At 45.2% G+C, this 57671-nt stretch carries 51 protein-coding genes (1 of these 51 only partly in view); 22 read left to right on the top strand and 29 right to left on the bottom strand.

Features of this window, described 5'->3' with window-relative positions; all coding sequences use genetic code 11:
• Positions 1-79 precede the first annotated feature (79 nt).
• Genes L0660_RS04015 through L0660_RS04000 form a run of 4 tightly spaced genes read right to left on the bottom strand, consistent with a single transcriptional unit; the run spans position 80 to position 3555 of the window.
• Complete coding sequence (locus L0660_RS04015; RefSeq protein ID WP_233795671.1) at positions 80-484, bottom strand: hypothetical protein; 405 nt, start codon at positions 482-484, stop codon at positions 80-82.
• 32 nt (positions 485-516) lie between these two features.
• A complete protein-coding gene (locus L0660_RS04010) occupies positions 517-1743 on the bottom strand; it encodes an alanine dehydrogenase (RefSeq protein WP_233795670.1) in 1227 nt (408 codons plus the stop codon).
• Positions 1744-1780: 37 nt separating this feature from the next.
• Entirely contained in the window at positions 1781-2212 is a 432-nt protein-coding gene (gene tsaE, locus L0660_RS04005; protein ID WP_235158272.1) for a tRNA (adenosine(37)-N6)-threonylcarbamoyltransferase complex ATPase subunit type 1 TsaE, read from the bottom strand.
• Positions 2213-2268: 56 nt separating this feature from the next.
• A complete protein-coding gene (locus L0660_RS04000; protein WP_235158271.1) occupies positions 2269-3555 on the bottom strand; it encodes a Gfo/Idh/MocA family protein in 1287 nt (428 codons plus the stop codon).
• Positions 3556-3897: 342 nt separating this feature from the next.
• Here L0660_RS04000 and L0660_RS03995 point away from each other — a divergent pair, with 342 nt between their 5' ends.
• Both L0660_RS03995 and L0660_RS03990 read left to right on the top strand, forming a co-directional pair.
• Positions 3898-4851, top strand: a complete 954-nt coding sequence (locus L0660_RS03995; RefSeq protein ID WP_235158270.1) for a sugar phosphate isomerase/epimerase — start codon at positions 3898-3900, stop codon at positions 4849-4851.
• Positions 4852-4864: 13 nt separating this feature from the next.
• Entirely contained in the window at positions 4865-6958 is a 2094-nt protein-coding gene (locus L0660_RS03990; protein WP_235158269.1) for a pyrroloquinoline quinone-dependent dehydrogenase, read from the top strand.
• 5 nt (positions 6959-6963) lie between these two features.
• Here L0660_RS03990 and L0660_RS03985 read toward each other — a convergent pair whose 3' ends face one another.
• Both L0660_RS03985 and L0660_RS03980 read right to left on the bottom strand, forming a co-directional pair.
• Positions 6964-7356, bottom strand: a complete 393-nt coding sequence (locus L0660_RS03985; RefSeq protein WP_235158268.1) for a type II toxin-antitoxin system VapC family toxin — start codon at positions 7354-7356, stop codon at positions 6964-6966.
• 2 nt (positions 7357-7358) lie between these two features.
• Positions 7359-7559 (bottom strand): hypothetical protein, encoded by a 201-nt coding sequence (locus L0660_RS03980; protein ID WP_233795664.1) that lies wholly within the window; start codon positions 7557-7559, stop codon positions 7359-7361.
• A 139-nt stretch (positions 7560-7698) separates the two neighbouring features.
• Here L0660_RS03980 and L0660_RS03975 point away from each other — a divergent pair, with 139 nt between their 5' ends.
• A complete protein-coding gene (locus L0660_RS03975; protein ID WP_233795663.1) occupies positions 7699-8736 on the top strand; it encodes a Gfo/Idh/MocA family oxidoreductase in 1038 nt (345 codons plus the stop codon).
• 75 nt (positions 8737-8811) lie between these two features.
• On the opposite strand, the gene L0660_RS03970 is transcribed toward L0660_RS03975, so the two are convergent.
• Positions 8812-9177 carry a hypothetical protein gene (locus L0660_RS03970; protein ID WP_026630813.1) on the bottom strand — a complete coding sequence of 122 codons (366 nt, stop codon included), beginning with the start codon at positions 9175-9177 and terminating at the stop codon, positions 8812-8814.
• Positions 9178-9593: 416 nt separating this feature from the next.
• On the opposite strand from L0660_RS03970, the gene L0660_RS03965 reads away from it, so the two are divergent.
• From L0660_RS03965 to L0660_RS03945, 5 genes are all read left to right on the top strand, one after another.
• On the top strand, positions 9594-10142 hold the full coding sequence (locus tag L0660_RS03965; protein ID WP_026630812.1) for an RNA polymerase sigma factor: 549 nt from the start codon (positions 9594-9596) through the stop codon (positions 10140-10142).
• Positions 10143-10153: 11 nt separating this feature from the next.
• Positions 10154-10522 (top strand): poly-gamma-glutamate biosynthesis protein PgsC/CapC, encoded by a 369-nt coding sequence (locus L0660_RS03960; protein WP_235158267.1) that lies wholly within the window; start codon positions 10154-10156, stop codon positions 10520-10522.
• A gap of 128 nt (positions 10523-10650) precedes the next feature.
• Positions 10651-10911: a hypothetical protein gene (locus tag L0660_RS03955; RefSeq protein WP_235158266.1), complete on the top strand. Its 261-nt coding sequence runs from the start codon at positions 10651-10653 to the stop codon at positions 10909-10911.
• A 2-nt stretch (positions 10912-10913) separates the two neighbouring features.
• The gene (locus L0660_RS03950; RefSeq protein WP_235158265.1) at positions 10914-11147 is read left to right on the top strand and encodes a hypothetical protein; all 234 of its coding nucleotides are present in this window, start codon (positions 10914-10916) and stop codon (positions 11145-11147) included.
• Positions 11148-11249: 102 nt separating this feature from the next.
• Entirely contained in the window at positions 11250-11654 is a 405-nt protein-coding gene (locus tag L0660_RS03945) for an Hsp20/alpha crystallin family protein (RefSeq protein WP_233795657.1), read from the top strand.
• A gap of 53 nt (positions 11655-11707) precedes the next feature.
• Here L0660_RS03945 and L0660_RS03940 read toward each other — a convergent pair whose 3' ends face one another.
• The 3 genes from L0660_RS03940 to L0660_RS03930 all read right to left on the bottom strand — a co-directional run bounded on the left by L0660_RS03940 (position 11708) and on the right by L0660_RS03930 (position 20427).
• Positions 11708-15277: an FG-GAP-like repeat-containing protein gene (locus L0660_RS03940; protein ID WP_235158264.1), complete on the bottom strand. Its 3570-nt coding sequence runs from the start codon at positions 15275-15277 to the stop codon at positions 11708-11710.
• Between the two features lie 92 nt (positions 15278-15369).
• Complete coding sequence (locus L0660_RS03935; RefSeq protein WP_233795655.1) at positions 15370-17115, bottom strand: RagB/SusD family nutrient uptake outer membrane protein; 1746 nt, start codon at positions 17113-17115, stop codon at positions 15370-15372.
• Positions 17116-17181: 66 nt separating this feature from the next.
• Positions 17182-20427: a SusC/RagA family TonB-linked outer membrane protein gene (locus tag L0660_RS03930; protein WP_374759195.1), complete on the bottom strand. Its 3246-nt coding sequence runs from the start codon at positions 20425-20427 to the stop codon at positions 17182-17184.
• A 233-nt stretch (positions 20428-20660) separates the two neighbouring features.
• Between L0660_RS03930 and L0660_RS03925 the strand changes: the two genes are divergently transcribed.
• A complete protein-coding gene (locus L0660_RS03925; protein WP_235158263.1) occupies positions 20661-22214 on the top strand; it encodes a VCBS repeat-containing protein in 1554 nt (517 codons plus the stop codon).
• A 1-nt stretch (position 22215) separates the two neighbouring features.
• On the opposite strand, the gene L0660_RS03920 is transcribed toward L0660_RS03925, so the two are convergent.
• From L0660_RS03920 to L0660_RS03890, 7 genes are all read right to left on the bottom strand, one after another.
• Positions 22216-23349 carry a carboxypeptidase-like regulatory domain-containing protein gene (locus L0660_RS03920; protein ID WP_235158262.1) on the bottom strand — a complete coding sequence of 378 codons (1134 nt, stop codon included), beginning with the start codon at positions 23347-23349 and terminating at the stop codon, positions 22216-22218.
• A gap of 148 nt (positions 23350-23497) precedes the next feature.
• Positions 23498-25261: a phospho-sugar mutase gene (locus L0660_RS03915; protein WP_235158261.1), complete on the bottom strand. Its 1764-nt coding sequence runs from the start codon at positions 25259-25261 to the stop codon at positions 23498-23500.
• A gap of 49 nt (positions 25262-25310) precedes the next feature.
• On the bottom strand, positions 25311-28001 hold the full coding sequence (locus L0660_RS03910) for an MGH1-like glycoside hydrolase domain-containing protein (RefSeq protein WP_235158260.1): 2691 nt from the start codon (positions 27999-28001) through the stop codon (positions 25311-25313).
• 88 nt (positions 28002-28089) lie between these two features.
• Positions 28090-29799 (bottom strand): D-alanine--D-alanine ligase, encoded by a 1710-nt coding sequence (locus L0660_RS03905; protein ID WP_235158259.1) that lies wholly within the window; start codon positions 29797-29799, stop codon positions 28090-28092.
• A gap of 165 nt (positions 29800-29964) precedes the next feature.
• Positions 29965-30222, bottom strand: a complete 258-nt coding sequence (locus L0660_RS03900; RefSeq protein ID WP_026632669.1) for a NifU family protein — start codon at positions 30220-30222, stop codon at positions 29965-29967.
• Between the two features lie 66 nt (positions 30223-30288).
• Positions 30289-31395 (bottom strand): Mrp/NBP35 family ATP-binding protein, encoded by a 1107-nt coding sequence (locus L0660_RS03895; RefSeq protein WP_235158258.1) that lies wholly within the window; start codon positions 31393-31395, stop codon positions 30289-30291.
• 108 nt (positions 31396-31503) lie between these two features.
• The gene (locus L0660_RS03890; protein WP_235158257.1) at positions 31504-32508 is read right to left on the bottom strand and encodes a GSCFA domain-containing protein; all 1005 of its coding nucleotides are present in this window, start codon (positions 32506-32508) and stop codon (positions 31504-31506) included.
• A 126-nt stretch (positions 32509-32634) separates the two neighbouring features.
• On the opposite strand from L0660_RS03890, the gene L0660_RS26280 reads away from it, so the two are divergent.
• The 4 genes from L0660_RS26280 to L0660_RS03875 are packed head-to-tail and all read left to right on the top strand — an operon-like array spanning position 32635 to position 35860.
• The gene (locus tag L0660_RS26280) at positions 32635-33084 is read left to right on the top strand and encodes a DUF6934 family protein (protein ID WP_409013380.1); all 450 of its coding nucleotides are present in this window, start codon (positions 32635-32637) and stop codon (positions 33082-33084) included.
• The gene (locus L0660_RS03885) at positions 33071-33226 is read left to right on the top strand and encodes a hypothetical protein (protein ID WP_233795647.1); all 156 of its coding nucleotides are present in this window, start codon (positions 33071-33073) and stop codon (positions 33224-33226) included. Before L0660_RS26280 ends, L0660_RS03885 begins: the two co-directional genes overlap by 14 nt.
• Entirely contained in the window at positions 33219-34058 is an 840-nt protein-coding gene (locus L0660_RS03880) for a family 16 glycosylhydrolase (RefSeq protein WP_235158256.1), read from the top strand. Before L0660_RS03885 ends, L0660_RS03880 begins: the two co-directional genes overlap by 8 nt.
• Before the next feature lie 35 nt (positions 34059-34093).
• Entirely contained in the window at positions 34094-35860 is a 1767-nt protein-coding gene (locus tag L0660_RS03875) for a DNA polymerase III subunit gamma/tau (protein ID WP_235158503.1), read from the top strand.
• Position 35861: 1 nt separating this feature from the next.
• Here L0660_RS03875 and coaE read toward each other — a convergent pair whose 3' ends face one another.
• From coaE to nusB, 6 genes are read right to left on the bottom strand one after another with little or no spacing between them, the layout of a single operon-like run.
• Positions 35862-36464: a dephospho-CoA kinase gene (gene coaE, locus L0660_RS03870; RefSeq protein ID WP_235158255.1), complete on the bottom strand. Its 603-nt coding sequence runs from the start codon at positions 36462-36464 to the stop codon at positions 35862-35864.
• A 27-nt stretch (positions 36465-36491) separates the two neighbouring features.
• Positions 36492-37184: a hypothetical protein gene (locus tag L0660_RS03865; RefSeq protein ID WP_229204294.1), complete on the bottom strand. Its 693-nt coding sequence runs from the start codon at positions 37182-37184 to the stop codon at positions 36492-36494.
• 9 nt (positions 37185-37193) lie between these two features.
• Positions 37194-37496: a preprotein translocase subunit YajC gene (yajC, locus tag L0660_RS03860; protein WP_233795644.1), complete on the bottom strand. Its 303-nt coding sequence runs from the start codon at positions 37494-37496 to the stop codon at positions 37194-37196.
• A 51-nt stretch (positions 37497-37547) separates the two neighbouring features.
• A complete protein-coding gene (locus L0660_RS03855; RefSeq protein ID WP_235158254.1) occupies positions 37548-37988 on the bottom strand; it encodes a DUF1573 domain-containing protein in 441 nt (146 codons plus the stop codon).
• Positions 37989-37998: 10 nt separating this feature from the next.
• Complete coding sequence (locus L0660_RS03850) at positions 37999-38301, bottom strand: YtxH domain-containing protein (protein WP_026632678.1); 303 nt, start codon at positions 38299-38301, stop codon at positions 37999-38001.
• 36 nt (positions 38302-38337) lie between these two features.
• Positions 38338-39504 (bottom strand): transcription antitermination factor NusB, encoded by a 1167-nt coding sequence (nusB, locus tag L0660_RS03845; protein WP_235158253.1) that lies wholly within the window; start codon positions 39502-39504, stop codon positions 38338-38340.
• Between the two features lie 243 nt (positions 39505-39747).
• On the opposite strand from nusB, the gene L0660_RS03840 reads away from it, so the two are divergent.
• From L0660_RS03840 to L0660_RS03830, 3 genes are all read left to right on the top strand, one after another.
• Entirely contained in the window at positions 39748-41529 is a 1782-nt protein-coding gene (locus L0660_RS03840; RefSeq protein ID WP_235158252.1) for an ABC transporter ATP-binding protein, read from the top strand.
• A gap of 65 nt (positions 41530-41594) precedes the next feature.
• On the top strand, positions 41595-41801 hold the full coding sequence (locus tag L0660_RS03835; RefSeq protein ID WP_235158251.1) for a hypothetical protein: 207 nt from the start codon (positions 41595-41597) through the stop codon (positions 41799-41801).
• The gene (locus L0660_RS03830; RefSeq protein ID WP_310589301.1) at positions 41798-41959 is read left to right on the top strand and encodes a PIN domain-containing protein; all 162 of its coding nucleotides are present in this window, start codon (positions 41798-41800) and stop codon (positions 41957-41959) included. Before L0660_RS03835 ends, L0660_RS03830 begins: the two co-directional genes overlap by 4 nt.
• Before the next feature lie 13 nt (positions 41960-41972).
• On the opposite strand, the gene L0660_RS03825 is transcribed toward L0660_RS03830, so the two are convergent.
• Complete coding sequence (locus L0660_RS03825; protein WP_235158250.1) at positions 41973-42749, bottom strand: LexA family transcriptional regulator; 777 nt, start codon at positions 42747-42749, stop codon at positions 41973-41975.
• Between the two features lie 140 nt (positions 42750-42889).
• On the opposite strand from L0660_RS03825, the gene L0660_RS03820 reads away from it, so the two are divergent.
• The 4 genes from L0660_RS03820 to L0660_RS03805 all read left to right on the top strand — a co-directional run bounded on the left by L0660_RS03820 (position 42890) and on the right by L0660_RS03805 (position 50551).
• Positions 42890-44119, top strand: a complete 1230-nt coding sequence (locus L0660_RS03820; RefSeq protein ID WP_235158249.1) for a DNA polymerase IV — start codon at positions 42890-42892, stop codon at positions 44117-44119.
• A gap of 35 nt (positions 44120-44154) precedes the next feature.
• Entirely contained in the window at positions 44155-47124 is a 2970-nt protein-coding gene (locus tag L0660_RS03815) for a DNA polymerase III subunit alpha (RefSeq protein ID WP_235158248.1), read from the top strand.
• 95 nt (positions 47125-47219) lie between these two features.
• Entirely contained in the window at positions 47220-47672 is a 453-nt protein-coding gene (locus L0660_RS03810) for a hypothetical protein (RefSeq protein WP_235158247.1), read from the top strand.
• 68 nt (positions 47673-47740) lie between these two features.
• Positions 47741-50551 (top strand): pitrilysin family protein, encoded by a 2811-nt coding sequence (locus L0660_RS03805; protein ID WP_235158246.1) that lies wholly within the window; start codon positions 47741-47743, stop codon positions 50549-50551.
• A gap of 33 nt (positions 50552-50584) precedes the next feature.
• On the opposite strand, the gene L0660_RS03800 is transcribed toward L0660_RS03805, so the two are convergent.
• Positions 50585-50818, bottom strand: coding sequence for a DUF3820 family protein (locus L0660_RS03800; protein ID WP_235158245.1), 234 nt, complete (start codon positions 50816-50818; stop codon positions 50585-50587).
• 10 nt (positions 50819-50828) lie between these two features.
• Positions 50829-52298 carry a nicotinate phosphoribosyltransferase gene (locus tag L0660_RS03795; RefSeq protein ID WP_235158244.1) on the bottom strand — a complete coding sequence of 490 codons (1470 nt, stop codon included), beginning with the start codon at positions 52296-52298 and terminating at the stop codon, positions 50829-50831.
• Between the two features lie 356 nt (positions 52299-52654).
• Between L0660_RS03795 and L0660_RS03790 the strand changes: the two genes are divergently transcribed.
• Entirely contained in the window at positions 52655-52912 is a 258-nt protein-coding gene (locus L0660_RS03790; RefSeq protein WP_233795633.1) for a helix-turn-helix domain-containing protein, read from the top strand.
• 73 nt (positions 52913-52985) lie between these two features.
• On the opposite strand, the gene L0660_RS03785 is transcribed toward L0660_RS03790, so the two are convergent.
• The 3 genes from L0660_RS03785 to L0660_RS03775 form a co-directional block, all read right to left on the bottom strand.
• A complete protein-coding gene (locus L0660_RS03785; protein ID WP_235158243.1) occupies positions 52986-54470 on the bottom strand; it encodes a glycine--tRNA ligase in 1485 nt (494 codons plus the stop codon).
• 133 nt (positions 54471-54603) lie between these two features.
• Positions 54604-55050, bottom strand: coding sequence for a hypothetical protein (locus tag L0660_RS03780; RefSeq protein ID WP_235158242.1), 447 nt, complete (start codon positions 55048-55050; stop codon positions 54604-54606).
• 43 nt (positions 55051-55093) lie between these two features.
• Positions 55094-56158 (bottom strand): DUF6973 domain-containing protein, encoded by a 1065-nt coding sequence (locus tag L0660_RS03775; protein WP_235158241.1) that lies wholly within the window; start codon positions 56156-56158, stop codon positions 55094-55096.
• 346 nt (positions 56159-56504) lie between these two features.
• Here L0660_RS03775 and L0660_RS03770 point away from each other — a divergent pair, with 346 nt between their 5' ends.
• Positions 56505-57671: the start of an ABC transporter permease gene (locus L0660_RS03770; RefSeq protein WP_235158240.1), read on the top strand. The gene runs 1227 nt beyond the window's last position; only the first 1167 of its 2394 coding nucleotides appear in the window; it begins with the start codon at positions 56505-56507; its stop codon lies off the right edge, out of view.

Raw genomic sequence — 57671 nt, 5'->3', positions numbered from 1 at the left:
AAAACTTTGTAACCCTTCTAACCTGATTAGCAACCGTTGCCGGTGTTTATTAATCGGCTTTTGGCATATCAAAGGCACATTAGTCTTCCGGATAAGGCACAAAAACAAAGCCGGAAAAATCGCCGATCAATGCAAAAAGGCAGCAGAACTCGTCGGCATTTTTGTAATTCTCGGTGAACATTAAAACCGATTCTTCGCCAATCAGCTTCCTGTCCACGAATTCTTGCATGAAACTAGCGCGATAGGCGTAGTTATTTGTCAGTTCGGTCCTATCGATCAGCAGTGCGCCTAATTCCACCTCACTATTGCTCACGATAAAAATCGGATAGTCAGAAAAGCCGCGTTTGCGGATCTGGTAAGACGCTTCTTTGAGCTGATCCGCCACTTTGATAAAATCCTGCGATATATAACCCATCAGTTTCTGGTTCAACTCAGGTGAGTTGGCGTCGTCCATCAGGGCATTTTCATTACTATTATTAATCATGATTATTTTAAATTAAAAAATCGGCCGACGCCTTACATTCTGGCTGCCAGCAGCAATGTTAAATCTTTATAGCGCATGTTAAAACTCCTTGCGATATGCGAATTTGTCAATGTTCCTTTGTGACAATACACTCCTTTCATAAACCAACGATTGGCATAAATCATTTCTTCGATGCCGCCAATTGTGCCTGTTTGCAATAAAAACGGCAAAAATACATTGCTAAGCGCCGTGCTGGCCGTATGCGCCACACGTGACGGAATGTTGGGCACGCAGTAATGAATCACATCATTATATTTGAATGTCGGGTGCTTGTGTGTGGTCATGCGGGAAGTTTCGAAAGACCCGCCCTGGTCAATGCTGACGTCAATGATTACGGAGCCGGGCTTCATCTGGGAAACCATTTCTTTGGTGACAACCAATGGGCTGATCCCGTTCTCAGCACGCATCGTGCCTATGACCACGTCTGCCCGGGCGATGGCCTCCGCTAATGTGTCCGAGTCAATGATGGATGTATAAAGGTTTTGGCCTATCGCGTATTTTAACCTTTGTAACCTATATATATGTTTGTCAAAAACCTTGATATCCGCGCCTACGCTGATGGCGGCGCGCGTGGCATATTCCGCAACTGTTCCGGCTCCGAGGATCACGATTTTAGTGGGCGGAACGCCTGTAATACCACCCAGAATGATGCCTCTTCCACCATTAGGCGTGGATAAATATTCAGCAGCGATCAGCAAAACGGTGCTTCCGGCGATCTCGCCCATCGCCCTGATGATGGGCTTCCCTCCTACTTTATCTTCAATGAGCTCGTAACCGATCCCTGTTATTTTCAGCTCATTCAGCTTCTCAAAATATTTCTTTTCCAGCGTCGGCAGGTTCATTGCCGAAATCAATGTTGTGCCGGCTTTGATATAACGGAACTCTTCTTCCACCAGCGGCTCCACTTTCAGGATCACATTGGCCTGATACACTTCTTTGGCACTTTGCACGATCACCGCCCCGGCTTCGCTGTACTCGTGGTCGGAGAGGTTTCCGCCTTTTCCTGCATCCTTTTCAACCCACACTTCATGTCCGTTTCGAACGAGGATTTTTACTGCGTCGGGAGTCAATGCGATCCGGTTTTCCTGCAAAGAAACTTCGCGCGGCAAGCCAATGTGCAGCGAATTCTGATCCTTGCGCACCGCCACCAGGGATTCCTGCGGATACAACGCCGACTGCTTGGCAAGCTCTTCGAAACCGGTAATCTGAGGTTGTGCCATTGAAAAAAGTGAATGTAAAACGAATTGATTATGACCTCTATACCTGGGTTGCCTTTAACATTCTCACGCCATTTTCATCCGCTTCCATATGGATCAGCAGATAATGCAATGGCCATAAGGATTCAATTTTCCCCGGCCATTCGACAAAGCAGAAATGCCCGGAATCGAAATATTCCTCCACGCCCATATCAAGCGCTTCGACTTCATCCTTAATCCTGTAAAAATCAAAATGATACACCAATTTATCACCGGCGTCATATTCGTTGACCAGTGAAAATGTAGGGCTTTGAACGTGTGAGCGAACGCCCAGCTTTTTGCAAAGCGCTTTGATGAGGGTTGTCTTGCCGGCGCCCATATGGCCCTCAAAAAGCCATACGGGAATGTCTTTGCCAAGATGCAGCAGATCAGCAGAGACCGTTTCCAGTTCTTCCAACTCACTAAATTGCATAACGGCAGACTCTCCAAACATGCTACAAAAATACACATTTTGGAAAAACTCGTGACATTAAATCACGGAGTGTTGTGTTAAACCTTCCACTCGGCCTTCATGTCGCGGCCCAGAAGTTGGTTTGCCTCCTTATCTTTTTTAAATTCTTCCTTTTTTGGATTCCAGGTTAATGAACGTTGCAGGCGATACGCGATGTTCCCAATATTGCAGACAGAAGCGGTCCTATGCCCCACTTCCACATCACAGATCGGCGGCTTCCGCGTGCGGATCGCATTCAGAAAATCTTTATAATGGTTATCACTGACGTAGACTTTTGAATTCTCACTGGTAAAGGTCTTCTCTTTTAATGTTTCGGGCGTGGTGCGCAGCTCTCCTCTTGCTACAAAAACCTCACCGTCTGTTCCTACGAAATGACAATGTTGCTTGCCTTCCATCGGCCGGTGGATCACTTCGGCGCCGTTGGCATATTTGTAAATCAATCCTTTTGTAGGCTCTGAATAAACGAGCTCCACCGGCCCGCTGTCGTCCATGCCCAATCCCCATTGCGCGATGTCAAACATATGTGCGCCCCAGTCGGTCATGCCGCCGCCGCCAAATTCAATGTAATCACGCCATTTGGGCCAGAATGTGGCTGTCATGACGGGTGCCAGTTCATTGTTATAAGGCCGGTTCATGGCATTGGGGCCCATCCAGAGATCCCAGTTCAGGCCATCGGGTTTTGTTTCTTCTTTTAAATCCCATGCTTTCGGCGGTCCGCCTACATTGACGAAAACCTGCTTCACTTTGCCAATGGCGCCACTTTGCACCAATTGCACAGCCTGCGTAAATTCCTTGGCCGATCGCTGCATGCTTCCTGTCTGGAAAACGCGATTATGCTTGCGGGTTGCATCCACCATAGCACGTCCTTCTCTGACAGTGAGTGATAACGGTTTTTCGCAATAAATATCTTTCCCCGCCTCGGCAGCCCGCACGGCCATAGACGCATGCCAGTGATCCGGCGCTGCAATTACCACAGCATCAATGTCTTTACGGGCAAGCAACTCGCGAAAATCTTCAATTCCGATGGCTGACTTATAATTGCTTTGAGCCGCTTTCTCAGCATACCATTTATTTACATTGGTCACAAATGCTTCACGCTTAACCGCATACACATCCGAAGCAGCAACAATCTGCGTTTCCATCGTGTCCAGAAAACGATTCCTTAAACCGCCGCTCTGCCGACCGCAGCCGATAAATCCTAATGCAATTTTATCGCTCGGCGCCAGATATCCTTTCCCCAAAACATGCCTTGGAACGATCATGAATGATGAAATGATTGCGCCGGCTTTCAGGAAGTCTCTGCGATTCAATGTATTGATTTCCATATCAGTTAGAAGTTGAGTTCTGATATTTCAAAGAAAAAAGAAGAAATTTCTACTAGCCAATCTCATTGATTGAAATCAATAGGGAATCCTATTTATCAATATTTTCAATCGCTTTTTTTTAAATCCGTTGATTGAAATCAACGGCGAGATTTTTTTCGATAATTCTATTCCTTTTTTTTAAGAATCCGTTGATTGAAATCAACGGCGAATTTTTCAATCATTCCCGTCGATTTTAATCGACGGAAAATACTCGACACAGAAAATTGATTATCATCTAGTAAAAAACAACTTTCCAAAACTTATGATCATTAAGTTTTCATTCGAAAATTAAATTCAAACCTCATGTCCCAACACATTTCCCGTCGCGATTTTCTCATCAATAGCGCTTTAGCTGGTGCAATTGCTCCTGTCATTGCGGACAATGCTTTTGCGGCAAGGGCTGATTCAGCAGCAGAAGTCCCTAAAATCAACATTTTTTCCAAACACCTGCACTTCCTGAATTATAGCGATATGGCGGATGCCGCCAAGGAACTCGGCTTCGATGGCATTGACCTCACGGTGCGCCCGAAAGGACATGTTTTGCCTGAGAATGTGGAAAATGACTTACCAAAAGCTGCGGAAGCGATGAAAAAGGCTGGTTTTACGCCCTTAATGTTCTGCACCGCCGTGGAAGATGCAACCAATCCGGTTGACAAAAAACTGCTGGAAACGGCTTCCAAACTGGGTTTCAAATATTACCGCATGAATTGGTATAAATACAACGAACAGCAAACCATTCCGCAACTTCTGGATCAGTATAAGGATAAAATGGCTGGGTTAAGCCAGTTAAATAACCAGCTCGGGCTTGTGGGTTGCTATCAAAACCACGCGGGCAGACTAGTAGGCGCGAGCATGTTTGAGATCTGGGAAATTCTGCAAAAAGCCGATCCTAAAAGCATGGGTGCACAATATGACATCCGCCACGCCACATTGGAAGGTGGTCTTTCGTGGCAAACGGGCTTCAATCTCATCAAGCCGAGCATTAAGACCATTGTTTTAAAAGATTTTATGTGGGAAAAGACCAATGGCAAATGGGGACCCAAAAGCGTCCCGCTCGGAGAAGGCATGGTGGATTTCAAAACCTATTTTAAACTACTGAAAGACAATAAAGTAGACGTTCCGATCTGCCTGCATCTGGAATATCCTCTGGGAGGTGCAGATCAGGGCGCGGATAAAATTACGGTGGATAAAAAGGTCGTTTTCGATGCCATGCGACGGGATTTGAAAAGAGCAAAAGAACTTTGGCAGGAAGCATGAACAGCCCGTCATTATGAAACGCCTGATCTTGTTTTCGCTGATTTTCGTGGCTGTTACCGGCTTCGCGATTGCTCCCTATTTAAATGATACGGACTGGCCGGAATACAACGGAAATGGTGAACGAAGTCATTATTCCGCGCTTAATCAAATTACAAAGAATAATGTCTCTGAGCTGAAAGTCGCTTGGACATATGCCTCCGGCGGAGCGGATACAGCACGAAACCGCAGTCAGATGCAATGCAATCCCATCATTATTAACGGCATTCTTTATGGCGTTTCTGCATCTATCCAGGCTTTTGCGGTTGACGCGGCGACTGGAAGAGAAATTTGGAAAAGCGATTTGCCGGACGTTGCGGGAACGTTGAGCCGTGGTGTAACTTACTGGTCTGATAATCAAAGTAAACGCATCTTTTTTGGCGCTGCAAACTGGCTCTACGCACTTGATGCAAACACCGGAAGGCTCATTGATTCGTTCGGTGATCACGGCAAAATCAACCTCAAAACAGGCATTGAACGCCCTGGCTCTGATGATTTTATATCATCCAACACACCCAACACCATTTATAAGGATCTGATCATTGTCGGCGGCAGGGTTGCAGAGAACGAAACGGCGCTTTTGGGCGATGTGCGTGCTTATCACACGGTCACGGGTAAGCTAGTCTGGACGTTCCATACCATTCCGAACAAAGGTGAATTTGGCTACAACACGTGGTTAGCGCAGCCGGCAAGACAGCAATTCGGTGGCGCCAATGCCTGGGCAGGAATGGCCATTGACCGGAAACGCAGCATTGTTTACATTCCAACCGGTTCGGCGGCTTTTGATTTCTGGGGCGGCAACAGGCCCGGCGATAACTTGTTCGCCAATTGCCTCATCGCGCTCGATGCCGCAACAGGCAGGCGACTCTGGCATTACCAGCTCGTCCACCACGACATTTGGGACCGCGATCCGCCGTGCCCGCCTAACCTGGTAACGCTGAACATTAACGGAAAACAAGTCGACGCCGTTGTGCAGATCACTAAGCAGGGTTACATCTTTGTTTTCGACCGCGTAACGGGCAAACCATTGTTTCCTATCAAAGAAACGGCCTTTCCAATGGATGCTATGGAAGGCGAAAAACCCAGCAAAACACAGCCCATTCCTACCTTACCGCTGCCGTTCACAAGGCAGACATTCAGTGCAAAAGACTTTAATTCATTTGTCGCAGACCGCGATTCGCTGGAAGGGTTGCTAAAAAATGCGCGCTTCGGAACGGCTTACATTCCGATCACAGGTGATATGACCATTTTTTATCCCGGAACAGACGGCGGCGCGCAGTGGGGCGGCGCGGCGACTGATCAGGATGGGATCATGTACATTCCGGCAAAGGAAATTCCGGTTTACACGACATTAAAGAAAAAGGAAGTGCTGAGTGAAAAGGCCGTTAACGGCAGCAAACTTTATCAATTTAATTGCGCCGCCTGTCACGGAGCTGATAAAACCGGAAACCACGACGGCTCTTATCCTTCACTCGTGAATGTTGAAAAGCGGTTATCCCGAGAACAGATCACAGCCATTTTACAAAAGGGAAAAGGAATGATGCCTTCGTTTTCGCACATTTCGGATGCAGAAAAAAATCTGATCATTGATTTTTTACAAAATAAAAACACGGAACAAGAGATCATCAGCACCAACACCGGGCAGGTTCCTTACCATAACACGGGCTATAATCGCTGGTATGATAAGAATGGCTATCCCGTAAGTCAGCCGCCATGGGGAACGCTTACCGCCGTGGATCTCAACACAGGCCAACGCCGCTGGCAGGTGTCGCTAGGAGAATACAAAGCATTGACAGACAAAGGAATTCCACCAACCGGAACAGATAATTACGGCGGTCCGCTCGTCACATCGAGCGGCCTGATCTTCATCGCCGCCAGCCGCGACGAAAAGATCAGAGCATTCGACAAAGCAACCGGAAAAATCCTCTGGACCGCCACGTTACCCGCCGCCGGCTACGCCTCAGCCAGCACCTATTCAGTGAAAGGCAAACAATTCCTCGTCATAGCCTGCGGAGGCGGTAAGCTGAATACGAGGTCGGGAGATAAATACGTGGCGTTCGCGCTGCCTTAGGAATGTTAGTTCCAAAGAATGGGGACCAACTTTTGATATAAGGCAAACTTCTTGTCCTGCGTAATGATAGTAAGCTTTTCTGCAATGGCCTGCGCAATGATCATCCGGTCGAACGGATCTGCGTGGAGCAAAGGCAGCTGTTCCAGCACGTCGTAATGTTCGTTGTCAAATGAGAGGGAATGAAAGGAATTCCGCATCGCGATTTTCCGGAATTGCGAGATGGGAACATTCAGATCCAATTTTCCCAAACCTTTCTTGATCGTCATTTCCCAGTAAGTTGCGTGACTGACATAAAGGCTCGCAGAAGAAGAATTCAACTCGGAAATGACCTGACTGGAAAGTTTTTGATTGTTATCTGAATGCCAAAGTAAAATGTGTGTGTCTATTAAATAGTGCATAGTTAGTGTGAGAATCCGGGTGGAATAAAGTCGTCAAAATCGTCCGAAATGCGACCGACCATGCCTTTACCCCAACCTGGTTTCCTGAAACCGGAATCCGGATTGCTGGTGTCAAGAAGATTATTGACCATATCGATCAACTTATCATCCTCCGTGCTGATGATTTTTCCGATAATATCAATTTTCTTTTCTTCAGTTGTCATGGCAGCTTCATTTTGTCGTAGTCAAATATAATGTCATTAATTCCAAAACTCAAATATTCACGGGAGTGTTCGGGATGGCCAGCAGTTGCCCATTTCCCTTCAAAAGTTACCTTTGTTATTATTGTCTAAAAATAAAATTATGGCTTCACGAATTCTTAATGTTGGGTTGATTGGCTTTGGGTTGTCCGGGCGTTACTTTCATTCGCCTTTTCTTAGCACCAATCCGAATTTCAAGATCAAGACCGTTGTCGAAAGAAGTAAGAACGAGGCGCAGGAATTCGATCCGAACATTGGCAATGCGCGGTCTGTTGAGGAGCTTTTGAGCGACGAATCCATTGATCTTGTCTTCATATGCACGCCTAATGATACGCATTTCCCTTACGCAATGGACGCTTTGGAAAATGGCAAACATGTGGTGATCGAAAAGCCATTTGCGGCAACGGAGGAAGAAGCACGCCAGCTCGTTGCGGTGGCCAAAGAGAAAGGATTGATCCTTACGGCTTACCAAAATCGCCGCTGGGATTCGGATTTCTTAACCATTAAAAAACTGATTGCCGAAGATAAATTAGGCGACATTGTTGAGTATGAATGTCGCTACGACCGTTTCCGCCCGGTTGTTCCGACCGAATCCTGGAAAGAGAAAAGCGTTCCGGTGGGTGGCAACCTTTATAACCTGGGACCGCATTTGATTGATCAGGCTTTGGTGCTGTTCGGTGAGCCGCTGACAGTAACTGCCGAAATCCGTTCGGTAAGGCCTAACAGCGAGATTGATGATTACTTTGACGTGCGGCTGGGATATGCGGATAAGCTGGTGATCGTAAAATCGAGCCTCATGGTTTATGAAAATTTCCTGCGCTATAACCTGCATGGGACGAAAGGATCATTTATCAAAGGCGGCCTGGACCCGCAGGAAGAGACATTAAGGAAAAATATTTTACCTACCGAAAAACCGTTGGGCGTTGAGCCGGAAAATCGCTGGGGAAAATTATCCAGCGAAGCGTTTACAGGCATCATCGAAAGTGAAGCGGGTGATTATGCGCCGTTTTATCAGAATGTGTATGACGCGATTGTAAACGGCGCGGAGCTGGCTGTGAAACCAGAAGAAATCCTACGCACAACGCGCGTGATCGACCTGGCTTTTCAAAGCAGCCGCGAGAAGCAGGTGATGACTTATTAATGTTTGATTTGGATTAAAAAAACGAAAGGCTGTCACATTTCTGTGGCAGCCTTTTTTGCAGGAAGGTCCGTTAAGTTATTTAACAACTGCTGTTACCAGACGTTTTGTTTCCGTTGCGATCACGAATGGTTTTGCAGAAGTTTCGCCACCGTTGTTCACGATGAAGCTGTAATTTCCGTCAGCAAGGTTCGATAGATCGAAGATTTTTGAGTAGTTCTCAGATTTTGGAAGAACTGTGCTGTAAACGATGTCTCCGTTGAAATCTTTGATAACCAATGAAGATCTTTCTTTCACGCTGTCAAGCGTAAGTTTGAATTTCAATTCGCTGTTTGAAACCAGTTCAATAGAAGCGTTATTTTCTTTGTTTTTGTCTGCGGCGATAGTAAGATTAGCAGCTGATACTCCCAACAGAACTGCGATCGTCAAAATTGTCTTTTTCATTTTTCTAATGTTAATGTTTTGATTGAGTTTACTTTTGTACTTTTCAGATATTAAACCAACTCTATATTCCAATTCAATCTCAAACTTCCGTTGCACCGATATGCTGTGCTGTTTGATGATGTAAATGTAGATAACATTATGAATAGAATGCAACAGGCAAATATTCAGTTGGTTAAAGTTCTTTTCGTTGTTATCTAATCTTATTAGAATAATCCTATGTTTATGGCAAAAGTGCAACAAGTAGTTCAAAATTTGATGGACGCTAAGATGACGCTAAGCGAAACAATTTTTGCACTTTTTTAATAATAACCATTCATAAAGAATTGCAGTTAACAAACACATAATATACCGCCGGATTTAAAGTATTTTCGTTTGCTATCCGTCTGCACTGTTAATACCAATTTTCAATCTTCACTTTGTCGGAGAAAAGGCCAAATATCATTCAAACCGTTGCGTCTTATAGTAAGCAGCTCATGGGGTTTATCCGGCAACGGGTGAATACCGATGAGGATGCTGAGGATATTTTGCAGGATGTTTGGTTTCAGCTAAGCAGTGTTCCTGAGATTGAAGCCATTGAGCAGATCGGCAGCTGGTTGTATCGCGTGGCGCGCAACCGTATCATTGATAAATACCGGAAACAAAAACCGGATTCGCTGGAAGATTACGGCTACGAGGACGAGGAAGGTGAGTTCTATTTCAAAGACATCCTGCTAGCCGATGACGGCACACCCGAAACGGTTTATATGCGAGAGCTTTTCTGGGAGCAACTGGGCATCGCTCTGGCCGAGCTTCCCGAAAACCAGCGGCAGGTGTTTGTTTGGAATGAACTGGAGGATCAGACTTTTCAGGAAATTTCAGACCGCACGGGAGAGAATATCAAAACATTAATTTCCAGGAAACGTTATGCTGTCCAGCATTTGCGACGAAGACTGGAAAGCGTATATCAGGAATTTGTAAATTATTAAATTTGTCTATCATGAATCAGCGACATACATACAAGAAGCGCTTTTGGATGTTTCCCGTTTTCGGGTTTGCTGCTGCGCTCCTGCTGGGCGCGATTGTGCGTTGGTTATGGAATGCCATTTTACCCGAGGTTTTAAATACCAATCCGATCTCCTACTGGCAGGCCGTTGGGTTGATCGTATTGTGCAGGATTTTGTTCGGCAATTTTGGCGGCGGACCGGGCCGGTGGCGAAAGCCTGGTTTCGGCGAAAACTTCCAAAATGAAGGCGGACCAGGATTCAGGTCGTGGCGGAATAAGTGGATGGATATGACGGATGAAGACCGGAAAAAATTCAAGCAAGAGATGAGACGGCGCTGCGGCAAGCCGCCCGAAAATGAATAGATACTACGAACCCAGCCCATAAAGCTGGGTTTTTTATTTTTTCAAAAATCATTAAAGTAATTTTTCTAATCAGCCGTCTGCGATCATGTACACCATTTGTGTGCAATTCATTTTTTAATCTAAAAGCCATGTTTAATGAAATTCTAAAAACTGTTGCCGGCGGCATCCTGGGAGGGATTATCCTTTTCCTGATCCCGTTCCTGCTTTTCAAAGCACTTTTCTTTTTCCTTTTCATCGGCCTCATTTTCCGGCTGTTTGCAGGCAGGCGCCGCGGATATCACAGATGGCGACATTATGATCCGTATTTCGGCGGCCCCGATAGCCCCCGTTTTTATGAAGGAAAAGAAGGGTTAAGAGATCCATTTTATCAGCACCCAAAAAATATTTAGCCATGAAAAAAAGTACAAGAATGCTGCTGGGGATAAGCATAGCGCTTATCACAGCAGCGAGTTTAAATTTCACAATAGGAAACCGCTTCCATCACCGCCAATGGGGCTCCGGATGGAGCCGTGAAGGAGGACCACATTACGGACACAGGGACTGCGGCGATAGTCATTCTTATTGGGGTGATGATCGGATGAAAGAAAATTCGTCTCGGGAGCCATCCGGTGCAGTTAGCCCCTAAATCCCCTGAAGGGGACTTTTACATAACGCTTGAGAGTCCCCTTTAGGGGATTTAGGGGCCCAGCATGCGTAAGCAATTTTTCAACATTAAATTCAAAACAAAATGTGCAATAACAGATTTGGACACCGTGGGCAGGGAATGCGCCATGAATATTCAGGAAAACAATTTGGCGGCAGCCATAACTATCGCGTGCCGGTTAACATCGTAAAAAACGATACTAACTATGAACTAATGGTGTTTGCACCTGACAGAGCGAAGGAGGATTTTAAGATCAGCATTAAAGGGCACGAGTTGACCATTGCCTATACATCAAACCACGAAAGAGAGGACAACCGGAACTGGATCCGCCATGAATTCAGCAAAACTTCTTTCGAGCGGTCGTTTGTGATTGATGAAACAGTAGATTCAGACAACATTGTGGCTGAGTACAACAATGGGATTCTCCATTTGAACCTGCCGATCATTCCCGGATCGGAGAAACCGGCACAGGAAATTAGCATCAGCTAATTGATAGGTGTTGACAAAAAAGGCCTCTGCCGAAATGCAGAGGCCTTTTTTGGTTATTTCAATGTCCGCTTATTTCCTTTGGAGTCGATGGCGGTTGCTTGCTCGGCGTAGGCGGGCAAGAATAAAGTATGCGAGGATTGCGACAGGAATGATGAACCGTATCCCAGCTCCTCTCTCCTGGTTTTTCCGCCTTTTAGTTTCAATAGCACCGTCGTTTCATTCGGCATAAGCGTGTGCTTTTTAGTCTCTTTGCGTAGCTGGTGGAAACACAACGAATCTCTGTTTTGTGAGGTGGCTGCGATCCAGTTATCACCTGAGGATGCTAGTTTCACTAACCCTTTTGCATTGCCCATGGCAGCATAACCGCCTTGCGCCAGGTTCAATGGCTTGAAATTACCCTTCCCATCCCCTTTCAGGACCAACCCGTAAAACGCGTCGTATCGCCCTACCGAAACTTCCGAGCCATAATCATTGCCGGTAAGCAGCACATCCAGGTTTCCGTCCTGATCAAAATCATCGGCGATCATGCCGAAAATCGGTGCGACCTGTGCCTGGACTGGGAGCTCGCGGACTGCGAATTTACCATTTCCAAGATTTTCTATATAACTACTTTTCATCCAGGTGGCGCTCACATGCAGGGCGTCTTTAAGCTCTTCGGGTTTTAAGATTTCGGGCAGGCTTACCTGGGCAAACTTGTTGTATTCCTGAAAGCGCTGGCGCACCTGAATGATCTGCTTGCCCATATCATCCCTCGTATTGTAAGGAAACTCTTTGTAAGTCTTGTCGTCTGCGCGATAGTAAACGGTTGGTATGGCATCAAAATAGCCGTCATTGTTGAAATCTTTGGCATACATGCTCACCGGTTGTTTCTCGGAAGCACGCGCCAGTGAATTGATCCCTAAATTTCCTGCGATGTAATCCATATCGCCGTCGTTGTCAAAATCTCCTGTCGTAAGGCTTCCCCACCAGCCTTTCTTGTCTTCCAGTCCCGATGTCGCTTTTGCAAATTTGCCTTTGTTATTCTTAAAGAATGTAATCGGCATCCATTCTCCCGCAACGACCAGGTCCACCCAGCCATCATTGTCATAATCAGTCCATAATGCGTCGCATACCAAACCAATGTTGACAAGATCCGGAATGACAGCCTTGGTTGCATCCGAAAATTTCACGGTGCCGCTTTGTGAATCATTGCGCAGAATGTGACTTGAAACGGGCTTTGGATATGCCCCAGACTCCACGCGGCCGCCGATAAAAAGGTCCAGGTCGCCATCTTTGTCATAATCGACTGCCTTTATGCAAGAACCATTCACGAGGAACTGTGGCAGAGCGGCTGTATCAAGGCTGAATTTGCCTTTGCCATCATTGGTATAAAGCAGCGTTTTAAGGCCCGGCGTGGCCGCCCGTATTTCATAGCTTCCGCTAACCACGCACAGGTCGAGATCTTTATCATTATCCGCGTCAAAAAGCAGGACGCCCATGTCTTCTGTGTCCTTCGTTACACCTTCCAGGCCGGGAAGTAAATCCGTAACCTGGAACTTCCCATTTGTTTGCTGCAACAGGAAGCGGCCTTTGAAGTTCATTGGACCGCCAATAAAGATATCGTCCAAACCATCCCCATTCACATCACCAGCAGCCAAAGCCGGGCCGAATTGTGACATTTTGTGCGGAAGCAGTTTTTGTATATTAAAATCAATAACATCGGTTTCCTGGTGCCTGTATGGAAGGTTTATCTTGGATGTAATGTCTGTAAAAAGCGAGGTTTCAGAGTTTTCGTTCTGATGTGATTCGATGATATTCTTCGCATCGGCTTCGTTGAATGTAAGCACCTGATTCGCTTTCACATCCTTCATGATCTGAGACTTACCACCTGGCCAGGTCACTTTTACGTGGTCTACCTGTCGAGTTTTACCAAGGCCAAAATGCACATATGGCTCAATTGTTGACAAGTAACCGCGGTAAGGTGAATTCTCGGAAATCTGGCGCACCGTATCTGCATACATAATCTCTGCAATCGCGCCGATTCCTGCTTTGTTATAACGCGCTCCTTTGAATGCAATCCGTAAGTAATTGCTCTCTTCGGGCTTAGTCTGAATGCTGTTGTTCCGGTAAACAAATGCGGAATCATTGATGTTGTTTACCACGAAATCTAGGTCACCGTCATTATCAAGATCGGCATAGGCGGCACCATTGGAGAAGCTTTCTGTTTCAAGGCCCCATTGCTCTGAGACATCCTGGAAACCGAGGTTTCCTTTATTTTTAAATGCAAAATTGGCAATCTTGATAGTCGGAATGTAATCCAGCATCATCATAGGCTCCATCACGCTCGACACTTCGTTCCGGTAAGCGATGAAGTCGAGGTCGGTAATGTCTTTGGGAAAACCATTGGTAATGATCATGTCCCGCATGCCGTCGTTATCGAAATCCGTAACCATGGGCGTCCAGCTCCAATCCGTTTCGGCCACGCCGCTTAGCAAACCTATTTCGCTGAAAACGGGACTTTTGCTCCTGCCATCCACCGATCCCAAATTAAGCTGCAATGTGTTTCTTGCCACCTGATATTGGTAACCAAAAAGCTCATTGTTCTGGTAAGTGACATAGCTGTTCGCGGGCGTCATCATTTTCTTCCTGCGGTTGGTGGCGGGCATCATGTCCACAGCGACCAGATCTACCAAACCGTCGTTGTTAATGTCGGCCACATCATTGCCCATCGCTGAATGGGAAGTGTGCTTGAATGAGGATGCTGCTTTGTCTGTGAATGTTCCGTTACCATTATTAATGTAAAGCAGGTCATTGGTCAGATAGTCGTTCGTAACATAGATGTCCTTGTAACCATCCTGATTGATATCCGTCACATTCACACCCAAACCATAACCTTCTATAAGGATCCCCGCCTCTTTTGACACATTGGTAAATACGGGATGTTTTAATTTTTCGTCCCAATCATTGCGATATAACCGGTCAGTTCTTTTTGATGATCCGTCGACGATCTTTTTGTGGTATTTGTTGGGAAAAGTGTTGTCGTCCATCTCGTTAACGAGCAGAAAGAGATCCAGATCGCCATCATTGTCATAGTCCAGAAAAGCGGCGTTGGTGGTGTGTGTAGTGTCGGCAACTCCATATTCCCTGCCCATCTCTTTGAAAACCGGCGTGCCATCCTTATCGAGCCCCTGGTTTACATAAAGCAAATTTTCGCGCTCCTTTGCGACCTTCCTTACTGACGCACAAACATAAATATCCAGCAGGTTGTCTGCATTGATATCGATCAATGCCACGCCTGTGGACCATTTGTTCTTAGCTTCCACTCCCGCCTTCCGGGTGACGTCCTCAAACTTGAAATCACCTTTGTTGAGATACAATTTGTTTTCAACCGAGTTTCCGGTAAAATATACGTCCGGGAGGCTGTCATTGTTGAAGTCGCCCAAAGCTACGCCCCCGCCATTGTACACATATTCGAACGAAAGAATGTTCATCGTATCGTTTTCCGCAATCCGATTCGAAAACTGAATGCCCGTTTCATCGCTGTCAAGCAGGGTAAATGTTTTCAACTTCTTATTGCATGACGAAAGCAGTGCAGCAACTACAAGTAGAATTAAGAAATGTTTTGGGAGTAAAATGGACTTCATTTGAAAAAAACAAAAGTGGGGAACATCTCGAAATTAATAAAAGGAGATGGTAAACAAATACCACCTCCTTTTATTAAGCAATTCTTAAAATATTAATAACCTGGATTCTGCACCAGAACGTCTTTACCAAGCAAGTCAATCTGCTCCTGAGGAACTGGCAGGAATTCATTTTTCTTCGATGTAAATTTCGTTCCGCCCAGTGCGCCGCTCAACTTTTTGCCTTCGTAAGTAAGGTAAGCATTGATTGCTGAATCAGCGATTTCCCAACGTACAAGGTCGAAGAAGCGGTGGCCTTCGCCGGAAAGTTCAAGTTTTCTTTCGAAACGAACTGCTGTGCGGGCTGCATCTTTGCTTGCGAAAGGCGCTTTGTAAGTATTGATCACGTAGTTAGCAGCAACTGCGCCATTGGCACGTTTTACAAAACTTTCTGGGTTAGCAGCACGTGTACGGACAAGGTTCACATATTCTCTCGCTTTTTCCAATGATCCCACTTCAATCTCAGCTTCTGCTGCCATCAAAAGGACGTCGGCATAACGGATAATGTTGACGTTGATCGCTGTGTAACCTGGTGTCCATGAGCTGTTATCCTGCAACGAACCAATGTCGGACTTGTAATACGCATATTTTTTAGGCGTATAAGGACCTGCATTTGGCTGGTTACGGATCCAGTCATTACCCGGGTGATCGATCCAGTCAAGGAAAGGAAGACCGCGACGGCCGATAGAGTGGTCCAGACGTGGGTCAACAGGACCTGCATCCGGCGTGAAAGCGTCAGACGATTTCAAACCCATATCTGTTTTCAGCTCTTTGCCTGCCGTGTTGTAAGAACCGTCCAGATAAGGAAGTCCGCTTGCATCAGTACGGAAAGAGTTACCCAGCTCAAAGCTTGGCTGGAAGAAAGAACAGCAGTTACCCGGACCGTTAGGACCTGTGTTATAAGGCCAGTTAAGGTCAAATTCCGGGTTTGCATTGTTTACACTTCCTGTGTTGGCTGCAGCCTGGATCGCGAAAACCGACTCAGAATTGTTGTCATTAGCCGCTTTGAATGCGTCCTGGAATTTTGGTACCAAAGCGTATTTTTTACCATTGGTTGTTTTACCGTTGGCAATGATCAGGTCATAAAGCCCTTTTGCTTCGGTAAACTTCTTCTGATACATGTAGATTTTCGCAAGATAAGCCGCAGCCGCCCATTTGTTAGCGCGACCAGCTGCACCTTGTGTTTCCGGCAGGTTTTCATAAGCAAATTTCATATCTGCTTCGATCAATGGCCAGATCTCTACTGTGTTAGGAACTGATTCAATGCCTGTTCCGTAGTCCTTTGTTTCATCTACAAAAGGAACATTGTTGAATCCTCTTTTCAGCTCGAAATAGTAGTGGCTTCTCAGGAAGCGTGCTTCACCACCGATTCTTTTCTTGTCGGCTTCTGTAACATCCTCCTGTGCAACACCCAGCAGCTTGATAACCAAGTTTGCACGGGCTACACCTTCGTAGTTTCCTTTCCATTTATCCAAAATTACACCTTGTGTAGTCTGATACTCAAAGCGTTGGATTGGGTTGATATCACTGAAATCCCCAGGGTCGGTTCCTTTGTTGGCATCACCTCCGCGAATACTGCCCCACACCCAGTTACTGGCGCTGGCCATACGGTTTGCACGTCCGTTAAGCTGTCCATACACCGATACAAGCACACCCTCAATCCCCTTTTTGGTTGAAAGCTGCCCTTCATCCAGCTGTCCTGTTGCCGGAATTGTCAGGAAACTTTCTTTACAGGAGTATCCGACCAGCATGATCACTAATAAAAGTGCCAGTCCACCTTTTTTTGAAATATTGTTTTTCATTTTATTCATTTTTATCAAGATCTGTCTAAACCGATGTTTTGAAATAAGGCTTTTGTTTCTTCGATTTTAGAAACCTAAATTGATACCCAATGTGTAGCTTCTTGTGATCGGATAGTTACCTACGTCGATACCGAAGTTTGTATCAGCATTTCCACCAACACCCGGATCAAGTCCTTTGTATTTCGTCAGCGTGAACAAATTGTTCGTTGAAGCGAATACGCGCAATTTCGACATGCGAAGTTTGCTCAATATGTTGCCTGGCAATGTGTAGCCAAGTGTGATATTCTGCATACGGAAGAATGTTCCGTCCTCAACATAGAATGAGTTTGACTGCGTGTTCGTACTGAAATTAGAAGTGCTTTCAAAGATCGGCGTATCTGTATTCGTAGCATTTGGCAACCATGAACCTTTTACACGGTCACTAACTGCCGCTCCTGTGAATGATGGGTAGAAATCTGTAAACCATTTAGAAAGGTTGAAGATTTTGTTACCAACAGAAGTATACATGTAAGTTTCAACGTCAAATCCTTTGTAAGTCAATTTCAGGTTGATACCGCCTGTGAACTTAGGAACCGGGCTTCCCAGGTAAGTTCTGTCATCCGCATTGATCACACCGTCATTGTTGATATCCTCATAACGGAAACGGCCAGGGCCTTTACCATCCTGAGCTGGCGCGCCGTCAACTTCTGCTTTGTCTTTGAAAAGACCCATCACTTTGTATCCGTAGAAAGAAGAGATTGCATAACCGATCTGGTTTCTGATTGGCTTGATACCACGGAAATCAGGGTTAACTGTCAGGTAATTGATACCCGGCGCAAGCGACTCGATCTTGTTTTTAAGAATACCGGCAGTGAAGTTCACTTCATAACCTAGGTCATTGGTGATACGGCCACGGTTAATGATCTGCAAGTCAATTCCTTTGTTTGACATTTTACCAACGTTAACAGAAGGTGCAGCAGCATCGTAACCAGCTGTTGCAGTGATAGGAACCTGGAACAAAAGGTCCTTGGTGTCTTTCTGCCACAAGTCGATGATAACGTCCAGTTTGCCTTTCAGGAATGTTCCGTCGATACCAATGTTTTTAGTGATACTGGTTTCCCATTTCGCGCTTTTGTTACCAATCCGCGTTCTGTAATAACCTTCTAATGCGCTTGAATTGGTTCCGTTCAAGTCATAAGATGACTGGCCAAGGCTTGCACCGAATAAGCTGTACTGGTTGTTTGGATCCACGTTGTTAGAGTTACCCATCAAACCGTAACCTCCTCTAAGTTTAAGCTCTGTAACAAAAGGAACGCTTTTCATGAAGTTTTCCGAAGAAATTCTCCATGCTGCCGAAAACGCAGGGAACACACCATAACGGTTGTTTTCTCCGAAACGGGAAGAACCATCGCGGCGAACAACCCCTGTCAGGATATACCGGTCATTGAATGTGTAGTTGGCACGGGCAAACAGTGAGTAGAAGTTAACTCCTTTATAGTAATCACTGAACACCTGCTTGGAACCAACGTTATTCATGTTAATGTAGTTGATATCCGTCGAGAATGGATTCAAACCAGATGAATTCTGATTTTTCCCCACGCCTGTGTTCAATGCTTCCTGACCAATGATCACGTCCAGATTATGCAATCCGAAAGTTTTCTTGAAGTTGGCCGTGTTTGTCAATGTCCAGCTGAAACGGTGTCCCGAACCTTCATTGTAACCGAATGCAGAGTTGTTTTCAGAGTTTTCATATTGTAATCTGCTGAAACCTCTGTTGGCATAATTGGAATATTGAGCCCCAACGCTTGAACGCAATGTCAAACCAGGAACTACATCCAATTCAATGTAGAAGTTACCAAAACCGTTACCGGCGAAACCTGCATTGTTTTTAAGACCATCCCTGCGTGCAACCGGGTTTTGCGGGTTATTGAAACCTTTTGAAGAGGTTCCTGCATATCCGCCAAACTCATCGTAAACCGGAATGATCGAAGGCATACGGAATGCAAAAAGAATGTCATTTTCATTCGCTGCAACACCTTGACCGCCCGATCCACCATCCTGACCTAATACTTGCAGGTAAGTAAACTGTGCATTCTGACCGATTCTCAGGTTTTTAAGCACATCAAATTCAGTATTAACACGGAAAGCATAACGCTTGAAACCATTGTTAATCATGATCCCTTTCTGATCCTGAACGCTGAAACCAGCATAGAAACGGTTGTTGTCGCCACCACCTGAAAATCCAAGTGAATGTCTCTGCAAAGGTGCGTTTCTTGTGATCGCATCATACCAGTCTGTTCCTTGCTTGTTAGCTTTAACCACCTGATAGATAGAACCACGGTTTGGATCCACATTGTATTTCAACTTTTCAGCTGCAAGATCCACTTCACCAATTACACCTGTTTTTCCGCCTACGTTAATGTAGTCTGGCAAAACCGGCTTATCGCCTGAGCCATATTGACCGCTGGCAACGTTTGTAAATTTAGGAAGTGAGTCACCCTGGAATGCGTCATTTCTGATTGCCTGCCATGTCCAGTCTGCCTGCTCCTGTGGCGTAAGCATAGTCTGTCCTTTTCCAGGAGTAGTTACCCCGAAAAGTCCATCATAAGTAATGCTCAGTTTCTTAGCTTTCTTTGTTCCCTTTTTGGTTGTGTAAACGATTACACCGTTCGCTGCACGTGCTCCATAAATAGAAGCAGCCGCTGCATCTTTCAGTACAGTCGTTGTTTCAATGTCATCAGGGTTAAGAAAATCGGTTGATCCTGTTGGCACCCCATCCACAACGTACAATGGCTCGTTACCACCAAAAGCACCAAAACCCCTTACGCGGATCTGGCTGGTTGTTCCCGGCTGACCGTTTGTAATGACAGTCACACCCGCAACGCGGCCTTGTAATTGCTGTTCAACGTTACCAGATGGGGTTGCTGTTAAATCTTTTGACTTAACTGTTGAAACCGCACCTGTTGTTTCTCTTCTGCTATCGATGGTGTAACCCGTTACGATAACCTCCTCTAGTGCCGAAATATCATCGTCCATCTGAATGTTGATGACACTTTGATTTCCCACACTCACTTCTTTTGTCTTGTAACCCACAAAGCTGATGACTAATGTGGTGTTGTTACCAACATTGATAGAGAAGTCACCATCCGTGTTGGTGTTCGTTCCCGATTGGGTTCCTTTCACGACAACCGTGGCCCCTGGGATGCCTGTTCCGGCGAGGTCGGTGATCTTTCCTGTTACCTTACGTTCTTGTGCGAATGCAACAATTGCTGCGAAACTTAGCATGAAGGAGAAGAAGATGCCCCTGCCGGAGATCTTGTAGATTCTTTTCATAATACTCGGTTAGGTTAATAATTATTAAGCAGTCAAATCTATGATTATTTCCACAAATAATTGGCCGTTTTAGATTAATATTTTCTTGCAGTGAAATAATAGTATTATAAAGAGATAAAATAATGTCATAGATAACCGACTTTTGAGTGTTTATTTACGCAAACGCACACAAAATCGTTAAGCCGCATATTGTACAATCTTAGTATTTCCACGCTACAACCTACTTTCTCAGAATGCTAAGGAAGATCCCATGGCTTCAATATTACTTTTTCCAGATTTCTATTTGCCTCTGCCTTAGTAACCTGTCATGCGGAACGGAAGGCTCGGGGGAGTCGGTTGCCGAGGGGAAAGCACTGGCTGGAAAATATTGCTCAAACTGTCACCAGGTGCCCGATCCGGCTCTTCTGGACAAATCAACGTGGACAAATAGTGTGTTGCCAGCTATGGCGGAGCAGCTTGGTATTGAGGTCCTGGAAGGAAACATTTACTTGCATAGCCAGCAATCTGCGCTCTCCTCCGCGGACTGGACGAAACTTGTACATTATTATCAAACCCTCGCTCCGGACACATTGCAAGTTCCTAACGGTTACAAGCACACGCAGGATTGGGCCGTATTTACATTGAAGCAGCCAAAAATTGAATTATCTGCCGTAAGCAGCACATTATTAGTTGCAATCGATTCGTCCAGGCAACGCCTCTACACCAGCGACCTGGAAAACCCGGGCCTGTATACTTCCGACCGCCTGGAACAACGCAAGCTGCTCACCACACTTCCCTCCTCCGCCATCGACATTTGCTTTCCAACGCTAAAAAACCCAGAAATGGCGATCACATGCATGGGCGGCATGCGTGCCCTGGACATTACTAAGGGCCAAATATTTACTTTGGATAAAAAACGCGGCACCGAACCCGAAATGATATCGCAGGACCTCATCCGGCCGATCCAGAGCCAACCCATCGATTACAACAAAGACGGATTACAAGACTACCTGGTCTGCGCATTCGGGCATAACAGAGGCGGCCTATACATTCTGAAACAGCGTGCGGACAAGCCAACGTCCGGCCGTAGGTTTGAGAAAGTGGTGGTAAGGGAAATGCCGGGGGCAACGCAAAGCTATATACGTGACCTTAATAGTGATGGCTGGCCTGATATCATGACGCTTTTTGCACATGCAGACGAAGGGATCTGGGTTTTTATGAATGACCAGAAAGGAGGATTTATTGAAAAGAATGTGCTTCGGTTTCCTTCTGTATATGGTTCAAGCAGCTTTCAGTTCATCGATGTCACGCAAGACGGCGAGCCGGACATTGTTTACACTGCTGGTGACAACAGCGACTTTTCGAGGGTTTTGAAACCTTACCACGGCCTTTATATTTTTGAAAATACAGGAAACCTGACATTCAGGCAAAGCTATTTTTATCCTATTAATGGCTGCACAAAAGCCGTGGCGTCAGATTTTGATCAGGACGGTGACATGGACATTGCGACCATTGCCTTTTTCGCGGATTTTCAGAAGAAGCCGCAGGAAGGCTTTTTGTATTTTGAACAAACCGACACAGCGCCTAAGCTGCAACCGAATTTCAAACCGCACGCCGTGCCCGTGCATACGCATGGCCGCTGGATCTGTATGGATGTTGAAGACTACGACGGCGATGGAGACGAAGACATTGTTTTGGGAAATTTTTCAAAAGGTTTTTTGAATCAGGAAAGCTCGAAACCAACCTGGAATGTGCATATCCCTTATGTGCTTCTTGAAAACAAAACTCTGTCTGCAAAATTGCAATAGGCTAATCGTCTCTTTTCCAGTCTGCTGGCAGCAGGGATGAGAAACGATCGTTACCCAGGTCGCCCGCAATCTCGAATCCCATGGGAATAGAAACCCATCCCGAAGGCGTAATGACCATATATCCCTGTGGCAGTGTGATTTGCGTGTAAGCATATGGCATGTCCGAATAAGGCGATCTTCCCTTTTTCTTCATATAAAAAACTTCTAACTGCGTGCCCGACACCACCAGCCGCTCGGTTACCAACTCTCCCGGCCGGATAAGCCGCATGCCGCGAATCTGCTCAATGCGGTTATGCAAATGATTGGCAATGGTGTTGTAGCCATTTTGCGTCCGCACCGTGTTGAACCTGCGCATAGAATCGGGAATTGCCTGATATACTTTAAAACCTTCCTCCTGCAAACTGTCCGACACCATACTCGACAATAAATGCTTTACAGAGCCTTGGTAAGCGATCTTTTGGTTAGTTCGCCATTGTTTTTTCTGTATGCTGTCTTTCGGCTCCAGCAGCTCAAATCTCGTGCTGCCACCATAGAATAGCTTTCCATTGAAATAATCAAAATCGTCCAGATCCTGATGAATGCGATAACCTAATGCAAGGTTTTCAATGATCAGCGGCTTGGTCGTTTGCGCAGTTAAATGCTTGTCATCATCCTCAGAAATCCGCAAAACCTGCGGGTTAACAATCCTGCATTGCTTGCTAAAACGGCTGTTTCCAAGCAGTTCGCGGGTGATAATCTTCAAGTTTCGCTCACGTTTTTTATTCTTTTTAGCATAAACCGTAACGCCTTGCAGCTCCATTCCTTCCCTGAGCTTGAAAAGGACAGTCTTCACGCCCGGCTGCTCAAACCGCAATGTTTGCTTGACAGTCTCATAACCCAAAAACGAAACTGCCATTTCAAGATTACCAATGGACAAATTTGTCAGCCTGTAATTGCCATTCTCGTCCGCATTCGTTCCTATGGTGGAATTATTAATAAAAACGTTGGCAAACGGAAGTGGCTTACCCGTTTTCTCGTCGGTCACCTTTCCAGTAAGCGTAACCATTCCGCCTTGCTGCGCATATACCTGGCACAGACTGCAAATGGCGATGACGACCGGCAACCAAAAACGATATAAGGCTTTAAGTTTAAGCAAATTATTAATCACGAGCATTGTCAAAATCCGGCACTTTTACTTCAAATATAAAACGATGGACGCATACAGGCGCGCTGTTTGCCGAAATAGGCAAAAAAAAAGGCTGCTCCGCCAGGGAACAGCCTCTCCAATTCTATTTATAAACGAATTATTTCAACCCAAGCTCCTCGCCTATTGCGCTCACTTTTGCTTTCAGGCTGGCATATACATTGTCGAAATCTTCGTTTTTCTCCAGCGCAGCGCGAACACCTACGTAGAACTTAATTTTTGGTTCCGTTCCGGATGGGCGGCACGTGAATTTCGTTCCGTCTTCGGTGAAGAATTGAAGCACATTAGATGGTTCGATCCCCATTTCCCCCGATGGAATTGAATGCGTGGTTCCGCTGGTAAAGTCTACCGTGCTTAATGCTTTGTAATCATCCATTCTGATCACAGGCGAGCCTGCCAATGTTTTAGGCGGATTGGCACGGAAATCGGCCATCATCTGCTGGATTTCATCAGCTCCGGTTTTTCCTTTTTTGGTTAGTGAAATGAGTCCTTCATAATAGAAGCCAAATTGCTTGTAGATTTCCATCAACATATCAAACAGGCTCAACCCTTTATCCTTCGCATAAGCAGTTAATTCCGCGATCATGGCGCAGGAAGCGATCGCATCCTTGTCACGAACTGCGTCGCCAATCAGGTAACCATAGCTTTCTTCACCACCACCGATGAATTGCTCAACGCCTTCTTTTTCACGGATAACCTGTGCAATGTATTTAAAACCGGTCAGCGTGTTATAACATTTCACATCGTAAGCCGCCGCCATTTTATCAATTAAGTCGGTAGTAACGATGGTTTTGCAAACAAACTGAGTTCCTGTAAGCTTGCCTGCATCTTTCCACGCATTCAAAAGATAATAGATCAGCACACTGGCAGTCTGGTTACCATTTAAAAGCTGGATCTCGCCATGATGGTTTTTCACCGCAATTCCTACACGGTCTGCATCCGGATCGGTTCCCAATACCAGGTCTGCATCAATTTCCCTGGCTTTCTCAACCGCCTTGGACATGGCTTCACTTTCCTCCGGATTTGGATAAACCACCGTTGGGAACTGGCCGTTTCCTTTTGGCTCTGCCTGCTCTTCAATCACAGTAACTGCCTCGAAACCCATTTTGGCCAAAAGCGCAGGAACCAATGTTACCCCCGTTCCGTGCAATGGTGTATAAACTATTTTAAGGCCTTTCTGACGTTCCAAAGCACCTTTTGAAATGGAGAGCGACAGAATATGATCCATATATTTTTCATCAACATCTGCACCGATCTTAATGATCTTCGACGCATCACCGTCAAATTTCACGTCATCAATCGAAGTGATTGCATTCACCTCGTTGATAATGTTCGTGTCGTGCGGTGCAACTACCTGAGAACCATCATCCCAGTATGCTTTGTAGCCATTATATTCTTTCGGGTTATGCGAAGCCGTTACAACCACACCGCTTTTACAACCCAGCAAACGGATCGCAAACGATAGCTCAGGAGTAGGACGAAGCGCTTCAAAAAGATAAACGGTGATGCCATTTGCAGAAAAAATATCGGCAATGATTTTGGCAAATTCATCCGATTTAATGCGGCTGTCGTATGCAATCGCCACTTTTATTTCTTCGTTCGGAAATGCCTGGTTCAGATAATTTGCCAAACCCTGCGTCGCCGTGCCCACTGTGTAGCGGTTCATGCGGTTGGAACCGATGCCGATAAGGCCTCTCAGCCCGCCGGTCCCGAATTCAAGGTCTTTATAAAATGCGTCTGTCAGTTCAGTATCGTTTCCTTCATCGATTAATTGCTGAATGGATTGTTTGGTATCGATATCATAATCACCGTTGAGCCAGCTGCTCACTTTGGTCATTACACTAGGTTCCAATTTTGCAGTCATAAGTTGATTGGATGGAATTAATTGAAAATATACTTTATGGATTGTTGAGTTACTTACTGATTTCCAGCTCTTCTTTTTCTGGTTGCTTGGCAGTTTCCTTAGCAGTTTTGTGAATTAGCTCGGCTACAAGCCCGGTCCAGCCGGTCTGATGGCTTGCGCCGCAACCGCGACCATTATCTCCATGAAAATATTCGTAAAATAGAATGTGTTCATTGAAATTCGGGTCTTTCTGCATTTTCTGGTCAACGCCATACACGGCCCGGTTGCCGTCTGCATCCTTTTTGAAAATATCAATCAATCGGCATGCAATGGCCACAGCTGCTTCCTTAATCGTCGCCAGATTGCCGGAATTCGTTGGATATTCTACCATAAAATCCTCGCCATAGTAAGCGTGGAATTTCATCAGGGAGTCAAATATGAGGTAATTTAATGGAAACCAGATTGGCCCGCGCCAGTTGGAATTCCCACCCATAATGTCTGTAAGTGCCTCAGCCGGAGTATAATCCACTTGCAGCACCTCACCATTGATATAAAATTTATACGGATTTTCTTCGTGGTATTTAGACAAAGCCCTAACGCCATAGTCCGAAAGGAATTCATTTTCATCCAGCATCCGCTTCATGATCATTTTCATCCGGTGACCACGCAGGATGGATAGCAGGCGATTTTCCCCTTTACCGGACTCAAACCAGCGTGATATCAGCCTCGCCAGATCCGGTCTGTTTGCCAAAACCCATTCTACCCGCCGTTTGAAGACAGGCATTTTATCGAGGTTTTGCGGATCAAGAATCTCAACTGCAAAAAGCGGGATAAGCCCCACTATTGACCTCACTTTCAGCAATATACTCTGTCCATTCGGAATGTGGATCACGTCATAATAGAACTGATCTTCTTCATCCCAAAGGCTTATCGAAGAATTTTTGCCTCCGATAGACTCCATAGCGCCCGCAATGTGCAGGAAGTGCTCGAAAAATTTGGAAGCCATATCCTGATAAACCGGGTGCACAAGGGCGATTTCCACTGAAATACGCAGCATATTTAGCGTATACATTGCCATCCAGCCTGTGGCGTCGGCTTGTTGCAATTTTCCGCCAAAAGGCATCGGCGTCGACCGGTCAAAAACCCCGATATTATCCAGGCCTAGGAAGCCGCCACTGAAAATGTTGTTGCCTGTATCATCCTTTTGGTTAACCCACCAGGTAAAGTTCAGGAGCAGCTTATGGAATATTTTTTCAAGAAATTCAATGTCCCCTACTCCGTTATTCTGCTCACGATCAATCTCATAGACCTTCCACGTTGCCCAGCCATGCACCGGCGGGTTTACGTCCGAGAAATTCCACTCATAGGCAGGAATCTGCCCGTTGGGGTGCATATAATACTCCCGAAGTAATATTTCGAGTTGTCTTTTGGCAAAATCCGCATCCACCCTGGCCAGCGGGACACAGTGAAAAGCAAGGTCCCATGCAGCAAACCATGGATATTCCCACTTATCCGGCATCGAAATAATATTGGCCGCATACAAATGCTTCCACCCGGAATTCCGCCCCCATTTACGGCCTTGGTTTGGCCCTGGCTGCGCCGGATCGCCCTTTAACCATTCGTAAACATTGTAATAATAAAACTGCTTGCTCCAAAGCATGCCTGCATACGCCTGCCGCTGAATGGATCGCAGATCGGCATCTGCCACATCGCGCTGCAAATCGTCATAAAACTCGTCCGCCTCCCTGATCCTTTTTGCAAAAAGATCTTCAAAGCCGCCAAAAGGTTCTGAAATCGTATGGTTTACAAACCTTAATCTGAATGTAGTGCTTTCGCCAGCCTTAATGGTCCGTGTGAAACGGGCTGCTGCCTTCGTTCCAATGTTGTTTGGATTTACGGTCGAGGACTTTTTATTGCTGACAATGTAGTCGTTGATCCCGTCTTTCGGATAGGCTGTATTATTCGCAGTTCCGTATAGTTTCTTGAAATTGGTCTCGTTTTCACAGAACAGCAGTTCGTCCGCGCCATCCAGATACAGGTTGTATTTCCCGTGTTTACGGTGCGTAACCTCTATCAAACGGTTCGAAATACCATTCATGATCGGCTTATAATTGAAAGCCTCGTATCCCCACGACCACGTATTTCTGAACATGATCGTTGGCAAAACCGTGATAGGAGCATCCTGGTCGCTGCGGTTGAAAACCGTTACCTTCATCATAATGTCCTCTTCATCGGCCTTGGCATGCTCAATGAAAATATCGAAATACTCATCATTCTCGAACACGCCTGTGTCCATGATTTCATATTCCGGATCTTCCTTCCCGCGACGGCCGTTTTCCTGACGTAACTTTTCGTAAGGGAAAGCGTTCTGCGGGTATTTATAAAGCATTTTGGTATAAGAGTGCGTAGGTGTGCTATCCAGATAATAGTACATTTCCTTCACATCTTCGCCATGATTGGACTCGCGGTTTGTGAGGCCAAAAATCCTTTCTTTCAGGATCTTATCTTTATGGTTCCAAAACCCGAACGAGAAACATATATGCTGCTTATTGTCAGAAAAACCTCCGATTCCGTCCTCGCCCCAGCGATAAGCTTTTGAGAGTGCCATCTCGTGGGTGATATAATTCCAGGCATCACCATTTCCACTGTAATCCTCACGAACCGTTCCCCACTGGCGTTCAGACAAATAAGGTCCCCACTTTTTCCACCCTGTATTCTCTTTTTGCAGGCTTAGTCTTACTTTTTCCGCGCCGTGTGCCATTAATTTATATTTTTCTGAAAGGAATGAAAATCTCTGTGTAAAACTAAAAACTTAATCGGCAAATCATCACCGATCAGCAAATTTCACCTCAAACTGCAAGTGATTCCAGGTCATTGTAGACGCTTACCTGATAGTTTACTTTGCCTGCATAAAATGCAGTCGTTTCAGCTGCCCTCTGCGCCGTTTCGGTCAATAATGGATGGCGTTCCGTGTGCAACAATGCTTCCACATCCGCTACATATTCCTTGAACATCAGCGGATTGGTTAACACATAATATTTTCCATCCGAAGCATGAAGGACAGGAATTGGCTTCACTTCTCCTTCCGCATTCATCCTGCCATATTTTGACCGTGCTGCTATATAATCTTCATCAGTTGAAGCAAATACGATAAATTTCGAAGGTTTGCTTTTAGCATTCTCTGCTCTAATTTTCGCATCAAGACCATCCAGCAAAGTCCTTAATTGCCAGATATTTTTCCCGGAACGGATCCTTTCCCGGATCGACTGCCTCACAAGATAGGTAAGCGCATGCGTTACATTCAGCCCAATTTCAGCCATCTGCTTGAAGATGAATGATGTAGGTGACATTCCGGGAATCGTATTAGGGTCATGGAGCACAATGGTGCCTTCCGGTGTCAGAAATCCGTCGATACGGACGCAAACATCAATGCCCAGTTGTTCAAAAACGGTCGCTATCACCTTTTGGATCTCCTGATTCAGTTCAAGCGTTGTGTCAACCGGAATGCGTTTGCGGCTTGCTCCGGGCTTATATTTTGCATTAAAATCAAAAACCTGCACCATTTTGATCACTTCGCTGGGCGGCAGGGCCAACGGCTTCCCATTATCAAGCTGGATGCAGCCGCAGGAAAACTCCTGCCCGCTGACAAACTCTTCTATTAAAACCTGGTCTTCACCATTAGCGCTGCTGAGAACAGCAGGTTCATTTGCTGTTGAGAAATAGCTGTCCAGCACATCGATCAACTTTGCCGGGTGATATATCATTTCACCATTCAAAACCAGCGGAAAACCGATTCCTTCATCAAGATTTGCCACTTTTTGTGCCCAAGCTTGTTTTTCGGATCCGCCCAGCGCAGTCCAGGTCGCGCTATCGAGCTCCACCTGGAAAAAGCATTGGTTAACTGCTGATATAAATTCTTCCAAAGAATCATCCTTCACAATAGCAACGCCGATAGACGAGCCCTGATGTGGCGCTTTAATGACCAACGGAAGTCCTAAATGTTTTTTAAGGACCCGAAAAAGAATTGGATACTCGTTTGGAATCCATTGATCATAACGCAATGTCCAGCTCTTTTTCTGCTGACCATTCACCAATGTGATCATTTCATTTTGAAGAATTTTATCAATTCCGACTGCCGAACCCATTAAACCAGGCCCGCTGTAAGGAATTTTATACCATTCCAACAAACCCTGAATTGCACCGTCCTCACAATCAGGGCCATGCATGGCCAGGAATACGAAATCGAAATGTTGCTTGAATTGTTCAGGAGATATCTCTACCCCAATTTCGGAAGGAACGGACTCGTTGGCGAGCTCCGGATGGGATTCTATATAGGTTTTAAAACCAGTTTGCTGGATGCTTCGCGACGGATAGAACTCCCTGATCTCACTGGCATACATAAGTGGTTTTTCCAGCAGGATAAAACGTCCGAAACTATCCACAAAGACCGGAACTGGCTCAAAAAGTGATTTATCCAGGTATTCAAAAGCAGTTTTTCCACCAGCAAATGAAATTTCCCTTTCGCGGGAAGGTCCTCCGAAAAAAATTCCGATACGCATATTTAAATGTCAGGTAAAATCTTCTAAATCTTACGCGCAATATAACGTACTAATCGGGACGAATCAATTTCTGGCTGAAATGCCCGAAAATTTTAAATAAAAAAGCAGCTTTCCGTTTAGAAAAGCTGCCTTTGATTAAAATAAGGTTATAAAAACCGGCTTGTTTTAAGCCAATTCAGGGACATTCACAGAAACAACTTTGCTAACATAAGGAACAGCTTTGCGAATGGATTCTTCCAGACCTGCGCGGAATGTCATTGCACTCATAGGGCAGCTTTGGCAAGAGCCCTGCAACTCCAATTTAACGACCAGATCATCAGTCAATTCCACAAATTTCACATCTCCACCGTCTGCATGCAAATAAGGTCGTACCGTATCGAGTGCCTGCTCGATGAGCTCTATTATTTTTTCTTTTGAATCCATTGTTAAAAAATCTATTTGCTAAGGTGCAAGAATATATTCAAAAAATCAAATCATTAACATATAATGCTAAGCCTGGATTTCAACGGGCTGCGTTTTCTCCTTTGTAGCATTTCTGATCGCAACCTGCTGCGCCAACGACTCAGCTGCATCACGGAATGCATCATTCACAATCGGATTCATATCCATAACAGCCGGGCGTCCTTCGTCACCTGCCTCCCTAATGCCTTGTACCAAAGGAATTTGGCCCAATAAAGGAACATCAAACTTATCTGCAAGCAACTGACCTCCTCCTTTTCCGAAGATATGATACTGATGACCAGGCATTTCTTCCGGCGTAAACCAGGACATGTTTTCAACTACACCCAAAATCGGCACATTGATCTGCGGCTGGCGGAACATTTGCAAACCTTTGATAGCATCAGCAAGTGCCACTTTTTGAGGCGTGGTAACGATCACCGCTCCGGTTACGGGCACTGTTTGCACTAATGTTAAATGTATATCGCTGGTGCCGGGAGGAAGGTCGATCAAAAGATAATCCAGATCGCCCCAGTCCGTATCTGCAAAAAATTGCTTCAAAGCCTGGCTGGCCATTGGCCCACGCCAAACGACCGCGCTATCAGGAGGAGTAAGGAATCCTATGGAGATCATTTTGATCCCGTACTGGCGGATCGGGTTAATGAAGTTTTTACCGTCTTTCGGCGTAATGGTAGGCTGCATATTCTCTGCACCAAACATTACCGGGATCGAAGGCCCAAAAATATCCGCATCAATAATGCCGACCGAAGCGCCCGAACGGTGCAGCGCCATAGCAAGGTTCGCAGTGACTGTTGACTTACCCACGCCGCCTTTTCCGGAAGAAATAGCGATCACATTCTTCACGCCCGGAATAACCGGCCCCGACTGACGCGTTGAAGTTACATTGGCTGTAAGCTTGATAACAACCTCGACGTCCGGGCTTAAATGCTCGTGAATGGCTGCCTCGCAATTTCTGCGGATCAGCTCTTTCAACGGACAGGCGGGGGTTGTCAAAACAACTGTAAATCTTACCTGATTCACCCCAATTTCAATGTCCTGGATCATACCCAGCGTCACCAAATCCTTTTTGAGATCCGGTTCTTCAACAGTGCTGAGCGCCTGTAAAACTTTCTCCTTATTAATTGTAAATTCTCCCATTATACTGGTTAAGACCTCTCGATTTTTACGCCTTATGAAGCCCCGGAAACTTAAAAATACCTAATTCTATACTTGAATATTATGCAACACGAATTATTCCCAATGAGTTTATCTCAAATCTGAAAATTCATGGATTTTCTCTTCTGTTTCCGCAATTTCTCTGGTGACATCAATTTGCGATGACAGTGCTTTTAATTTTAACAACACGTTTTTCAGCAATTTCCGGTGACTTTCCGTAACGCCATGCAAAGGCCTGTGTTGGGTCATTTGGCGTATAGCGTCCCATTCTTTCATAAGATTCCGGGCACTGGGTTCAATGTAAGTTTTAGCGAAAGCATTGAAAATGTAATCCTCTGCAACCTTGGTCGGATGGATCATATCTTCCTCATAAAACCGGTAATCACGCAGCTCATCCACCATGATTTCGTAAGCAGGAAAATACTCGACATGCTTGTATTTTTCAGATAACCGGTGACAAACCAGCCGCAATGTTGACTTGCTAACCTGGTTCAGCGGCAGCGTATCCCGTGTATGCCTCACCGGGCTGACCGTCAATATCACCCTGAGATTTCTTTGGAAAGACTGCAATTTTTGGATCAGCTGATCATAAGCGATCATGATCTGATCGGGATGAAGCAATTCTCTCAGGAAACGGTCGGCTGGCTGTTTATGACAATTGCCGACGATCAGATTCGTCTGCTTATGCCGGTAAGCAAACGCAGTTCCGAAAGTGATTACCAGAACATCCGCTTCTTTCAAAAAGACTCTTGCAGACACCAATTTATCTATCAACTGTGCATGTAAAGCCTCCCTATCATGTCCGTACAACGATGAATGGAAATCATGATGAAGCCAGATCTTATCCGGATTCTCTAAAAACAATGCTTGATTAGGCTCCTTACCTTCCAGCGTAATATCTAAAATTTTGGCAATGGCCAGCGGATTAAATGCAGTTCCAAAATCATTATTCAAAACCGGAAATTTATACCCGCTAAGCTGACTACCAAGCACATCTGCAAAACAAGAACCGATTGTCGCAATCCTGGAATGATGGCCAATTTTCCAATCCGATGGAGTGATCCCAACCTCCGTACTAAGCTTAATTTCCATCATTAACCTATAAAATGTATCAATCGCAAAATTACAAGTATTTGCCCGGTTTAGGGCAATTAATGTGTTTTCATAAATTAGAGAAAAGGATTATGTTTAGGATAAATTACACACTATACATTTTCTTTAATGCAAGAAACCTTCTACCCATTTACGCTTGCCCAGCACGAGTTGCGGTATGAATTTGTAAGCGTCAGTGCTGAAAAGCGAGTAAAAAAGGTTGTTTTAGTAAGGCAATCCGATGACGAGACAGTTTACAACTTAGCCCTTCTTGATCTTCTATCAGACGGTGAACTTTGTGACATAACGGAAACAAAGAATAAGGATTTCCGAACAGTTATGGCAACGACTATAAAAATTATAACTGATTTTTTTAAGAGAAACCCAGGTAGCAACGTTGTCTTTCGAGGAAGTGATCCTAAACGGCACAGGTTGTACAGCATGATCATTACCAGAGAATTACATGCCTTCCATAATTCTTTCGAAATTTTAGGCGTAATAGTTAGCGTGCTCTATCCATTTACAAGCAATAGTTCTTATCATTTTTATCTAATCAGAAAAAAGCATGACACGAATTAAAGAAGACGACAAAGCTGCGAAGCTTACAGGTGAGCAGATCGTAAAAAAGAAGCTTGACGAGGTAAATGCAATGCTAAGGAAAATGGATCCAGCGCAGTTAGAGCGCATTAGAAAAGGCAAATCAATTCACTCGAATGATTAAACCCTTACTATTTGGCGCATTCATGCTGTCGAGCCTTCTCTATTGCTGTGCTCAGCCTGCGACCACACCAGCAACCTCTCCTAACTACAATTTCGCCTCCACCCCTTCCTGGGAGGATGAATTCGATTACGCTGGTAAGCCTGACCCGAAGAAGTGGAGCTATGACCTGGGGGATCAAGGCTGGGGGAATAATGAGTTGCAGAATTATACAGATAAGATCGAAAATGCCAAAGTGGAAAATGGGCATCTGGTCATTGAGGCTGTTAAAGGAAAGTCGGGAAAGGCTGATTATAGTTCGGCGCGGCTGGTTTCGAAGGGTAAGGCGGATTTTACTTATGGCAAATTCGAAACCCGTGCGAAGCTTCCGAAAGGCCGCGGCACCTGGCCTGCGATATGGATGCTGGCGAGCGGAAACAGCTATGGAAATAAGGGTTGGCCGGATAATGGTGAGATTGATATCATGGAACACGTAGGTTTTGACCAGAACCGGGTTCATGGGAACATTCATACCAAGGCTTTTAACCATGCTATAAAGACGAATAAGGGTGATAATGTCGTCGTTGAAATGGTTTCGGAAGAGTTTCACATTTATTCCTGTGAATGGACGCCGGAAAGCGTGAAGATCCTGTTGGACGGCAAAGACTATTTTACTTTTAATAAAGAAGCTGGCTACGACTGGGCTCAATGGCCCTTTGATAGACCTTTTCATTTAATTTTAAATATGGCTGTCGGAGGCAATTGGGGCGGACAGAAAGGCGTGGATGACAGCATTTTCCCTCAAAAAATGGAGGTGGATTACGTGCGCGTTTACCCGCTTGTCGAGAAAAAGTAACTTTGAAATTCGAGCGCATGGAAGTATCTTGCGCTATGGATAATTTCGTTGTCTCGGCCAGAAAGTATCGTCCCGTCACTTTCGACTCGGTGGTTGGCCAGTCACACATCACTACAACTTTAAAAAACGCAATCCGCACCAATCACCTGGCGCAGGCTTTCCTTTTTTGCGGGCCGCGAGGGGTTGGAAAAACAACTTGCGCAAGGATCTTAGCCAAAACCATCAACTGCCAGAACCTTGGCGATGATGTGGAAGCGTGCGGTGAATGCGAATCTTGTGTCAGTTTTCAAAACAATGCATCATTCAACATTCATGAGCTGGATGCTGCTTCTAATAACTCCGTTGAAGATATCCGTAACCTGATAGACCAGGTTCGTTACCCGCCTCAAACCGGGAAATACAAAATCTATATTATTGATGAGGTGCACATGCTTTCGCAAGCTGCCTTCAATGCATTTTTGAAAACGTTGGAAGAGCCGCCTGGTTACGCCATTTTTATCCTGGCGACCACGGAAAAGCATAAAATTCTGCCAACCATTCTTTCCCGTTGCCAGATCTTCGACTTCAACCGCATTCAGCCGAAAGACATCGCTTATCACTTGTCAGATATCGCGCAGAAAGAGGGTATCGAAACAGAAAAAGAAGCATTGGAGCTGATCGGCCAGAAGGCTGATGGCGGTCTTCGGGATGCGCTTTCGATGTTTGACCTGAATGTGACATTTTCGACAGATAACAGGCTTACTTATGAAGCTGTGCTGGAAAATCTGCACATTCTGGACTACGATTATTATTTCAAAATCACAGATGCGCTGACTTCGGGCAGCATTGCCCGCTCGCTGGTTTTATTTGATGAAATTTTGAGAAAAGGCTTTGACGGTCATTTGTTCGTGGTTGGCCTTTTGGAACATTTTCGGAATCTCCTGGTCTGCAAGGACCCGCAAACTGTCACGCTTTTGCAGGTTTCGGAATCAGCGGAACGGAAATATCAGCAGCAGTCGGCATTGGCGGATATGAGCTTTTTGTTGTCTGCGCTGAGCATTGCCAGCCAGTGTGATATCAATTATAAATCGGCGAAAAACCAGCGGTTGCATGTGGAGCTTTGTTTGATGAAGCTCGCCAATCTGCCCCATGTTCTTCAACTTTCTTCTCTTGCCGCCGTTGATGAAACGGCAAAAAAAAAAGTTGAGCCTGAGTTAAAACCTTTAAATACTGCCCCTGCAACGCCCATTGAAACGCCCAGCAATGGTTTGCCCTTAAATGGAAATCATACCGAGGCTCCGGCGCGCGTTGCACAGCCAGTTGCACACGCCCCTTCGCGTCTCAAAAATACGATTGCATTAAGTCCCACAGCGGCGGCGGCAGAGACAGCAGTTAAAGAAAAGCCAAGTAGTGAGCTTGAGAACGGCTATGCGGCCACGCAGACCAATGTAAGAAAAGAGGCACTTACATTCGAAACGCTGCAAACGCATTGGTATGAATTCGCCGAAAAGCGAAGGATAGCAGGTAACTCCACAACGGAAGAAATCAGTTTGAACAAAGAATTCAAACTGGAAGGCACGAGCATTGAAATCGCTTTGGACAACACGCACCAGTTGGAAGCAATGGCGAATGTGCGTTATGAACTGCTAACCTATCTTAAAAGTCGCATTGATGCACCGAGGCTGGAAATAAACCCGCGCGTGGCACCGCAGGAAGTGAACAGGCTTCCTTACACCCCGGCAGAAAAATTCAATTTTATGGCGGAGAAAAATCCGTATCTGCTGGAATTGAAACAAGCTTTGGGATTAGATGTAGATTTTTAATTTATCTTCTTGCTGACAGAAAAATTTCATGAAGCTTCAATATCTGCGGAATCAAAGCTGATCTTTCGTCATTATTGACAAAAAAATTGCCGACCATTCTCCGTTCGTCGTCCGAAACCTGTCTCTTTACAATGGCCCTGATCTGGTCCTCGCTGCGATTGTCCCTTTGCAAGATTCGGGATATCCGCAATTCTAGTGGCGCTTCAACCACAACCACATAATCCAGTGCATTGCGGTCGCCAGCCTTATTCATAATGGCTGCTTCCTTTACGACATACGGCGATCCTGCATGATTTTCAACCCAATCTGCGGTGTCCTGCATGACGACGGGATGAATGATTGCATTCAGTTTTTTGAGTAAATGTTCATTGCTGAAAACCAGCGAGCTAACATATGCTGTATTATAATGTCCTTCGCTGGTATAGGAATCTTTTCCTAACAGCGAGACAACACTTTCAATGATTTGGGGATTGTGATTGGTGAGCCATTTGGCCCGGCTGTCTGCATTGTAAACGGGAATGCCCAGGCAGGCAAACAATTTACAGACAACACTTTTCCCAGAGCCGATTCCGCCGGTAATTCCAACTTGAAGGGGAAGTGACATGACGGAAAAATGACGTGAATGATGAATTTACGGCGTGATCACATTGAGATACTGTGCCACCTCAAAACTAATGTAAACGTCCCGGTGACTCACCTCTACCAACGGCGAAACCGGCAGGGGGATGGGCAGGCTTTCGTCAAAGTTGTTTTGGATCTTGGGCGTAGGAACGCTGACACGGATTGTATCCGGATAAGTCTTGATCAACGAAACGGGCCCGTCGACAGATATAAGCGATGGGGAAACATTAATAATGCTTGAAATAACGTAACCATCCCGGATATTTATCGCCGCGCTATCCACCCGGATAGGAATGATCTTCCTGATCTTTCGCTCGAAATTGAGCTCGAATGTATCCGCAATAACATAATTCACGTGCAGGTTTGGGAACAATTCCGTGATCTGGTCCGTCAATGTGGTCGAGTTGATGAAACTTGCCTCATTGGGGTTGTTGACCTTATAAACCACGGGATTAGCATTGAAATTAAGCCAGGATTTTTGCAGCAGCGTCCAGCCGTCGCCCGAGACATTCACGGAAATCCGTTTTGGTAATGGCTGCATAGGAACAAAAGCCGAATAATCATATTCGATGTCCAGGGGATAATTAAGCTTAATCGAATAATTATCCTTGTTCAATACATTCATTAACCAAAAAAACGAGGCTGCCAGAATACATACAAAAAAGGTCTTGACTTTATTCTGGCCTGATGGTGCGTTACTCATAACATGACTTTACCCTGCAATAGTACGCGCAACCGCTGACTTATCCACTGTAAGCTTCACTCCTTTATCCAGTTCAAGCGTAACAATGGCATCCTCAACAGTATAAACCCGCGCGTGGATCCCTCCTATTGTAACGACCTGATCTCCTTTTTTAAGATTGCCAAGAAGCTCTTTTTGCTCTTTTTGTTTCTTTTGCTGCGGACGGATCATGAAAAAATAGAATACACCAATGATACCAACCCACATCACGACCTGGTAAATCATGGCTTCTGAACCGCCACTTGCTGCTTGTGCTAAAATCGAAAATTTCATTATAATGGATGGATTAGTAAGTTGTTAACCTTTCGGTTGTGATAGAGAAAGCTAGTTGAGTGTATCAGGCTTGGAAGCTGCGTTTACAATTCCTTTCAGCCTGAGCTCCGTGTAAGCCGGCTCCGTGTTGGCATAAACCGTTATGGTTTTTACCTGCGGGCCAGTTTTATTTTTACTGTCAAAACGGACTTTAATGCCGGAAGTCTGCTTCGGACCAATGGGATCTTTCGGCCACTCCGGCGTGGTGCAGCCGCAAGATGAAGTTATATTATTGAGGATCAAAGGATATTCGCCATCATTCCGGAACTTGAAATCATGTTCAACAACCTCCCCTTCCTGAATTGTCCCGAATTCAAATGTTGAACTATCGCTCAAAGTAAAAACAGGCATCTTTGAGTCTGCCTGTTTTGAATCTTCTTTATTATCGCTTTTGGAACAATTGGAAAGTAATAATGCAACTCCCAATAAGAAACCCAATGACCGTATTTTCATATGAAATAAATCAGCTGGTCTGACCTTTGATTTGTGCCATCAGGCGATCTACGTCTTCAAGTAACTTTTCTGCTTTTTCGCGTGCATCATTGACAACACGCTCGCCCTCAGTCTTTGTGAAGTTATCAGGCTGGTCTTTTTTCTGAACCAGATCATCTATAACATCCTGTAATTTTTCTCTGTATTTAGACAATCTATATGTCAATTGCGTACGCAGAACCTCCCCTTTATCAGGTGCATAGAGGATCCCGAGAGCAGCGCCAGTGACACAACCGGTTAAAAATGCGATTAAACTATTGCTCGTTTTACTCATGACTTTTGGTTTTTAGCTGTAATTATTGTGCTCAGCCTATTTGTTATCTATCAGTCCGCGTCCGCTTTTTCTGATCACGCCTTCTTTGGCCAGTTTAACCGAAAGCACGTCCAGGACACCATTTACAAACTTACCGCTTTTTGGCGTACTGTACCTTTTTGCAATTTCAATAAACTCGTTGATGGTTACTTTCACAGGAATTCCAGGGAAATGGATCAGCTCTGCAAGCGCCGTCTTCAGAATGATCAGATCAACCAATGCAATCCGGTCAAGTTCCCAGTTTTTCAGGTGCTCATCCAGATAAACATCATACTGGTCACTCTCCTCAACAACAATCCTGCAAAGTTCCTCAACAAAAAACCGGTCTTCTTCCCAATCTTTTGTCAACGGAGAAATTTCAAATGTTGCGCTGTTATCTGCTGATCTTAATGTTTTGATAGCAAGGCTCCTGATCAGTTCGCTATGGTCTACCCAGTAAAGATCGCGCTGTTCCAGATATTCTAGGGGCACTTCATGCTTTAATATAACCTGCCGCAAAACGTGTTGCACAATGGCCTGATCTTCTTCCGGCGTATGCGATGCGTTTTTGCAATAAGCTGTGTATTCCTCGTCCTTGCGCAGTGCTTCGCGATAGGTTTTCCGGATCAGGTTCATTTCATTACTCCAATTGATCCCGTTCCTGATAATTTCTTCTTCAAGCGTTTTATCAGCAATCAAAACCTGGATAACCCGGTTTGTATCGAGTCCGGCATCCTTTGGAAAAGGCGCCTCAGGATCATCGTATCTTCTTTCGCGGTCTATTTTAGCCTGATGCGAAAGCTCTATTAACATGGATAAAACCCGGATGAAATCCACGTAAATGGATTCCGTCTCATTCAAAACCCGGCGAACCATTTTCTCCCCATCGGAAGTTGTTTGTCTGCTGTATGCCTCAAAAGCGCTCCGCGCCACTCTGATCACCTGCTCAGGAAGTTCTTCATCTTCCTTCGGCTTTCCGTGCTTGATAAATTCATCGAGGGTCATTCCGGCAAGCTTTCTCATTCCCGACAGTTTCGCCCGGTCCTGAAATTCCATGGAATTAAGATCCGGCTGAAAAGCCGCTTCAATGTGGTCTAAGGCCAGTAAACGATTGGCATCTCTTGTAAGCTGACGGGCATAAAGCGCCTGAACCGCCTTAGTTCTTAATAATCTTCTATTCAGCATAAGCCGGAACACTAATTGGATAAAAGGTACAGTAAATCAAAGAACGTATCTGTATTTGGCAGGGCCGTTTGAATACTTTCCCCTGCGTTTTTCGTTTAAAATTGACCGCAAAAATAGACTATTTTGTTTAGAATCGAAAAAATGAAATGCCGTCTTTTAAATTTGCAACGTTTTGAAACGATAGGATGTTGGTTAGTTATCGCCTGTCTGGCTTGGGAAAATCCGCAGTTAAAATAAGATATAGTGAAAGCATTAAAGTACCTCAACCAGTACTTATGGAAATACAAGTGGTATCTGATCCTTGGGACCATTTTTACAATTATTTCTAACCTTTTTGGAATAATCCCTGCCCAGCTTGTGCGTTACGCGCTGGATCTGGTGATTGAGACGCTGGATATCTATTATCTGTTCAACGGCGCCGCTTTGCAGACTGAGATGTATGACATTTTCGCGTTCAGCATCCTGCTATATGGCTTGTTAATCCTTGCTATGGCGCTTCTTAAAGGGATTTTCCTGTTCCTTGTCAGGCAGACAATCATCGTTATGTCTCGGCATATCGAGTTCGAGCTTAAAAATGACATTTACCAACATTACCAGACCTTACCAGCCAGTTTCTTCCGCCGTCACAGCACAGGCGACCTGATGGCCCGGATTTCCGAGGATGTGAGCAATGTCCGCATGTATGTCGGTCCGGCATTAATGTATGGCATTAACCTGATCGTCCTGTTCTTTCTCGTCATTTCCTACATGCTCTCCGTGAGCACGAAGCTTACTCTATTTGTGCTGCTGCCCCTCCCGGTGCTTTCGATCAGCGTTTACATTGTGAACAGCATGATCATGAAACGCTCCCAGGAGATCCAAAAGCAGCTTTCCGGACTGTCCACTTACGTGCAGGAAGCTTTTTCAGGGATAAGGGTTATTAAATCCTTTGTTCAGGAGAAACATTCATATACGAATTTTGAAAGAGAGGCGGAAGATTTTAAAAAGAAATCATTGAGCCTGACCAAGGTCGACGCCTTCTTTTATCCTGTAATTGTCTTGCTGATCGGACTTAGTAACATTCTCGTCATTTTCGTCGGCGGGCAGGAAATCATCAATGGAAACCTCACGCCTGGGAACATTACGGAGTTTATTTTATATGTCAATATGCTGACGTGGCCCGTGATGGCGCTCGGCTGGACAACGAGTCAGATCCAAAGGGCAGCATCTTCACAAACTCGGATCAATGAGTTTTTAAATGAAAAAACAACATTGGTTTCGGTTAAAAATATCGAAAAACCACTCGAAGGCGCGATCACATTCAAACATGTAGGCTTCGTTTATCCTGATTCCGGTATAAAGGCATTGCACGATTTTGATTTGGAGGTAAAACCGGGGGAAAGTGTAGCAATTCTAGGAACTACGGGTTCTGGAAAAAGCACGCTGGCCCATTTGTTAGGCCGTCTTTACGATCCGACAGAAGGTGAAATCCTGATCGACAACATTCCAATGAAGGACTACGATGTGCATGCTTATCGCCGGCAAATTGGCTATGTGCCTCAGGATGTGTTCCTTTTCTCTGATTCGATTGAGAACAATGTTCGCTTCGGAACAACGGATATGCCGTTTGAACGAATTGAGCAAGCCATTAAGGATGCGGACTTGTATAACAACATTAAAGACTTCCCGCAGGGTTATCAAACATTGCTAGGTGAACGCGGCATAACGCTTTCCGGAGGTCAAAAACAGCGGCTATCCATTGCCAGAGCCATCGCACGTGACCCAAAAATCCTCGTTCTCGATGACTGCTTGTCCGCCGTCGATACCAACACGGAGAACATTATCCTTAACAATCTGAAACGCATCATGGATCAGCGCACCTCCGTGATCATCTCCCACCGCGTCTCCTCCGCCAAGCTCGCCGACCGCATCGTAGTGCTGGACGAAGGAAAAATTATCGAACAAGGAACCCACGCCGAACTAATGGCGCTCAACAGGGCGTATAAGGAGTTGTATGAGAAGCAGTTGGTTGCGGAAGAAGCGTAAATTTGGCCTCTGCAACAATAATTGCTGGATATTTGTATATTTATGGTGCTTTATTTGCAAGAATTATGAGACAGACCATCACAGTTGACATAATTAATGAAAAAGCGCTCAATCTTTTAATGGATATGGAGCGCCTTGAACTGATCAGTTTAAGGAAGGAAGAGCGGAAAGCGCCAGCAGATAGGTTGCAAATTGCTCAATATAAAGGAGTAATGTCAAAACAGTCTATCCAAGATGTTGACACTCATCTGGATGAACTTCGAGCAGGATAATAAAAGCCGCAGAAATTCGAAAACTGCATAATCTTAAACTTCCGGATGCGATTATTGCTGCAACGGCAATGGTATATAATCTTACGTTGGTGACACGAAACACTAAGGATTTTTCGAATATCAGCGGGTTAACATTGATAAATCCTTACGATCAATAAATCAAAAGCAACATTACTTCGACACGATATCCTTTACCAGCTTCCGCATCTCTTCCTTCAATTCGCGCATTTCTGAATGTAAAGTCAGCAAACTCACTTGCTTGTTATCCGCTTCGAGGTCAAAAGTCAGTTTACTATTAACAATCCAGATTTCCTTGATCTCACTCCTATCCAGTTTAATAGGGCTGTATTCCGGGTTTGAAGAAATTAGATTGATAAACGTTGATTGACTTTCCTGCTGTATCTTTTTTACCAAAATGCTGTCAACCGTCACAACGACGTAGATCTGCTTCGGACTCACGTCCTCCCAATCATCAAGCGCCTTCCCGACGATCCATTCGCCAGAATGAAGCACCGGCGACATACTATCGCCTTCCACCTGAAAACCTCGGAATGTAGCATTCCGGAATTCGGGCAGCGGGATAGAAAAGGCCGGCAATGTTTCAAACCATTGTGCATCCCCAATGTTGTTGGGATAACCGGCTGCCGCCTTGGCACTTACCAGCACGATGTTGTCTTTGCCAGCATTATCCACGGTCACAACCTTAGGACTCATCAGCAACTTGTCCGGCTGTAAATATTTCTGCTTGCTATCGCCGAAAAGCCACAATGGGTTAATGCTATATTTTCGCAACAATTCCTTTACAACCTGCCCGGGAATCCGCGTCCGCCCACGCTCAATGTCAGCGGTCGTCGCGCTAATGCCCAGCTCGTCTGCAAACGCAGACTGGGTCAAATTCAATTCTTCCCTTATTTGTTTAAAACGCTTGAATTCCTCGTCGATCTGCATAGCCGAATGATCTGGTCAAAAAATCTGTAACTCCTTATCACAAGCAAAGATACATATTTTTTGGAATATTTCCTTTTTAATTTTGGATATGCTCCATATATTTGGAAATAATCCATATTTTTGTAAAAATTCCAAACGCAATGGACCGTACGATACTACATCTGGATCTGGACACATTTTTTGTGTCGGTGGAGCGAAAGCACGACAGCCGTCTTAATAACCGCCCCGTACTCGTTGGCGGCACCGGGGACCGGGGTGTAGTAGCGGCATGCAGTTATGAAACCCGACCGTTTGGCGTGCATTCCGGCATGTCCATGAAGATGGCGCGTATGCTTTGCCCGGAAGCGACGATCATTCGCGGCGAAGCCGGGATTTATTCCAAAGAGTCGAAACTTGTGTCGGAGATCATTGCGGACACTGTGCCCGTTTTCGAAAAAGCCAGCATTGATGAATTTTATGCCGACCTGTCCGGGATGGACAAGTTTTTCGGCACTTATCAGCTTGCTACCAACCTGAGAGAGCGCATCAAACGTGAGAGCGGCCTTCCTATTTCCTGCGGCCTTTCGACCAGTAAAGTTGTGTCTAAGGTAGCGACCGGCGAGGCAAAACCGGACAGTCACAAGAAGATCGAAGCAGGAACGGAAAAAAGCTTTCTGGCGCCCATGCACGTGCAAAAGATTCCGATGGTCGGGGACAAGACGAACAAGATCCTGTATGATATGGGCGTCAAATATGTGAAGACGATACAGGAAATGCCGGTGGAAATGATGGGCGAAATATTGGGTAAAAACGGCATTCTGCTCTGGAACCGCGCAAATGGGCTTGACAACTCTCCTATCATCCCGTTTCATGAGCGCAAATCTATCTCGAATGAGCGGACTTTCGGCAAAGACACCGGCGACGTGAAGCGAATGCGGGAAATGCTGCGTGCAATGGGTGAAAATCTGGCTTACCAGCTTCGGAATGGCAATAAACTCACTTCCTGCATTTCTGTTAAGATCCGGTATTCGGATTTTAATACGGTTTCCAAACAAGTGAAGATTCCTTACACATCTGCTGATCATACATTAATTCCTCAGATTGAGAGGCTATTCGATTTGCTGCATAATCGTCGAATGATGGTGCGGCTTGTAGGAGTCAATTTCAGTGATCTTGTTTCCGGCAGTCATCAGATCAACATGTTCGACGACTCTGAGGAGAAGTTAAATCTTTATCAGGCCATGGATTATATCCGGAACAGATACGGCACCGACAAGCGCGGAAACGCGATTCTAAGCTGGGGCACCACCATCGGCATCCCCAACATTTCCAGCATGGGAAACCCCTTCAACGGCGACCCACCCAACATCCCCGCACATCGGAATGCGTGAATTTACCCGACGAATAAGTTTACTTCCAAAATACCATGCTACTCAACTGTCACTCTTATTTCAGCCTTCGTTTTGGGACTATTCCGGAACAGGAATTGCTTCAAATAAGCAGGGAAATCGGTTATGGCTGCATTGCACTGACCGATATTAATAACACATCCGGCTGCCTGAACTTCATTAGGATGGCGCCAAAATATGACATTAAACCAATAGTAGGAATTGATTTTCGTAATGGAATGCAGCAGCAATATGTAGGGTTAGCTAAAAATAACGCCGGGTTTCAGGAGCTGAATGCTTTCCTGTCAAAACATTCTTTATTAAAAGAAGCATTCCCGGATGAAGCACCGGAGCTGGAAAATGCGGTGTTCATTTATCCCTTTGAAAAACTATTTGCTACTAAAAAAGAAACGTTGCTACCCAATGAGTTCATTGGCATTGCGCAAAAAGACCTGAACAGAATACGCTTTTCACCATTATATAAGCATAAGGAAAAGTTTGTGGTTATGCAGCCGCTGAGTTTTCGCAACAAGCGTGATTTCAACATGCACAGGCTATTGCGGTCGATCGATGAAAACACATTGCTAAGCAAGCTTTCACCTGCGGAAACGGGCGAAGAATCCGAGCAAATCATGCCGTTGAAGGTTTTGGAATATCATTTCAAGGAAAAAGATCTTGATTTCATTATCCATAACACCGAAAAACTGATGGAGGAATGCAGCATTCATTTCAATTTCGGTGATGACCGGGAGCATCAGAATCTGCGGGTTTATGGTGAAAGCGCAAAAGACGATTACCAAAAACTGACGTCACTCAGTTATCAGGCACTGGGCTATCGATACGGTGCGCATGTAACGGACGAGATTTTTGACCGGATCGCTATGGAACTCGATCTGATCCAGAAGCAGAATTTCGTGCCGTTTTTCCTGGTTAACCATGACATTGTCAGCTATGCGCGACGGAAAGGCTATTATTATGTAGGTCGCGGAAGTGGCGCGAACAGCATTGTGGCTTATCTGCTAAACATTACGAATGTTGACCCGATAGAGCTGGACCTTTATTTTGAACGTTTCATCAACCTTCACCGTAAAAATCCGCCCGATTTCGACATAGACTTTTCATGGCGCGACCGCGAGGATGTGACACAATACATTTTCGACACTTTCGGGAAAGATGGGCAGGCATCGTTGCTGGCGACTTACAGCACATTCCAGCACAGTGCGGCCGTGCGTGAGTTAGGCAAAGTTTTCGGTTTGCCTGCTTATGAGATCGATGCGCTGAGCAATGGGAAATTTGACCCTAAAAAACTGGATCAAATTTCGGGGCTGGTCATTAAGTATGCGGGTTATTTGCAGGATAATAATCAGCCGAACCATTTGAGCATTCACGCGGGCGGAATCCTCATTTCGGAAAGGCCTATCCATTATTTTACCGCAACCGATGTGCCACCCAAAGGCTTCCCTACCACGCAATTCGACATGGTGATTGCGGAAGATGTGGGACTAAACAAGTATGACATTCTTGCGCAGCGTGGATTGGCGAAGATCAAGGAAACTTTGGAAGTGATCCGATACAATCGCCCTGAGGAGCAGCCTATTGACATTGACGATGTCAAAAAATTCAAGACTGACCCAAAAATCAACGAGCTCATCAAGCAAGCACAATGCATTGGTTGCTTTTATGTGGAATCTCCTGCTATGCGCATGCTTTTACGTAAGCTCGAAGTGGATAACTATCTCGGTCTGGTGGCGGCAAGCTCCATTATCAGGCCTGGCGTGGCGAAAAGCGGCATGATGCGCGAATACATTTTGCGGCACCAAAATCCTGAGAAAATCCAGGAAGCACATCCTGAACTATTAAAATTAATGCCCGAAACGTACGGCATTATGGTTTATCAGGAAGATGTGATCAAGGTTGCGCACTATTTTGCCAAGCTTACATTGGGCGAAGCCGATGTGATCAGGCGTGGAATGAGCGGCAAATTTCGCGGGCGCGATGAGTTTGAGCGTGTGAAGAAAAAGTATTTCAAAAACTGCTCGGATATGGGCTATGCCCCGCAAACGACACAGGAAATCTGGAATCAGATCGCCAGTTTTGCCGGCTACGCATTTGCGAAGGGACATTCTGCGTCCTATGCAGTGGAAAGTTACCAAACCCTTTTCCTGAAAGCCTATTATCCATTGGAATATATGGTGGCCGTGCTGAATAATGGCGGAGGTTTTTACGCACCGGAATTATATCTGCACGAAGCCCGCATGATGGGCGCAACCATCATGGCGCCTTGCGTGAACAACAGCAATGCGCAAGCCGTGATCAAGGGAAAGGACATTTATCTGGGATTGCAGTTTTTGAATGAAATTGAAGAAAAAACGATCCTGAAAATTGTGTCGGCGCGCGAGCAAGATGGCGTGTTCACATCCTTGAATAATTTCATTGATCGCGTGGCCATTTCTATAGAGCAATTGACGATCCTGATCCGCATTGATGCATTCAGATTTACGGGAATTAACAAAAAAACATTGCTTTGGAAAGCGCATTTCCGGCTCAGTAAAACACCGGCAAAAGTCCCGCAGAAGCAGTTGTTTCATACGGAAGTGAAAGATTATCAGCTCCCGACGTTCCACTCTTCGCCGATTGACGATGCATATGATCAGATAGAATTACTGGGTTTTGCACTGTGCAGCCCCTTCGATCTTTTGAAAAATGCGCTGCCGAAAAGCGTTATGAGCAAAGACCTCCATGCTTATGTTAATCGCGAAGTGGTGCAATATGGGTATCTCGTAGCAGTTAAAAACACACGGACGGCGAGGGGTGAAACCATGCAATTCGGCACTTTTCTGGATCAGGAAGGGCATTTCATTGATACCGTGCATTTTCCGCAGGTCGCAGCAAAGTTTAACTTTTCTGTAAAAGGTGTTTATAAAATCCGTGGCGTAGTCACAGAAGAATTTGGTTTTTTAACGATCGAAGTGATTGAAATTACAAGGATGGACTCCGCAACGCGTTAAGGTTATAGAAAGGGAAATTTTATTACGTTTTCATCCGGCTTTCGCTGGTTAAAGCAGTACCTTGACTCATCTTAATATTTCTATACAAAACGATTATGACAAAGCGAATCCATCTTATCCTTGCGCTTGCCTGCATTTTTGAGGCATGTACAAAGAAAGAATCCGAATCCTCCTCAGCGAAAGAAAACACTGCTCAACCTGTTTCTGAATGTTACGCTTACGCAACCGACAAGGACTCTGCCTTCCTGCATATTGAAATGACAGCTGAGAACATTGTGACCGGGGAATTGGAATACAGTCTGTTTGAAAAAGATAAAAACCGGGGCAAAATAGAGGGTAAAATCAATGGTGACACATTGCTGGCCGATTACCAATTCATGTCCGAGGGCGTAGAATCCACACGTGAAGTGGTGTTTCTAAAAAAGGATGGCAACTGGGTCGAAGGATTCGGGCCGGTGGATGAAAAAGACGGTGGCATGAGGTTCAGCGACAGATCTAAGTTGGATTTCACCAATGGCCTTACGTTTAGAAATGCTAAGTGTCGCTGATTTCGAAAAAGTCGCAAGTTTTTTAAATATCTTTCGCTCTTCTGAGTGCATTAATTAAAATAAAAACAATGAAAAAGGCGCTGATCGCTTTATATATCGCGGGATTTGGAATGGGCCCGCTGACTATTTCTTTTGCCCAGGATCTTTCAACCCAAAAAGTCCCGCTTGATCCGGGTGTGCGGACAGGAAAACTTAAAAACGGCCTGACTTACTATATCAGAAAGAATGCTGAGCCTAAAAATCGTGCAGAATTGCGTCTTGCTGTAAAAGCAGGATCGGTCCTCGAAACGGATGCACAACAAGGATTGGCGCATTTCATGGAGCATATGAACTTCAATGGCACGACCAATTTCCCTAAAAATGAACTGGTTAACTTCCTTCAAAAGACCGGTGTGCGCTTCGGGGCGGATTTGAATGCTTATACGGGTTTCGACGAAACTGTTTATATGCTGCCTATTCCTACTGATTCGGCCGGATTGCTGGACAAAGGCCTTCAAGTGCTGGAAGATTGGGCGCACGGCGCCTTGCTGGATCCTGCCGAAATTGAAAAAGAGCGCGGCGTTGTGCTGGAAGAGTCGAGAATGGGACGCGGTGCGCAACAGCGTATGCGGGATAAATTCCTGAAAGTAATCCTTAATAATTCGCGCTATGCAGAGCGGCTGCCGATTGGAAAAGACAGCATTCTTAAAAGCTTCAAACCGGAGACAATTACAGCATTTTACAAGGATTGGTATCGCCCTGACCTGATGGCCGTTATAGCTGTCGGTGATTTTGATGTGGATAAAGTGGAAGCTACGATCAAGCAGAAATTCGGTTCAATGCCTGCGCCTGTCAATGCTAAGAAGCGGACAAAATATACCATCCCACTGGATGGATCAACACAGGTGGCCATCGTGACAGATCCGGAATATCCGCAGAATCTGATTCAGCTTATTTACAAGCAGCCCAACAGCAAAGAGAAAACATTGAAAAATGTACGGGACAACTTCGCGCAGGGATTGTATAATTCAATGATGGCGCAGCGCATGCAGGAGCTTACCCAAAAAGCGAATCCACCTTTTCTGTACGGAGACAGCCAGTATGGCGACTTCCTGGGTGACCTGGATTCTTATACTTCGATAGCATTGGCCAAAGATGCCGCTTCGATGAAAACTGCTTTGACCGCATTACTTGAAGAAAATGCACGTGTGCAGAAATTTGGCTTCACACAGCCGGAATTGGATCGGGCAAAAAAAGATTTTTACAACTCCATTGAGCAGTATTATAAAGAACGGGATAAGACTAAGTCGGCAAATCATGTTCAGGAATATCTGGACCATTTCCTGCACGAGGAGCCCTATATGAGTGCAGAGGCTTATTTTGAATTTGTAAAAAAACATTTGGAAGGCGTCTCACTGGCGGAAATCAATGCGCTTGCCAAAAAATACATAACAGACAAAAACAGGGCCGTAGTGGCCATGGGACCCGAAAAGAGTAAGGACGAACTGCCTAAGGAAGCCGAAATCCGGAAGCTGTTGCTTGAAGCAGGCAAAGATGTAACTGCCTATGTGGATGACGTCGTTGACTCCCCCCTCTTGCCTGCCGAACCAAAACCCGGGAAGGTGGTCAGCGAAAAGCAGTTGGATAAGCTGGGCGTTACCGAGCTTACATTGTCAAACGGTGTAAAGATTTTGCTGAAACCGACAGATTTTAAAAATGATGAAATCCTGATCAAGGCAACCGGTAAAGGAGGCTATTCGCTATTTCCGGAAGAACGTGAAACGGGTATTTTCGCCAGTTATCTGGTTCAATCTGGCGGTGTAGGGCCTTATAACCAAACGCAACTTCAAAAATTCCTGGCTGGAAAAACGGCCAGTGCCGGGCCTTACCTGAGCGAGCTGACCGAGGGAATGGGCGGCAGCACTAATCCGAAAGACCTGGAAACGACATTGCAGCTGATATACGCCTACTTCACAGCACCGAGGAAAGATGCGGACGTGGTAACCGGGATCTTGGCGAACCAAAAGGCCTATCTCGAAAACATGCAAAAAACGCTTACTCCTGAGAAAGTCTATTCCGATTCTCTGAATGGCGTCCTGACCAGCTATGACCCGAAACGCAGACCATTGAAGCCGGAAAGCATTGACAAGGTGAATTTGGATCGTGCGGTGGAAATGTACAAAGACCGTTTTGCAGATGCATCCGATTTCGTGTTTACGTTTGTAGGTGCATTCAAGCCGGAAGAAATTAAGCCGCTGCTCGAAAAATACATTGGCGGGCTGCCTTCAACCGATCGTGATGATACATTTAAACACCCCAACATTTTCCCTCCGAAAGGGACTATTGACAAAACAATCTACAAGGGTTTAGAGCCTAAAAGCCGCGTTACACTGATTTCAAGTGGTGAATTTGAATATAGCCCTGAAAACAATATGCAGATCGAAGCATTGCAGGAAGTGCTGCAAATCAAGCTCATAGAGGCATTACGCGAAGAAGAAAGTGGCGTGTATGGCGTAAGTGTTTCAGAAAGCACTGACAAATTTCCCTCAGGACATTACCGGTTCAGCATTGGTTTTGGATGCGCGCCTGAGAATGTGGACAAGCTTGTGAAACGCGCGAGAGAGGAAGTGAACAAGGTGAAGCAGAACGGTGCAGATCCAAAAGACATTGAAAAATTTGTAGCGGAAACACAACGTAAAACGGAAACTGCGTTGAAAACCAACAACTTCTGGCTGGATTACCTGGATGATAACACATTCCTGGGCGACGATCTGAACGAGATTTTCATGCAGGACAAATTATTGAAATCCATCACCGTTGCCAGCACCAAAGCGGCGGCTGAAAAGTATTTCAATGACGACAACTTCATCAAGGTTGTGCTTATGCCTGAAAAGAAATAACCCAATAAGCTGACATGAAGGAAGATGCAGAACTTATTGCATCTTCCTCAGTCGGTAAAGAAGCTCCCCTAGCCCGTTAATCTGAATTTCATACATGGTGCTGAGCAACATTCCGAGCTTACCTGGCGGAAACCCCTGCCGCTGAAACCATTCCAGATATGAAACCGGCAGATCGGCAATCAATGTATCCTTGTATTTCCCGAAAGGCATTTTGTATTTCAACAGCTCCTTCAAAATGGCCGGATCGGGCACTTGCATTTCTTCCATAAACAATGTTTTAAGATTCGTTTGCTGCGCGAAGTTTCAGAATAAGGCTTGTTTTCATATCGAAAAGACCCTTTTCCAAACCGACAGGATAAGTGTGCGGGTTCACAAATCGCTTAATGCCTTTGTGAAAGTTGGAAAGCTGTTCCTGAACGCGGTCTCTCGTTTCATGAACGGAAGGCATTTTATAAACCAGGTAACCTTTAACAAAAATCGGCACCAGCAAGTCTTCAAAAAATGTGCTTTCTGAAAATGACCGGTTTCTGGTGAAATCATAAGGATCTACCATGGTCGCTTTGCCGGTTGCAGGTGTTTCGATGTTAAAAATCATGTCAGATACAAATCCTTTGGTATCCTTGAAACGGCGCACCTGCTGGATGCCGGGCGTGGAAACCTTGATAGCCTGTTCTGAAAGTTTTAACTTATAATCCCATTCACCTGATTCGGAACGGATTGCAGCAAGCTTGTATACACCGCCCAATGCAGGCTGATCATAGGCCGTCACGAGTTTTGTGCCTATTCCCCAAACATTGATCTTTGCACCCTGGATCTTCAAACTGTCCATAATGTGCTCGTCGAGATCATTGCTGGCCACAATGTTGGTTTTTTCAAACCCTGCATCATCGAGGAGTTTCCGCGCTTCGATGCTCAAATAAGCCAAATCGCCAGAATCAAGCCGGATCCCGCCCAAGTCATACCCACGCTCGCGAAGCTGATTACCCACTTTGATCGCATGCCGAACGCCATTGAGTGAGTCGTAGGTGTCCACGAGCAGCGTTACATTGTTGGGCATATATTGCGCATACGTTTCAAAAGACTCCAATTCACTGTCAAACGACATAACCCAGCTGTGCGCGTGCGTGCCCTTTACAGGAATGTCGTACAGTTTACCAGCCAGGACATTCGACGTCGCATCAAAACCACCAATGTAGGCGGCCCGGCTTGCCGTTACGCCACCGTCAGGACCTTGCGCTCGTCGCAAACCAAATTCAAGCAGTGAATCGTCCTTGGCAACCAGGCGCATCCTGGCAGCTTTTGTGGCGACGAGCGATTGGAAATTTATGAGATTTAAAAGAGGCGTTTCCAGCAACTGACATTGTAAAATCGACCCCTGGATGCGTAAGAGCGGCTCATTCGGGAAGACAGCCGTTCCTTCGGGTATTGCGTCGATGCTGCATGCGAATTCAATGTTTTTGAGATAATCCAAAAAACCCGGCTCAAACAGTTTTTCGCCGTCATTTCCTGTAATGGAGCCCACATAGGCAAGATCCTCCTCGCTAAACCGATATTCACTCAGATAATCAACAACGCTACTGAGCCCGCAGGCAATGGTGAAGCCACCCTGAAACGGATGTTTTCTAAAATAAAGATTGAAAACTGCTTCCTGCTCGGCCTTTCCCGCTTTCCAATAACCATAAGCCATTGTAAGTTGATACAGATCAGTGAGTAAGCTTAGTGAAGTGTTGTATAATTGATTAATCATCCCGCATTTTGACACAATATGAAGGGCCTAATTAATAAAATTAATTGACACATCAATAAGCCATTTGTCTGTAAGCGGAGTAAGGAGTTGACCAGCCTGTCAGCCATATCGCATTTTTTGCATAAATTTTCAATAACGTGCCTGCGTTTTTACCAATCGCTTTGATTCAAATAAAAACAATTCTGCTTGCCTGATAATCAGCTATTTAAATTAAACATTTCCTATTTTACGTGTGACATTACCTATAAACGTTAAGTGCCTCAATTCTTCCGATTGGTCTGAAAAATGATCTTTTGAACCCATATAAATCGTATGTCTCTCGACAAAGGAGGTTTTTGTTCACTAAAACAAGATTTATGAACGAATCAATTGACACGCGGATCCGGGCTGTTGCATTGAATATCAGGAAGATCAGGGAGTACAGGAATTACACACAGGAGTATCTGGCGATGAAGCTGGGCATTTCACAAAATGCATATAGTAAGATTGAATTGGGTTACACGCGCATTACACTGGAACGTCTCATACAGATCTCACACATTCTGGACGTTGATACGGTCAATCTGCTAAGCGCAAACGCCGAAGATCTGGTGCGGCTGCACACTTCGAAATGATATAGCATTGCATGAAAGCAAAAAAGGGCTGTTTCGCGATGAAACAGCCCTTTTTTATGCCTTCTCTTAAATATCAGATTGCTTCCAGAATGCGCTCGATAGCAACCTGATAGCCAATCTTTTCTTTTAATTCGCTGATAGCAACGCGCTCCTGCTCCATAGTGTCGCGGTGGCGGATCGTTACCGTGTCGTCTTCCATAGTTTGATAATCCACCGCAATACAGAATGGCGTTCCGATCAGATCCTGGCGGGTATAACGTTTGCCGATGGCCGCGCCGTCATCATAAGTGGTGCGGAAAGACGATTTCAATGAGTTGGCAATCGCCTGCGCTTTTTCGGCTAACCCGTCCTTCTTAACCAGCGGAAGCACCGCCACTTTGAATGGTGCCAGGGCAGGATGCAGCTTTAAATAAGTTCTCTCCTTCACGTTATCGCCTTCGCCAACCGTCTCAACAGTATAAGCGTTGCAGAATGTAGCCAGGAAAAGCCTGTCCGCCCCTACCGAAGTTTCAACCACATACGGAATGTAATTTCCGTAGGGCTTACCATTGTCATCCAGGTCCGAATCGAAATATTGTTGTTTCTTTTTCGACAATTCCTGGTGGTTTCTCAGGTCGAAGTCTGTTCTTGAATGGATCCCTTCCATCTCCCTGAAACCAAACGGGAACTGATATTCAATGTCGACAGCCGCGTTTGCATAATGCGCCAGCTTTTCATGGTCGTGGAATTTCAATTTTTCCGCAGGCAAGCCAATCGCTTTATGGAACTTCATCCTGGCCTCTTTCCAGCTCTCATACCAAGCCATTTCGGTGCCAGGGCGGATGAAAAATTGCATTTCCATTTGTTCAAATTCACGCATACGGAATGTAAACTGACGCGCAACGATCTCATTTCTAAAAGCTTTTCCTATTTGCGCAATCCCGAAAGGAATCTTCATCCGGCCGCTTTTCTGCACATTAAGGAAATTGACAAAAATCCCCTGAGCCGTTTCCGGACGCAGGTAAATCAGGTTCGAATCCTCTGCAACAGAGCCAACCTGCGTACTGAACATCAGGTTAAACTGACGCACTTCCGTCCAGTTGGCAGTTCCCGAAACCGGGCATTTGATATTTTCTGAGATGATCAGTTCACGAACGCCGTTCAAATCTTCGGCACTCAGCAAACGGCCCATTTCAGCCAGCAAAGCCTGTCCTTTTTCAGCCTGACCTTCTGCTTCATATTGTTCCGCTTTTCCTTCCAGCAGCTGATCCGCACGATAACGCTTTTTAGAATCCTTGTTATCAATCATCGGATCATTAAAACCATCCACGTGACCGGAAGCTTTCCAGGTCAGCGGATGCATAAATATAGCCGCATCAATGCCCACAATGTTGTCGTGCAGCTGCGTCATGGCTTTCCACCAAGCCGCTTTCAGGTTATTTTTTAACTCAACACCATTCTGACCGTAGTCATAAACAGCTTGCAATCCATCATATATTTCAGAAGAGGGAAACACAAAACCGTATTCTTTGGCATGCCCAACAATGTCTTGTAAAGAAGTAGCAGGTGCTTGGTTCATTCTATTTGGTTAAAAATCAATAAATAACAACAATTGAATCCACTAAAATCATCAATTGGGCAAAATTAGCGAATTTGCTGTCAATGCGGCAGGAAGGCTGGAAAATTTAGGGGTTTGCAATGCCCTATCTCATCTACAAAGAAGGTTCGCCATTGGACTTAACCTGGATAAAAGGAACATTTCTTACCAGCAGACTGTCAAACTTGCTACCAATTGTGCCAATTGAATGCAAGTCATCAAATGAGATCTTACCCTTCACAAATTCTTCCAGCGTTGACGCTGTCACATCCTTAAATTGAGGCCCCCAGCCGCTTCCCGGATCGCCACACAATGTTAGCAACTTCAAATCAGGCGTAAAATTAGCAATGAGCCTTCCATCGCCCTCGGCAATAACCTCATAAACCTCTTTGTCCTTTGCACTGTTTATATAGTGGTAATAAAGCTTCGGAATAGCTTCCAGCCTTTGAGATTCACGATTGCCTCCGGTGAGATAAAGTGTATCAACCTGAGGATCAACTTTATCAGAACATCCGAAGATAAAAAACAGCAGAAATGCCATGCTGATGACGATCGTTCTCATAATTTTCAATGTTTTAGTTAGACAATATGCAGTGTTGAGCCGTTCAGGGTTCAATGAAAACCAGGTGCTGGTTGGGACTATATAAATTATTATATAAATTGTTCCATGTCGTCGCATTATTCCCACCGTGCCAGTTGAGGATATCAGTCATAGAATGCTGGGCAGATGCATTAGCTTTTGATACCATATTGTTGATGATGTCGTTTACACTTGGCATGGATCGGAATGGTCCGAAGCCCCATTTCGTTTCATTTTCCATCCATTCCCTTGCTGACATATTGTTGTGCAGGTCCATTGCTGCATAATTGTTTTGAATTTGGTTTCCAGAATCGTTTTGTTCATGCTTGGAAGTTCCATCTTGCGTAAAGTCAATTGCCTGATTTTCACTTGCTGGCGAGCCCTTTAAGATATAACGGATTGACAGAGCATTCCAGGTCGCATGTTTAAATGCATTTCCTCGATTTCCCAAATTTTCGTTAGGATATAATCCTTTGGTTAACGCTTTCACATCATTTGCAGCCTGGATATAATGTTGCGCATAACCAGGATTTAGCAGCAAATGATTCTTTTCAGGCTTCGTCAAAGATCCAGGTGATGGACCATTAGTCCTGGCATTTTTAGCGTTTTCCAACGCAATCACCTCCGCTACAACATCACGCTTGCATAGTGTCTGATAGTAATCATAGATGACAGCTCGCTTTTCATTTGCTTCTGCATGCGTTTCAATGTTTGGAAAATCTCTGTAAATTCTTTCAAGATCTTTCTCCAAAACGCCCTCCTCCGAGTTGATGGTGGGATATTTAGCGTTTTGCGTTACTAAAATACGGAGTAGTTCTTCGTAGGTTATCAATGCTCTCTCACCGGAAGAGCGAACATTAGCATCTTGCGCCGCCTTTTCATAATAAGCATCGAACTCTTCCTGCGTTTGCCCGAAAAGTTCTTTTGGGAAATAGATAGGAATGATAACGCGCTCTCCCTTGAATTCAATCGTTTCGGCTTTTTCCGATGCATTTGGTGCCGACGTCTGTTCAAGTTTCGGATCATTACAAGACAAAATCGTGAAGCCAAAAATCAGCAAACTGGCAGCTTTTCCCAGATTTAATTTCATAAATTGTAACTGTTTAAATAGTGAAATATTATTTAAATGATTCATGTCCCGCCCTTCCGACGCCAATCTGGGGGCGGGACTTTATGCTGCAAGATATTTGACATTTATTAAGAAATAGCTTGGGACATTCAGTCAATTACCTGGCGGCAGGCATGAGTGTCCGAACGGTATTTTCGGTGCAAGAAATTGTTTCCAAAATCGGAGCGTATTGTTCGAAACCGAACAAACTTTTATATGAAAAATTGTGTAACATATTGATTTTGAGCAAGTAACATGTATGGCATATTAGTTTTATAAGCTAAAACTATATTGCTTTTCAAATCCTGACTAATAACAACTTCATATCATGTTCCTTAATTACTTCAAAATCGCGCTTCGGAATTTCCAGAATCAAAGGCTGTTTAGCAGCTTGAATATCTTTGGGCTGGCGATTGGCATGGCGGCGGTTTGGCTGATGGTTTTGTATGTTGCCGATGAGCTGAGCTATGATCGTTTTCATGAGAAAGCGGATCGCATTTATCGGGTTACCCACGAAGCAAAATGGTCTACGGGCGGCTTCAAATTTGCGCCTACTTCGGCTCCATATGCTGCTGCGCTGCAAAACGATTATCCCGAAATTGAAAAGACGGCCAGAATCAGCACGGAAGGCGGCGGGACGATCACCTTTGCAGAAAAGAAGATCGAGGCTGGCAATATTTTCTTTACAGACCCTTCGATTTTTGGCATTTTCACTTATCCGCTGCTCTACGGCGATCCTAAAACAGCATTGCAGGGTTCACAAAAAATAGTCCTTACTAAAAAATTGGCAGAGAAATTGTTTGGTAATGCTTCTGATGCTTTGGGAAAGACGGTTTTGTTTTCAAATAATTATCCAAATACCGTTACCGGCGTGCTTGCCGACGTGCCAGCTAATTCACATTTGAATTTTCAAGCATTGCGCTCGCTTCCTGAGAATTACACCTCTGGCTGGCAGCAATCGGATCTTTACACTTATATATTATTGAAAAATGGCGTCGACGCTGCGAAATTTGAGCATAAACTCGACGGATTTTTTACAAAATATCTCAAAAGCGAGCTTGGAGATGTGCAGTACAAGATGTCGTTACAGCCACTGACTTTCATCCACTTACACTCTGACCTTGAATATGAGATCGGCGCAAACGGAAACATTAAGACGATTTATATATTCTCTGTCGTCGCTGCGCTCATTCTCATCATTGCCTGCATTAATTACGTGAATCTTTACACGGCGCGCTCCATGAAACGGGTGCGTGAAGTGGGTGTCCGTAAGGCGGTTGGCTCGAAGCGCTCACAATTGGTTGCCCAATTCCTGACCGAATCATTTCTAATGACCATTTCAGCAGGGATCATCGGTGCGTTATTGGTAATAATTGCATTGCCTTTTTTCAATGAACTAGCGAATAAATCGTTGACAATGAGTTATGGTAATAGTTGGTCAACGGCTTTGGCAGCATTGGGATTTGTTGTGATCATCGGTCTGGTCAGCGGCGTT

It is taken from the genome of Dyadobacter sp. CY351, from assembly GCF_021502625.1.
GTDB lineage: Bacteria > Bacteroidota > Bacteroidia > Cytophagales > Spirosomataceae > Dyadobacter > Dyadobacter chenhuakuii.
This window is presented reverse-complemented; position numbering and strand designations above follow the sequence as displayed.

What these genes read in the sequence shown, in the direction of transcription:
- L0660_RS03820 (WP_235158249.1), top strand. Translation starts at nt 42,890, where the DNA reads ATGGACCGTACGATACTACATCTGGATCTGGACACATTTTTTGTGTCG.
- L0660_RS04015 (WP_233795671.1), bottom strand. Translation starts at nt 484, where the DNA reads ATGATTAATAATAGTAATGAAAATGCCCTGATGGACGACGCCAACTCA.
- L0660_RS03890 (WP_235158257.1), bottom strand. Translation starts at nt 32,508, where the DNA reads ATGATGGAAATTAAGCTTAGTACGGAGGTTGGGATCACTCCATCGGAT.
- L0660_RS03930 (WP_374759195.1), bottom strand. Translation starts at nt 20,427, where the DNA reads ATGAAAAGAATCTACAAGATCTCCGGCAGGGGCATCTTCTTCTCCTTC.
- L0660_RS03975 (WP_233795663.1), top strand. Translation starts at nt 7,699, where the DNA reads ATGGCTTCACGAATTCTTAATGTTGGGTTGATTGGCTTTGGGTTGTCC.
- L0660_RS03880 (WP_235158256.1), top strand. Translation starts at nt 33,219, where the DNA reads ATGATTAAACCCTTACTATTTGGCGCATTCATGCTGTCGAGCCTTCTC.
- L0660_RS03795 (WP_235158244.1), bottom strand. Translation starts at nt 52,298, where the DNA reads ATGATTAATCAATTATACAACACTTCACTAAGCTTACTCACTGATCTG.
- L0660_RS03800 (WP_235158245.1), bottom strand. Translation starts at nt 50,818, where the DNA reads ATGGAAGAAATGCAAGTGCCCGATCCGGCCATTTTGAAGGAGCTGTTG.
- L0660_RS03970 (WP_026630813.1), bottom strand. Translation starts at nt 9,177, where the DNA reads ATGAAAAAGACAATTTTGACGATCGCAGTTCTGTTGGGAGTATCAGCT.
- L0660_RS03780 (WP_235158242.1), bottom strand. Translation starts at nt 55,050, where the DNA reads ATGAGAACGATCGTCATCAGCATGGCATTTCTGCTGTTTTTTATCTTC.
- L0660_RS03835 (WP_235158251.1), top strand. Translation starts at nt 41,595, where the DNA reads ATGAGACAGACCATCACAGTTGACATAATTAATGAAAAAGCGCTCAAT.
- L0660_RS03805 (WP_235158246.1), top strand. Translation starts at nt 47,741, where the DNA reads ATGAAAAAGGCGCTGATCGCTTTATATATCGCGGGATTTGGAATGGGC.
- L0660_RS03895 (WP_235158258.1), bottom strand. Translation starts at nt 31,395, where the DNA reads ATGGGAGAATTTACAATTAATAAGGAGAAAGTTTTACAGGCGCTCAGC.
- L0660_RS03785 (WP_235158243.1), bottom strand. Translation starts at nt 54,470, where the DNA reads ATGAACCAAGCACCTGCTACTTCTTTACAAGACATTGTTGGGCATGCC.
- L0660_RS03885 (WP_233795647.1), top strand. Translation starts at nt 33,071, where the DNA reads ATGACACGAATTAAAGAAGACGACAAAGCTGCGAAGCTTACAGGTGAG.
- L0660_RS04000 (WP_235158271.1), bottom strand. Translation starts at nt 3,555, where the DNA reads ATGGAAATCAATACATTGAATCGCAGAGACTTCCTGAAAGCCGGCGCA.
- L0660_RS03940 (WP_235158264.1), bottom strand. Translation starts at nt 15,277, where the DNA reads ATGAAGTCCATTTTACTCCCAAAACATTTCTTAATTCTACTTGTAGTT.
- L0660_RS03855 (WP_235158254.1), bottom strand. Translation starts at nt 37,988, where the DNA reads ATGAAAATACGGTCATTGGGTTTCTTATTGGGAGTTGCATTATTACTT.
- L0660_RS03775 (WP_235158241.1), bottom strand. Translation starts at nt 56,158, where the DNA reads ATGAAATTAAATCTGGGAAAAGCTGCCAGTTTGCTGATTTTTGGCTTC.
- L0660_RS03925 (WP_235158263.1), top strand. Translation starts at nt 20,661, where the DNA reads ATGCTAAGGAAGATCCCATGGCTTCAATATTACTTTTTCCAGATTTCT.
- L0660_RS04010 (WP_233795670.1), bottom strand. Translation starts at nt 1,743, where the DNA reads ATGGCACAACCTCAGATTACCGGTTTCGAAGAGCTTGCCAAGCAGTCG.
- L0660_RS03815 (WP_235158248.1), top strand. Translation starts at nt 44,155, where the DNA reads ATGCTACTCAACTGTCACTCTTATTTCAGCCTTCGTTTTGGGACTATT.
- L0660_RS03955 (WP_235158266.1), top strand. Translation starts at nt 10,651, where the DNA reads ATGTTTAATGAAATTCTAAAAACTGTTGCCGGCGGCATCCTGGGAGGG.
- L0660_RS03960 (WP_235158267.1), top strand. Translation starts at nt 10,154, where the DNA reads ATGAATCAGCGACATACATACAAGAAGCGCTTTTGGATGTTTCCCGTT.
- L0660_RS03910 (WP_235158260.1), bottom strand. Translation starts at nt 28,001, where the DNA reads ATGGCACACGGCGCGGAAAAAGTAAGACTAAGCCTGCAAAAAGAGAAT.
- L0660_RS26280 (WP_409013380.1), top strand. Translation starts at nt 32,635, where the DNA reads ATGCAAGAAACCTTCTACCCATTTACGCTTGCCCAGCACGAGTTGCGG.
- coaE (WP_235158255.1), bottom strand. Translation starts at nt 36,464, where the DNA reads ATGTCACTTCCCCTTCAAGTTGGAATTACCGGCGGAATCGGCTCTGGG.
- tsaE (WP_235158272.1), bottom strand. Translation starts at nt 2,212, where the DNA reads ATGTTTGGAGAGTCTGCCGTTATGCAATTTAGTGAGTTGGAAGAACTG.
- L0660_RS03810 (WP_235158247.1), top strand. Translation starts at nt 47,220, where the DNA reads ATGACAAAGCGAATCCATCTTATCCTTGCGCTTGCCTGCATTTTTGAG.
- L0660_RS03875 (WP_235158503.1), top strand. Translation starts at nt 34,094, where the DNA reads ATGGATAATTTCGTTGTCTCGGCCAGAAAGTATCGTCCCGTCACTTTC.
- L0660_RS03790 (WP_233795633.1), top strand. Translation starts at nt 52,655, where the DNA reads ATGAACGAATCAATTGACACGCGGATCCGGGCTGTTGCATTGAATATC.
- L0660_RS03945 (WP_233795657.1), top strand. Translation starts at nt 11,250, where the DNA reads ATGTGCAATAACAGATTTGGACACCGTGGGCAGGGAATGCGCCATGAA.
- L0660_RS03990 (WP_235158269.1), top strand. Translation starts at nt 4,865, where the DNA reads ATGAAACGCCTGATCTTGTTTTCGCTGATTTTCGTGGCTGTTACCGGC.
- L0660_RS03915 (WP_235158261.1), bottom strand. Translation starts at nt 25,261, where the DNA reads ATGACTGCAAAATTGGAACCTAGTGTAATGACCAAAGTGAGCAGCTGG.
- yajC (WP_233795644.1), bottom strand. Translation starts at nt 37,496, where the DNA reads ATGAAATTTTCGATTTTAGCACAAGCAGCAAGTGGCGGTTCAGAAGCC.
- L0660_RS03825 (WP_235158250.1), bottom strand. Translation starts at nt 42,749, where the DNA reads ATGCAGATCGACGAGGAATTCAAGCGTTTTAAACAAATAAGGGAAGAA.
- L0660_RS03850 (WP_026632678.1), bottom strand. Translation starts at nt 38,301, where the DNA reads ATGAGTAAAACGAGCAATAGTTTAATCGCATTTTTAACCGGTTGTGTC.
- L0660_RS03950 (WP_235158265.1), top strand. Translation starts at nt 10,914, where the DNA reads ATGAAAAAAAGTACAAGAATGCTGCTGGGGATAAGCATAGCGCTTATC.
- L0660_RS03935 (WP_233795655.1), bottom strand. Translation starts at nt 17,115, where the DNA reads ATGAAAAACAATATTTCAAAAAAAGGTGGACTGGCACTTTTATTAGTG.
- L0660_RS03980 (WP_233795664.1), bottom strand. Translation starts at nt 7,559, where the DNA reads ATGACAACTGAAGAAAAGAAAATTGATATTATCGGAAAAATCATCAGC.
- L0660_RS03905 (WP_235158259.1), bottom strand. Translation starts at nt 29,799, where the DNA reads ATGCGTATCGGAATTTTTTTCGGAGGACCTTCCCGCGAAAGGGAAATT.
- nusB (WP_235158253.1), bottom strand. Translation starts at nt 39,504, where the DNA reads ATGCTGAATAGAAGATTATTAAGAACTAAGGCGGTTCAGGCGCTTTAT.
- L0660_RS03995 (WP_235158270.1), top strand. Translation starts at nt 3,898, where the DNA reads ATGTCCCAACACATTTCCCGTCGCGATTTTCTCATCAATAGCGCTTTA.
- L0660_RS03900 (WP_026632669.1), bottom strand. Translation starts at nt 30,222, where the DNA reads ATGGATTCAAAAGAAAAAATAATAGAGCTCATCGAGCAGGCACTCGAT.
- L0660_RS03865 (WP_229204294.1), bottom strand. Translation starts at nt 37,184, where the DNA reads ATGAGTAACGCACCATCAGGCCAGAATAAAGTCAAGACCTTTTTTGTA.
- L0660_RS03985 (WP_235158268.1), bottom strand. Translation starts at nt 7,356, where the DNA reads ATGCACTATTTAATAGACACACACATTTTACTTTGGCATTCAGATAAC.